This is a genomic window from Pseudomonas sp. MF6767 (assembly GCF_016405475.1).
In the GTDB taxonomy this organism is placed as follows: Bacteria; Pseudomonadota; Gammaproteobacteria; order Pseudomonadales; family Pseudomonadaceae; genus Aquipseudomonas; species Aquipseudomonas paracarnis.
This window is the reverse complement of the sequence record NZ_JAEKCY010000003.1, coordinates 344,056-401,726: the sequence shown is the minus strand read 5'-3', so window position 1 is coordinate 401,726 and position 57,671 is coordinate 344,056. Positions and strand designations below refer to the sequence as shown.

Sequence of the window (57,671 nt, the reverse complement as noted above, 5' to 3'; positions counted from 1 at the left end):
AGCCAATCAAGGGCCTGGCACAGAATGTGTCGGTGCGCCGCAATGCCCAAGGCATGCCGCTGATTGAAAGCAACACCTTCCACGACGCTTTGTTCAGCCTCGGTTACGTACACGCCAGCGACCGCATCACCCAGATGGTCACCCTGCGCCTGCTAGCCCAGGGCCGTCTGGCGGAAATGTCGGGGCCGCAAGTGCTGGACGTCGACCGTTTTATGCGGGCGGTCAACCTCAAGAAAAGCGCTGGCGAGTTGTACAACGCCTCATCGCCGCGCCTCAAACGCTTCTTTGAAGTGTATGCCCGAGGCGTCAACGCCTACCTGTTCCGTTATCGCGACAACTTGCCGACGGACCTGGCCCAGAGCGGCTACAAGCCCGAGTACTGGAAGCCGGAAGATTCGGCGCTGCTGTTCTGCCTGCTCAACTTCAGCCAGTCGAGCAATCTGCAGGAGGAGCTTTCGTCCCTGGTGCTGGCGCAAAAGGTCGGCGTCGACAAACTCGCCTGGCTCACCCCAAGCGCACCGGACGAACCCGTCCCGCTGGCCGAAGCCGACAAGCTCAAAGGCGTCAACCTGAACCAGATCACCGGCCTCGCCGGGCTGGAGACGGTGGGCCAGCAATTGCGCGACCTCAATGCCCTGGGCGTCACCACCTCAAGCAACTGGGCCATTGGCCCACAACGCAGCCGCAGCGGCAAAAGCCTGTTGGCCAACGATATCGCCGCTCAGCCACAAGCACCGTCGCCGTGGAACTACGTGCAGATTCGTGCGCCCAAATACCAGGCCGTCGGTGCTTCGATTGCCGGCCTGCCGACCCTGCTGGCGGGTTTCAACGGCAAAGTGGCGTGGAGCATGAGCGCGGTCAAGGGCGACACCCAGGACCTGTTCCTGGAGAAGGTCAAACGCCAGGGCAGTGCGCTGTACTACGAGAACAACGGCAAATGGCTGCCGGCCGGCGTGCGCAACGAAACCTTCTTCATCAAGGGCCAGCGCTCGATTCGCGAAGTGGTGTACGAAACCCGCCACGGCGCTCTGCTCAACAGCAGCCAGGCGCTCACCAGCGGTCTTGGCCTGGCCTTGCAAACCGCCGACTTCAAGGACGACAAGAGCCTGGATGCGTTCTTCGACCTGTCCCGCGCACAAAACGCCGGCAAGGCCTCGGATGCTACCCGCGAGATTCGCGCCATCGGCCTGAACATGATCTTCGCCGACGCCAGCAACATCGGCTGGCAGGTCACCGGCCGTTTCCCCAACCGCCGCGAAGGCGAAGGCCTGTTGCCATCGCCGGGCTGGGACACGCGCTTTGACTGGGACGGCTACGCCGACGCGATGTTGCACCCGTACGACCAGGACCCGGCCCAAGGCTGGATCGGCACCGCCAACCAGCGTACCGCGCCACGTGGCTACGGCATGCAACTGTCCAACGCCTGGGATGCACCGGAGCGCAGCGAGCGCCTGGCGCAACTGGCCAACGCCGGCAAGCATGACAGCCGCAGCCTGATCGCCATGCAATACGACCAGACCACCCTCTTCGCCGCCAAGCTCAAGAACATGTTCCAGGCACCCGGCATGGCCCAGCCGCTCAAGCAGGCCATCGAGGCCCTGCCGACAGCGGAACGTGCCAAGGCCCGCGAAGCACTGGAGCGCCTGATGACTTTCGATGGTCGGCTGGCAACCACCTCGGCTGACGCGGCAATCTACGAACTGTTCCTGCAGGAAAGCGCCCGGCAGATCTTCCTGGACAAACTCGGCCCGGAAAACAGCGCCAGTTGGAAAGCCTTCGCCAGCAACGCCAGCCTGTCCTACTCGGCCATCGCCGACCACCTGCTGGGCCGTGAAGACAGCCCATTCTGGGATGACACGCGTACACCGCAAATAGAAGACAAACCCGCGATCCTGGCTCGCACCCTGGCCGCCGCCATCACTACTGGCGACAGCCAACTGGGCGCCGACCACAAGGCCTGGCAGTGGGGCAAGTTGCACAGCACCACCTGGAAAAATACCAGCGGCCAGGTCATCCGCGGCCCCTTTGCCAGCGGTGGCGACCACAACACCTTGAACCCGGCGCCGTATAGCTGGGGCCAGGATTTCAACGCGACCCAGGTGTCGGCGCTGCGCATGATCATCGACTTCGGCCAAGTGGAACCGATGATGGGCCAGGGCGGCATCGGCCAATCCGGCAACCCGGCCAGCCCGAACTATGCCAATGGCATCGACCCGTCGCTGAAGGCGCAATACCTGAGCTTTCCGATGCAGCCGCAGAACTTTGAAAAGGTGTACGGCAAGACAAGGTTGACCCTGACGCCTGGTAAGTAACCGGGCTTCCCTGACGAAACTGGATAACGCTGTGGGAGCTGGCTTGCCTCAATGCCAGTCAGTTAAGGGCTTTTTGTAGGAGCGAGCTTGCTCGCGAAAAACTCACAGGCGCCGCTTTCATTCAGCAAGCACGCGTTATCGTTGACGATTTTCGCGAGCAAGCTCGCTCCTACAGTCGGCGATGACCGCTTGACTGACTGGCATTGTGGCTTGCCTGCGATAGCAGCCGACGGTAACCACGATGCGAAGCGAGCCGCTCTTGATCTTGCTCTTGATCTGCTTTTGATCTTGATCTTAGGCGCCCCGTCAAACCACGCTGGCCGGAATTCGACAGTGATTTGGGGGGTAAACCGGCAGGGATGCCGGTTTAGCCGCCCCGCGCCATGGATGGCGCGGGGCGGCGGCCCCCCAAATCACTGGCGAATTACGGGCACACCGAGCCTAAGCGAGGTGCCGAGTGGTGGGGCAAGAGCCTTTTTGGTTACTTTTGGCTGGGCCGGCATTCCGGGCTCTTTTCCAAAAGTGACCCGCTGTAAAAGCGGAACCCTAAGTGGCCGTTACCGCAGAAATGGATATGTACACAGATAACAGCTTCGGCTGTCAGGCCGCCATCGCAGGCAAGCCAGCTCCCACAGTTGGATGGTCGGGTGTCAGGTAGATAGGTGTCGGCTTTCAGGCCGGCATTGAAGGCAAGCCCACCTTTGCACCACCTGCATTCAGATAGAACTTCTGCACCCAGCCCCACCTCATAAGTAACAAGCCCACCGCCCCGGCAACCCCATGGATCTTGTCATCGCCCGCCCCGAAGGCCTCTACTGCCCTGCCGGTGATTTTTATATCGACCCCTGGCGCCCAGTGGAACGTGCGGTCATCACCCACGCCCACGGCGACCACGCCCGCACCGGGAATCAACACTACCTGGCCGCCGCCCCCGGCGAAGGTATCCTGCGCTGGCGCCTGGGCCAGGACATTAACCTGCAAACCCTGGCCTACGGTGAACGGTTGGTGCATCACGGCGTGACTTTGAGTTTCCATCCCGCCGGGCATGTACTGGGCTCGGCCCAGGTACGCCTGGAATACCAGGGCGAAGTCTGGGTGGCGTCCGGCGACTACAAGGTCGAACCCGATGGTACCTGCGCGCCCTTCGAACCGGTGCGTTGCCACACCTTTATCACCGAATCCACCTTCGGCCTGCCGATTTACCGCTGGCAGCCCCAGGCGCAGATTTTTGCCGGGATCAATGACTGGTGGCAGGCCAATATCGCCAGCGGCAAAGCCAGCGTGTTGTTCTGCTACTCCTTCGGCAAGGCCCAACGCATCCTCCATGGGCTGGACGCCAGCATCGGCCCGATCCTCAGCCACGGCGCGGTCGAACCGTTGAACCGGGTGTACCGCGAAGCGGGCATCTACATCCCCGAGACGCTGTATGCCGGCGACTTCAAAAAGACCGACCCACTGCTGCGCCAAGCCCTGATCATCGCACCGCCCTCCGCCGGAGGCAGTACCTGGATGCGCCGCTTTGGCGACTACAGCGACGCCTTCGCCAGCGGCTGGATGCGCTTGCGTGGTACCAGACGGCGACGCGGTGTGGACCGTGGCTTCGTGCTCTCGGACCACGCCGATTGGCCCGGCTTGTTGTGGGCCATCGAACAAACCGGGGCACAACGGGTGATGGTCACCCATGGTTCGGTCGGTGTGTTGGTACGCCACCTGCGGGAAAAGGGCTTGGATGCCCAAGGCTTCAGCACCGAATACGGCGATGACGAAGAAGAGGCTACTGCATGAAAGCCTTCGCCGAGCTGTACGCCAACCTCGACGCCACCACTTCCAGCAATGCCAAGCTTGCGGCCCTGCAAGCCTACTTCCTGCAGGCGCCGCCAGCCGATGCGGCCTGGGCGGTGTACTTTCTTAGCGGCGGGAGACCACGACAGCTGGTGCCGACGCGCCTGCTACGGGACATGGCCACCGAAGCGGCAGGTATCGAACCCTGGCTGTTCGAAGAGAGCTACCAGTCCGTAGGTGACTTGGCCGAGACCATCTCCCTGCTCCTGCCAGAATCCACCTACACATCCGAAGACGGCCTGGCCGTGTGGCTGGAAGAAAAACTGCTGCCCCTGCGCGGTCTGCCACCCTTGGACCTTGCAGACCGGCTGCCGGCGCTGTGGGCGCAACTGGACCAACCGAGCCTGATGGTGTGCATCAAATTGATCACCGGCAGCTTCCGGGTCGGGGTATCCAAACTGCTGGTGACCCGCGCCCTCGCCGCCATGGCCGATCTCGACAGCAAACGCGTGGCGCAGCGGCTAGTGGGCTACACCGATTTGTCGAACCGTCCCACAGCCGAGGGCTATCTCAAGCTGATCGCCGCCGAATCGTCTGACGAGCACGCGCAACGTGGCGGGCAACCCTATCCGTTTTTTCTGGCTCACGGGCTGGCGCAACCGGTGGAGCAATTCGACACCCTGCTCGGTTCACCCGCCGATTGGCAGGTGGAATGGAAGTTTGATGGCATTCGCGCACAACTGGTCAAGCGCGAGGGCCGCCTGTGGGTCTGGTCTCGCGGGGAAGAGTTGCTGACTGAACGTTTCCCTGAACTCCACAGCCTGGTCAGTGGCCTGCCCGACGGTACGGTGATCGATGGCGAAATCGTGGTGTGGAAAGACTCGGTGCAACCCTTCGCGCTGCTGCAACAGCGCATTGGCCGCAAGACCCTGAGTAAAAAAGTCCTTGAGGATGCGCCAGTGGCCGTGCTCGCCTACGACTTGCTGGAGTATCAGGGCGACGACTGGCGCAACCACACCCAAGCCGAACGCCGTACCCAATTGGAACAGGTCATCGCTGCGTGCAACCAACCGGTGTTATTGCCCTCGCCCTTGCTGGAAGGCAAGACCTGGGCAGCCTTGGCCGAGCAGCGCGAAGCCTCTCGCAGCCTGGGCGTGGAAGGCATGATGCTCAAGGATCGCAACGGCCTCTACGGCGTGGGCCGCACCAAGGACATGGGCCTGTGGTGGAAGTGGAAGGTCGATCCCTTCAGCGTCGACGCCGTGTTGATCTACGCCCAGCGCGGCCATGGCCGGCGCGCCAGCCTCTACAGCGACTACACCTTCGCGGTATGGGACGGCCCGCCAGGCAGCGAGCGCACTCTGGTGCCGTTCGCCAAGGCGTATTCCGGGCTGACCGACGAGGAAATGCGCAAGGTCGACGCCATTGTGCGCAAAACCACAGTGGAGAAGTTCGGCCCGGTCAGCAGCGTGACGCCGAGCATGGTGTTTGAGCTGGGTTTTGAAGGGATTGCTCTGTCCAAGCGGCACAAGAGCGGGATTGCGGTGCGGTTTCCGCGAATGCTGCGCTGGCGCCAGGACAAGGCGGTGGATGAAGCGGACAACCTGGCCACGCTACAAGACCTGTTGGCCTGATCCGGCCCCTTGTAGGAGCTGGCTTACCTGCGATAGCGGTGAGTCAGTTACCCATAGAACGACTGACCCACCGCTATCGCAGGCAAGCCAGCTCCCACCTTCTTGATAAGTGACAGCTCCAGAATGGTGCACTGGAAATTTCATGCCCATTTTTGAGCGCCGCCTACACTTGGAACTGCCTTATCCCACCGTTTAAAAAGCCCATCCGGAACTATGGTGCAGAAATTGCTACTTGTGATGGGTCTGACACCGTTCAGTAACAGTCCTAATCGCGCCACAAGCGCTTATCTTGGTTTCCAGGGATTACATAATGAAAAAAGCATTGCTGACCCTTTCTGCACTGGCTCTGTGCATGGCTGCTGGTGTTGCTACAGCCAAGGAATACAAGGAATTGCGTTTTGGTGTCGACCCTTCCTACGCACCGTTCGAATCCAAGGCCGCCGACGGCAGCCTGGTGGGCTTCGATATCGACCTGGGCAATGCGATCTGCGCGGAGCTGAAGGTCAAGTGCAAGTGGGTCGAAAGTGACTTCGACGGAATGATCCCGGGCCTGAAAGCCAATAAATTCGATGGCGTGATCTCGTCGATGACCGTGACCCCAGTGCGCGAGAAGGCGATCGACTTCTCCTCTGAGCTGTTCTCCGGCCCGACTTCGCTGGTGTTCAAGAAAGGCGCTGGCTATTCGACGCCAGAATCTCTCAAAGGCAAATCCGTGGGTTACGAGCAAGGCACCATCCAGGAAGCCTACGCCAAGGCCGTACTGGATAAAGCCGGGGTGACCACCAAGGCTTACGCTAACCAGGACCAGGTGTACGCCGATCTGACCTCCGGGCGCCTTGACGCTTCCGTGCAGGACATGCTCCAAGCCGAACTGGGCTTTCTCAAGTCGCCAGCCGGTGCTGGCTATGAAGTGAGCGCAGCTATCGACGACCCACTGCTGCCGTCGAAAACCGCTATCGGTATCAAAAAAGGTAACACTGAACTCAAGGCGCTTTTGGATAAAGGTATCAAAGCGTTACACGATGATGGCACCTACGCCACTATCCAGAAGAAACACTTTGGCGATCTGAACCTGTACAGCGGCAAATAATGCCTGGGGCGCCCTACTTCGGGTGGGGCGCTTTTTTATCGCCATAGGTCCTGATTTATGTTCGAAGATCTGTTGCAAACCCTCGGGCTGAGCGCATTCAGCCTGAAGGGTTTCGGCCCGCTGTTGCTGCAAGGCACCTGGATGACCATCAAGTTGTCGGTGCTGTCCCTGGCCGTCAGCGTATTGCTGGGCCTGCTCGGCGCCAGCGCCAAACTGTCCAGCCTGGCCATTGTGCGTATCCCCGCCCAGCTCTATACCACCCTGATTCGCGGTGTGCCGGACCTGGTACTGATGCTGTTGATTTTCTACAGCCTGCAAACCTGGCTCAGTGGCTTTACCGACTTTATGGAATGGGAATACATCGAGATCGACCCGTTCAGCGCCGGGGTGATCACCCTGGGCTTTATCTACGGTGCGTATTTCACCGAAACCTTTCGCGGTGCGATCCTCGCCGTGCCCCGCGGCCAACTCGAAGCCGCCACCGCTTACGGGCTCAAGCGCGGGCAGCGGTTTCGCTACGTGACCTTCCCGCAGATGATGCGCTTTGCGCTGCCGGGCATCGGCAATAACTGGATGGTGATGCTCAAGGCCACCGCACTGGTGTCGATCATCGGCCTCGCAGACTTGGTAAAAGCCGCCCAGGACGCTGGCAAGAGCACCTATCAACTGTTTTATTTCCTGGTGCTGGCGGCGCTGATCTACCTGTTGATCACCAGCGCCTCCAACTTTGTCTTGCGCCGACTTGAACGTCGCTACTCCGCAGGCGCCCGGGAGGCAGTGCGATGATTGAGCTATTGCAAGAATACTGGCGCCCCTTTCTTTACAGCGACGGCCAGCACATCACCGGTCTGGCCATGACCTTGTGGCTGCTCAGCGCCTCACTGGTCATTGGTTTTCTGGTATCGATTCCACTGTCTATCGCCCGCGTTTCGCGCAAGCGCCTGGTGCGTTGGCCCGTGCAGTTCTACACCTACCTGTTTCGTGGTACGCCGCTCTATATCCAATTGCTGATCTGCTACACCGGCATCTACAGCCTTGCCGCCGTACGAGCACAACCGGTGCTGGATGCGTTCTTTCGCGACGCGATGAACTGCACCCTGCTCGCCTTCGCCCTCAACACTTGCGCCTACACCACGGAGATTTTCGCCGGGGCAATCCGCAGCATGGCCCACGGCGAAGTCGAGGCGGCCAAGGCTTATGGCCTAAGCGGCTGGAAGCTGTACGCCTACGTGATCATGCCTTCCGCGTTGCGACGCTCGTTGCCCTACTACAGCAACGAAGTGATCCTGATGCTGCACTCGACCACCGTGGCCTTTACCGCGACGATCCCGGATATCCTCAAAGTGGCGCGGGATGCCAACTCCGCCACCTTCATGACCTTCCAGTCATTCGGCATTGCCGCACTGATCTATCTGACGGTGACCTTTGCCCTGGTCGGCCTGTTTCGCCTGGCGGAACGCCGTTGGCTGGCCTTTCTCGGGCCGAGCCACTAAGGAGTTTGCATGCGCCACCAGCTACATGATCTGATCGCGCCGGTGCCCGGCACGGCGCGGCAGATCCACAGTTTTCACTTCGGCCCGCAGCAGCCCGAAGGCAAGGTGTACATCCAGTCCTCCCTGCATGCCGATGAATTGCCAGGCATGCTGGTGGCCTGGCATTTAAAGGCGCGCCTGGCAGAACTTGAAGCGACCGGGCGCTTGCGCAGCGAAATCGTGCTGGTGCCCGTCGCCAACCCGGTGGGCCTGGAACAGGTATTGATGGATATCCCCTTGGGCCGCTACGAACTGGAAAGCGGGCAGAACTTCAATCGCCTGTTTGTCGACCTCAGCGAAGACGTCGGTAACCAGGTCGAAGACCTGCTGGGCGATGATCCGCAGCGCAATGCCCAATTGATCCGCAGCGCACTGTTCCACGCCCTGGCCGCGCACACCGCCCAGACCCAGTTGCACTCCCAACGCCTGGTGCTGCAACGCCTGGCCTGTGATGCCGACGTGGTGCTGGACCTGCATTGCGACTTCGAAGCCGTGGCGCACCTGTACACCACGCCCGAAGCCTGGCCACAGGTAGAACCGTTGGCGCGCTACCTGGGCTCGGAGGCCAACCTGTTGGCCACCGATTCCGGTGGGCAGTCTTTTGACGAGTGTTTCACCCTGCTGTGGTGGCAGTTGCAGCAACGCTTCGGCGAACGCTACCCGATCCCCATGGGCAGCTTGTCGGTGACCGTCGAGCTGCGTGGCCAGGGCGATGTCAACCACGGCCTCGCCGCGCTGGACTGCCAGGCCATCATTGATTATTTGATCCACTTCGGCGCCATTCGCGGCGATGCAGCCCCCTTGCCTGCCCTGGCCTACCCGGCTACGCCGTTGGCGGCGGTGGAGCCAGTGACGACTACGGTGGGTGGCTTGCTCGTGTTCAGCGCCCTGCCGGGGGAATACCTGGAGGCGGGGCAATTGGTCGCTGAAATCATCGACCCCATTACCGACCGCGTGACGCCTGTGCACTGCCAGCACGCCGGGCTGCTTTACGCCCGTTCGCTACGCCGCATGGCCACGGCCGGCATGGTGATCTGCCATGTTGCCGGCACACAGGCCTACCGCAGCGGTTATCTACTTTCGCCTTGAGGATGCATGCCACATGTACAAACTGACCGTTGAAGGCCTGCACAAAAGCTATGGCGACAATCAAGTGCTCAAAGGTGTGTCGCTCAAGGCCAAGACCGGGGATGTGATCAGCCTGATCGGCGCCAGTGGCTCAGGCAAGAGTACCTTCCTGCGCTGTATCAACTTTTTGGAAACCCCCAACGATGGCGCCATGACCCTGGACGGCCAGGCGATTCGCATGGTCAGCGACCGCCATGGCATGCGCGTAGCCGACGACGCCGAGTTGCAACGCTTGCGCACGCGGCTGGCGATGGTGTTCCAGCACTTCAATTTGTGGAGCCACATGAGCGTGCTGGAAAACATCACCATGGCCCCGCGCCGCGTGCTGGGTTGCAGTAAAAAGGACGCCGAAGACCGTGCCCGCCGCTACCTGGACAAAGTCGGGCTGCCGGCGCGCGTGGCTGATCAATACCCGGCGTTCCTCTCCGGCGGCCAGCAGCAGCGTGTCGCCATCGCCCGCGCCCTGGCCATGGAGCCGGAGGTGATGCTGTTCGATGAACCCACGTCGGCGCTGGACCCGGAGTTGGTGGGCGAAGTTTTGAAGGTGATCCAGGGCCTGGCCGAGGAAGGCCGCACCATGATCATGGTGACCCACGAGATGAGCTTTGCGCGCAAGGTTTCAAGCCAGGTGCTGTTCCTGCACCAGGGTCTGGTGGAGGAGCAGGGCTTGCCGGAGGATGTGCTGGGCAACCCAAAGAGCGAACGCCTGCAACAATTTTTGAGCGGCAACTTGAAGTAGGCGCGAGCTTGCTGTGGCGAGGGAGCTTGCTCCCGCTAGGGCGCGAAGCGGCCCCCGCTCTTTGCTCAAAAAGACTGGGACTGTTACGCAGTCCAGCGGGAGCATGCTCCCTCGCCACAGGGCAGCGCTTCTGCTTGACTGAATGGCATTAGGCAGTTGAACGTCGGCGCTGCCTCAGGGGTCTTTGAACTAACCCCTCCAGAGCGTCCGCTGCCGAATGGCAAAAACCCACGATTTCGCCAAGCAATGGTTTGCCACCCAAGGCTGGAAGCCATTCGCCTTTCAGAAAGAGGTATGGGCCGCGGTCAAGGCCGGCCAATCAGGGTTACTGCATGCCAGCACCGGGGCGGGTAAAACCTATGCCCTGTGGTTTGCCGCCCTCAATCGTTTCGCCATTACCCGCCCGCCCGTCACAGGCAAACGCAAACCGCCTGCCGAGCCGCTGACCGTCCTGTGGATCACGCCGATGCGCGCCCTGGCCGCCGACTCCGCACGCGCCCTGCAAGCCCCGCTGGAGGCCCTGCAGATTCCCTGGAGTGTAGGTCTGCGCACCGGTGACACCAGCGGCAGTGAACGCGCGCACCAGACCCGTCGCCAACCCACCGCTCTGGTCACCACTCCGGAAAGCCTGACCCTGATGCTGGCCCGTGCCGACAGTGAAACCAGCCTGGCGCACCTGCGCATGGTCATCGTGGATGAATGGCACGAACTGATCGGCAATAAGCGCGGCGTGCAGTTGCAACTGGCACTGGCACGCTTGCGGCGCTGGCATCCTGAGCTGATGGTGTGGGGTATTTCCGCGACGCTGGGTAATCAGGCCCACGCTTTGGAGGTACTGGTCCCACAGGGCGGCGGCATCAATGTACAGGGGCAAACGGCCAAGGCGCTGAAGGTCGACACCTTGCTGCCGCCCGTCACCGAGCGCTTTCCCTGGGCCGGGCATATCGGCTTGAAGATGTTGCCGCAAGTGGTCGCCGAGGTAGAGGCCAGCAGCAGTTGCCTGGTATTTACCAACACCCGCGCGCAATCCGAGATCTGGTACCAGGCGATTCTGGGCGCTCGTCCGGACTGGGCCGGCTTGATTGCCCTGCACCACGGTTCGTTATCGCGAGAGACCCGGGACTGGGTGGAGCGAGCGTTGAAAGATGGACAGCTCAAGGCAGTGGTGTGCACTTCCAGCCTCGACCTGGGCGTTGACTTCCTGCCGGTGGAACGGGTGCTGCAAATCGGCTCCGCCAAGGGCGTAGCGCGGCTGATGCAACGCGCCGGGCGCTCCGGCCACGCGCCAGGGCGGCCCTCACGGGTAACGCTGGTGCCCACCCACAGCCTGGAGCTGGTGGAAGCCGCAGCCGCCCAGGATGCGATCGCCCAACGACGCATCGAAGCGCGGGAATCACCGTACAAGCCGCTGGATGTGCTGGTACAACACCTGGTCAGCATGGCCTTGGGCGGCGGGTTTACCCCGGCGGCACTGTTGGACGAAGTGCGCGGCGCCTGGGCCTATCGCGACCTCACCGAAGCGGACTGGGCCTGGGCCCTGGGGTTTGTGCACCATGGTGGCCTGTCACTCACCGCTTATCCGGATTACCGCCGGGTGGAGCCCGATGAGCACGGCATCTGGCGCGTTCCGGATGCCCGCCTGGCACGGCGCCACCGCATGAGCGTGGGCACCATCGTCAGTGACGCCAGCATCCAGCTCAAGTTCTGGAGCAAAGGCGGCGGCGGCAAGAACCTGGGCAGTGTCGAGGAAGGGTTTATTGCAAGGCTCAAGCCGGGGGATGGATTTTTGTTCGCCGGGCGGTTGCTGGAATTGGTGCGCGTGGAAAACATGACCGCTTACGTACGCCGCAGCAACGCGAAAAAAGCCGCCGTGCCACGCTGGAATGGCGGGCGCATGCCCCTTTCCAACGAACTGGCGCAGGCGGTGGTCGAGCGTTTTGATGCCGCCGCGCATGGGCACTTCGACGGCCCAGAGATGAAGGCGGTGCAACCGTTGCTGCATACCCAATTGCGCTGGTCCGGGCTGCCGACCCGCGAGCATTTGCTGGCTGAAACCCTGCGGTCGCGAGAGGGCTGGCACCTGTTTCTGTACCCATTCGCTGGCCGCCAGGTACACCTGGGCCTAGCCAGTTTGCTGGCATGGCGGGTCAGCCAGCAGCAGCCGCTGACCTTTTCGATTGCGGTGAATGATTATGGCCTGGAGCTGTTGAGCGCCACCGAGGTGCAGTGGCCCCAGTTGTTGAATACAAGGTTGCTGAGCCCCCAAGGCCTGCTGGCTGACGTAATTGCCAGCCTCAATGCCGGCGAACTGGCCCTGCGCCGCTTTCGCGAGATTGCGCGAATCGCCGGGCTGGTATTTGCCGGGTACCCCGGCGCGCCAAAAAGCACGCGACAGGTGCAGGCTTCCAGTGGTTTGTTCTTTGAAGTGTTCAAGCAATATGACCCACAAAATCTGCTGCTGGCCCAGGCAGGAGAAGAAGTTCTGCGGGACGAGCTGGATATTCGCCGGCTGGAACAGACGCTGAATCATCTGTCGACGCTGAAGCTGGACCTGCACAGGATCCAGCGGCCCACGCCCCTGGCCTTTCCGCTGCTGGTAGAACGGATGCGCGAAAGCATGAGCTCGGAAAAACTCTCGGAGCGCATCGCGCGGATGGTCAAGGACCTGGAAAAAGTCGCCGATAAAGGGCAAGGCTGATGCATTACCCACTGACGGTTGAAGGCGAAGAACTCTGGCTATTGCCGGACAAGGCCGTGTATTGGCCCGCACGCCGATGCCTGCTGATTGCCGATGCGCATTTTGGCAAGGCTTCGGCCTATCGCAGCCTGGGACAACCGGTGCCACAGGGCACGACTACGGCCAACCTGGAACGCCTGGACAGGCTCGTATCGGCCCTACCGTGCGCGCAGTTGATCTTTCTCGGTGATTTCCTCCACGGTCCCGGCTCTCACGCCAGCGGCACCCTGAACGCAATCAGGGCCTGGCGTGAGCGCAATCGCACATTGGCCTTGACCTTGATTCGCGGCAATCACGACAAAAGCGCCGGCGACCCACCGTTGGATCTGGGCATCGAGGTGATCCCCGAGCCCCTGCTGATGGGCCCTTTCGCCTTGCAACATGAGCCAGACGCCCACGCCAGCCATCATGTACTGGCGGGGCATGTGCATCCGGTGTACCACCTGCGCGGCAAAGGGCGCCAGCGGCTACGCCTGCCGTGCTTCCAGATCGGCACTCAGGTTAGCCTGCTGCCAGCCTTCGGCGCGTTTACAGGGGGTTATGCCGTGGAGCAGGCCCAGGACCAGCGAATCTTTGTGATTGGCGATCACCAGGTCTGGCCGATTCAATGAATCGAGACAAGCCTGCTCAGGTTTCAGGCAACGGGCGCGGGTGGCGGCTCGTCCGGTAAGGTCGGCTCACCCGGCTCGGTAGGCTGCGGGTAATCAGGTTCGGGTTGACCAGGGATGCCCCCCGCGTGCGCGGGGTTGGCCATCAAGGACCAGGCCAGAACACCAATCTGGTTGGGTTCAAGCCGGGCGAGTTCTGCGCTGATTCGCGGGTCGATCTTCATAGGGTACTCCTCAAGTATGGCCCGGCGCGTTTCACACGCGCCGAAGCAGTACACCTAGATAGAGTCACTTTCTGCAGACAAATTCCCTTTACCCGTAGGCGCTTTCGATCAAGCGCGTGGGAGAGTGACGCCGCGTTGGCCCTGATACTTGCCCGCACGGTCCTTGTAGGACACTTCACAGGCCTCATCGGACTGCAGGAACAGCATCTGTGCCACGCCTTCGTTGGCGTAGATTTTCGCCGGCAAGGTGGTGGTGTTGGAGAATTCCAGGGTGACGTGGCCTTCCCACTCAGGCTCAAGCGGCGTGACATTGACGATAATGCCGCAGCGGGCATAGGTGCTTTTACCCAGGCAGATGGTCAGCACGTCGCGAGGGATACGGAAGAACTCCACGGTGCGCGCCAGGGCGAAGGAGTTGGGCGGGATGATGCACACGTCGCTCTTGACGTCGACGAAGCTCTTTTCGTCGAAGTTTTTCGGATCGACGATCGCCGAATTGATGTTGGTGAACACCTTGAATTCATCGGCGCAACGCACGTCGTAGCCATAGCTGGAAACGCCGTACGAAATCACGCGCTCGTCGCCTTCGCCACGAATCTGGCGTTCGACGAACGGCTCGATCATGCCGTGTTCCTGCGCCATGCGGCGAATCCACTTGTCCGATTTGATGCTCATGGCGGTGTCCTGAATAGCGAGGCGAAAAAAATCTGTGGGCCATCTTACCGGGGCCAGCCTTGGGGTTCAAAGGCCACAAGGGTTTTCTTGATCAAAGCCCTGCGCGCTATAAGCCTCAGCCAACACGGCCGGGGGCGGGATTGCCGTGAGGGATGTCTGTAAATACCACCGCCAGTCACGAAAATAGAGAAACCTTCGGAAATACCATTGGCACGTTCCGGAAAAAGGGTTAAGGTGGCGCCACTGTGCTGCTTGTGTCACTGAGAATCTCTACACGATATGTTGAATTTCGATCCAACCATCTCCAAGAATTTTTCCTGCTCTTTGCACTCAGTCTCGGCCAGGGCTTTTCCTGAGTCGCAGTTAACTTTGTCCAAGGAGTTACACCATGTCTAATCGCCAAACTGGTACCGTTAAGTGGTTCAACGATGAAAAAGGCTTCGGCTTCATCACTCCACAATCCGGTGACGACCTGTTCGTTCACTTCAAAGCTATCCAATCCGACGGCTTCAAAAGCCTGAAAGAAGGCCAACAGGTTTCTTTCATCGCTACCCGCGGTCAGAAAGGCATGCAAGCTGAAGAAGTTCAAGTTATCTAACTTGTACTGACTTAGTCGAAAAAACCCCGCCCTTAAAAGCGGGGTTTTTTTATGCCTGGATTTTGGTGCGCTACACCGTGGCTGCTCGTTCCCACGCTCCGCGTGGTAATGCCTTTTGTGACGCTCTGCGTCACCCCTGGATGCCCACGCAAAGCGTGGAACGATCAGCACAGCGTAATGACGGACACAAAAAAATGTGGGAGCGCAGCTGTATGTGGGAGCTGGCTTGCCTGCGATGCTATCGACTCGGTGCACTAGCTATACCGAGTTGACGCTATCGCAGGCAAGCCAGCTCCCACACAAGCCGGCTCCCACATTTTTGTCTTGTGTCGTTTACTGGAACAACGACTCACTCGACAAGCCATTCTTCTCCAGGATCTCGCGCAAGCGCTTGAGGCCCTCTACCTGGATCTGCCGCACCCGCTCACGGGTCAGGCCAATCTCCAAGCCTACATCCTCCAGGGTGCTGCTCTCATGGCCGCGCAGGCCGAAGCGGCGAATCACCACTTCACGCTGCTTGTCCGTGAGTTCTGACAGCCACTGGTCAATACTCTGGGAAAGATCATCGTCCTGCAGAAGCTCGCAAGGGTCTGTCGGACGATCATCGGTCAGGGTGTCCAGCAGGGTCTTATCCGAATCCGGCCCCAGCGAGACATCGACCGAAGAGACACGCTCGTTAAGGCCCAGCATGCGCTTGACCTCCCCTACCGGTTTTTCCAGGAGGTTGGCGATCTCTTCAGGCGAAGGTTCATGATCGAGTTTTTGCGTCAGCTCACGCGCCGCCCGCAGGTAGACGTTGAGCTCCTTGACCACATGGATCGGCAACCGGATCGTGCGGGTCTGATTCATGATCGCCCGTTCGATGGTCTGGCGAATCCACCAGGTGGCATAGGTGGAGAAACGGAAGCCCCGCTCAGGGTCGAACTTCTCCACAGCCCGGATCAAGCCCAGGTTGCCCTCCTCGATCAGGTCCAGCAGGGAAAGCCCACGATTGACGTAGCGTCGGGCGATCTTCACCACCAGGCGCAGGTTGCTTTCAATCATGCGCTTACGCCCAGCCGGATCGCCCTTCTGCGACAGACGCGCAAAATGGACTTCTTCTTCGGGGGTCAACAGAGGGGAAAAGCCGATTTCATTGAGGTACAGCTGGGTCGCATCGAGCGCCCGCGTGTAATCAACATACTTGTGCTGCTTCAACGCGGCAGCATTTTTGGATTTGGTGCGAACTGAAGGTGGTGATACCCCTTCATTATCTGACATCGTTTCCAAATCGATGCCGGTCTCCATAAGGAGAACCTCATCGTCGATGTCAAACTCCGGCACTTCTTTACTGAGAGCCATTGTTATAGTCCTTTGGTGAGTTCGACCTCAAGCTCAAGCGACGCCTCTATCCTTGGCAACGCTGGAGCCTGTTCCTTCTACGTGAGGGAACAGGCTGTGCAACACATCAACGACGGGGCAGGAATTGCAGCGGATCTACAGGCTTCCCTTGGCGGCGAATCTCAAAGTGCAGTTTCACCCGGTCTGTGCCCGTTGACCCCATTTCGGCAATCGTCTGTCCGACCTTGACCTGCTGCCCCTCCCGAACCAACAACCTGCGGTTATGACCGTAGGCACTGACGTAGGTATCGCTGTGTTTGATGATGACCAGCTCGCCGTAGCCCCGCAAACCACTCCCGGCGTACACCACTGTCCCATCAGACGCAGCTAAAACAGGCTGTCCCAAATCCCCGGCGATATCAATGCCTTTATTCAAACTACCGTTTGAAGAGAATTTTCCAATCAACACTCCGTTTGAAGGCCATCCCCATCCGGTCGGCGCAGGCCCGGCAGGTGGCAACGGCGCGGGTGCCGGCTTGCTCGCAACCGTAGGCGTGGCGCTGCCTGCAGGCCGAGTGATGATGGTGGTCTTGCTCGAGGACGATGGCGAAGAACCCGACTTTGTCACAACTGCCGTAGGTGCAGAACCTGAGCGACCATCGAAACGAATGGTCTGCCCGGGATGGATCGTATACGGCACAGGAATGTTGTTACGGGCGGCCAACGCCTTGTAGTCCCAGCCATAACGGAAGGCAATCGAGAACAGTGTGTCGCCTTTGCGCACCACGTATTGGCCGGTGGTGACCGTAGGTCTCTGGGGGGTTGCGTTGGTACGGTCAACGACCCGCGCACCGCCGGATGGCGTGCTCGAGCAGGCTGCCAATAAGGAACTCAAGACAAGGCCAAGCACCAGTCGCTGAAAGCTTGTTTTACTCATTCGCTGCGCAGGACCTGTGAGACTCACCCGCCGCTCCCTTTGTGGTGGCTGAACGTTAACGCCTGTATCAGGCTTGAAATATGACGCAAGTATAACTGGGCATTGGCTTTTTACTGGCACCTGACTGAAAGGAAAAATTCATCATGTTTAATCGTGGCTGCCAGACATGTTGATTCAATGGGCCCCGCCGTAAGACACATCCGCGCTTACAGAATTCACTGCCTGCGAATAAATGATCAGGCCAGCGGGCCGTTGAGCAAGGGTACGAACCGCACGGCACCGAGTACATGCCGGGAAAAACCTTCGTCCTCACGGATAATAAGCATCAACTGTTGCACTTCGCCGGAGCCCACCGGGATGACCAGCCGCCCGCCAGGCGCCAATTGATCCAGCAAGGCTTGCGGCACATCGGTGGCCACGGCGGTGACGATGATACCGTTGTAGGGCGCCAGCGCCGGCCAGCCCTCCCAACCATCGCCCCAGCGGAATACCACGTTGCGCAGGTTCAGTTCCACCAGACGCTCTTTGGCCCGGTCCTGTAGCACCTTGATGCGCTCGACCGAAAACACCCGCTCTACCAATTGCGACAGCACGGCCGTCTGGTAGCCGGAGCCGGTACCAATCTCCAGCACCTTGTCCAACGGCCCCGCCGCCAGCAATAGCTCGCTCATACGCGCAACCATATAGGGCTGAGAGATGGTCTGGTTGTGGCCGATTGGCAACGCTGTGTCTTCATAGGCGCGATGCGCCAGCGCCTCATCGACAAACAGGTGCCGCGGCGTGCGCCGGATCACTTCCAGCACCTGCGCGTTGGACAAGCCTTCTTCATACAGACGCTGGATCAACCGCTCCCGGGTGCGCTGGGAGGTCATCCCGATGCCACGGCGCAACAAATCGTCTTGTTCACGAGCCATCAACGCAGTCCCTCCAGCCAGCCATCAAGGCCACTGAAGGCATCACTGAAGGTGCGATCAAACAGCAGAGGGGTAACGGAGACATAGCCTTGCATCACCGCATGAAAGTCGGTGCCTTCGCCGCCATCTTCGGCGTCGCCGGCGGCGGCGATCCAATACCCTTCCTTGCCGCGAGGGTCGACCACCTTCAAGGGCGCCGCCGCACGGGCGCGATGACCCAGGCGCGTGAGTTGGATACCGCGAATATGGTCGAGGGGCAAGTTGGGAATATTGACGTTGAGCACCGTACGCGGCGGCAGGTCCAGGGAAGCATGGGCCTCCACCAACTTGCGCGCGTAGTAGGCCGCCGTCGCCAGGTTATCCAGTTGCCGCGAAGCAAAGGAAAAGGCAAAGCCGGTGCGGCCCAGGAAGCGCCCTTCAAGGGCGGCCGCCACGGTGCCGGAATACAGCACGTCATCACCCAGGTTGGCGCCCAGGTTGATCCCCGAGACCACCAGGTCTGGCTGGTGCTCCAGCAGACTGTTGATCGCCAGGTGCACGCAGTCGGTGGGGGTGCCGTTAACGCTGATAAAGCCATTGGCCAGGACCCGCGGATGCAGCGGACGGTCGAGCGTCAGCGAACTGCTGGCGCCGCTCTTGTCCTGGTCGGGGGCAACCACCACGCACTCGGCGTAATCCTGCAGCGCAGCATGGAGCGCGGCAAGACCGGGTGCGGTGGCACCGTCATCGTTTGATATCAGAATACGCATGGGCTGTCCGTCTGCCCCACCGGCACCAGATCAACAAGCTCGCGCACCAAGACAGTGGCGAAGCATCCGGCCGGCAGGACGAATTCCAATTGCAGAATGTCAGGCCCGGGATAATGCCACGTCAACCCGCCAATGGGCAGTCGCAGAATGCGACGTTCCTGGCTCATTCCCGCCTTCACCAGCCAATCACGTAGGTCTGCTTCGCCAGCGGCGACAGATTGTTCCAGCTCGTACGTAAGACCTTTCGCCGGCGAGTCGCCTTCGCCCCACTGCGGGCCGGTGGGATGCAGGTCCAGGATCGCCAGGCGCGGGTCACTGCATTCAGCTTCCCCGGCCGGAAAAAAACTGCGACTGTCGGTAAACGCCAGCAGATCGCCAACTTGGGCACGCTGCCATGAACCGTCGGCGACGCGAGCCGCCAACACTTGGTTGAACAGGTAACTGCGAGCCGTGGACAGCAAGCGCGAGCGCACGTTGCGCTGCTCGGGCAGGGCCTTGCGGGCAGCCCACTCGCGAGCATCCACCACATTGCCGCCGTTGTGGCCAAAACGCTGGGTGCCGAAATAATTGGGGATGCCGTGCCGGGCAATCAACTGCAGACGTGCGTCGATGGCAGCGGTGTCGCCGGCCAATTGGGTCAGGCGCAAGGTGAAACCATTGGCCGAATGGGCCCCACGCTGCAACTTGCGCTTGTGACGGGCGGTTTTCAGGATCTTGAGGGTGTCGTTTTCTGCGCCGCTCATGTCCGGGTCGGCCTTGCCGGGCAATTGCACGCTGAACCACTGGCGGGTCAGGGCCTGACGATCCTTGAGCCCGGCATAGCTGACGGTGCGCAATGGCACCCCAGCGGCTTTGGCGATACGCCGTGCGGCTTCCTCAGTGTTCAAGCCGCGCTTTTCCACCCACAGCCACAGGTGCTCGCCATCGCCGGTCAGCGGGATGTCCAGCACCTCATCAACCTGGAAGTCTTCGGCCGTGGCCTTCAGTACCGCGCTGCCCAGGGCCTCGCCATAGGCCCGCGGGCCCAGCAGTTGCAGGTCGTTCATGCGCGCAGCAACAAGGCGACGGAGTGCACCGCAATGCCCTCTTCACGACCGGTAAACCCGAGCTTTTCGGTGGTGGTGGCTTTCACGTTGACTTGATCCAATTCAATTTGCAGGTCTGCGGCGATCACTGCGCGCATCGCTTCAATATGGGGGGCCATTTTCGGCGCCTGGGCGACGATGGTGTTATCGACGTTGCCGACCTTCCAGCCCTTGGCATGGATCAGGCCGACCACATGGCGCAGCAACACACGACTGTCCGCCCCCTTGAAGGTGGGGTCGGTGTCCGGAAAGTGCTTGCCGATATCGCCTAATGCAGCCGCGCCGAGCAAGGCATCGCTCAAGGCGTGCAGGACCACGTCGCCGTCGGAATGAGCCAGCAACCCATGGTGGTGTGCAATGCGCACGCCGCCCAGGGTGATGAAATCGCCTTCAGCGAAACGGTGCACATCGTAGCCGTGGCCAATACGCATAAAAAAACGCCCCGATTTAATTCAGGGCGTGATTCTACCTACTTTTGCCTCAGATTAACCGAGCAAAGCACGCCCATGATGACGCAAATGGTCTTCAATGAAGCTGGCGATGAAAAAGTAGCTGTGGTCGTAGCCAGGCTGCAGGCGCAGTTCCAGCGGATGGTTGGCTGCCTTGGCCGCCTGCAGCAGGGCTTCGGGCTTGAGCTGAACGGCGAGGAAATCGTCGCGATCGCCCTGGTCCACCAACAGCGGCAGCTTTTCCGAGGCTTCGCTGATCAGCACGCACGCATCCCATTCACGCCACTTAGAGCGCTCTTCACCCAAATAACGGGAAAAGGCTTTCTGACCCCATGGGCAGTCCATCGGGTTGTTGATCGGCGAAAACGCCGACACCGACAGGTAACGTCCAGGGTTGCGCAGCGCGCAGACCAGCGCACCGTGACCGCCCATGGAGTGGCCGCTGATGCCGCGCTTATCCGACGCAGGGAAATGCGCTTCCACCAAGGCCGGTAACTCCTGTACCACGTAGTCATGCATCCGATAGTGCTTGGCCCAGGGTTCCTGGGTGGCATTGAGGTAGAAGCCGGCGCCGAGGCCAAAATCCCAGGCGTTGTCCGGATCGTCCGGCACACCGGGGCCACGGGGGCTGGTGTCCGGTGCAACGATGATCAAGCCCAACTCGGCGGCCATGCGCTGGGCGCCGGCTTTCTGCATGAAGTTCTCATCGGTACAGGTCAGACCGGACAGCCAATACAGCACCGGTAATTTACCGCCCTGCTCTGCTTGCGGCGGCAGATAGACCGCGAAGGTCATGTCGCAACCGAGCACATCCGAATGATGCTTGTAGCGTTTATGCCAGCCGCCGAAGCTCTTCTGGCATGACAGGTTTTCCAGACTCATGGCCGACCTCAGAAGTGAATGACGGTACGAATGCTCTTGCCTTCATGCATCAGGTCAAACGCTTTGTTGATATCTTCCAGGCCCATGGTGTGGGTGATGAAGGTGTCCAGCGGGATTTCACCGGTCTGGGCCATTTCCACGTAGCTTGGCAATTCGGTACGACCGCGCACGCCACCAAACGCCGACCCACGCCAGACGCGCCCGGTGACCAGTTGGAATGGGCGAGTGGCAATTTCCTGGCCAGCACCGGCCACACCGATGATCACCGACTCGCCCCAGCCTTTGTGGCAGCACTCAAGAGCCGCACGCATCAGTTGTACGTTGCCGATGCACTCGAAGGAAAAGTCCACGCCGCCGTCGGTCAAATCCACGATCACATCCTGGATTGGGCGGTCGTAGTCTTTCGGGTTGATGCAGTCGGTAGCACCCAGTTGCTTGGCGATTTCGAACTTGGCTGGGTTGATATCGATGGCGATGATGCGCCCGGCCTTGGCCTTGACTGCACCGATAATCGCCGACAGACCAATGCCGCCCAGACCGAAGACGGCCACGGTGTCGCCCGGTTTGACCTTGGCAGTGTTGATCACCGCACCGATACCGGTAGTGACACCGCAACCGAGCAGGCAGACTTTTTCCAACGGCGCTTCTTTAGGAATCTTGGCCACGGAGATTTCCGGCAGCACGGTGTACTCGGAGAACGTCGAGGTGCCCATGTAGTGGAAAATCGGCTGGCCCTTGTAGGAGAAACGCGTGGTGCCATCCGGCATCAAGCCCTTGCCCTGCGTGGCGCGGATGGCCTGGCACAGGTTGGTCTTGCCACTCAGGCAGAACTTGCACTTGCCGCATTCCGGGGTGTACAGCGGGATCACGTGATCGCCCACAGCGACCGAAGTCACGCCCTCGCCAATGGCTTCCACCACTGCACCGCCTTCATGGCCGAGGATCGACGGAAAAATGCCTTCCGGGTCGGCGCCCGACAAGGTGTAGGCGTCGGTGTGGCACACGCCGGACGCAACTACCCGCAGCAGCACCTCGCCAGCCTTGGGCATGGCGACATCCACTTCAACAATCTCAAGGGGCTTCTTGGCTTCGAAGGCTACGGCGGCACGGGACTTGATCATCCGGGTTTCTCCATCGGGTTAAAAACTGAGACGGTGAGTGTAAATCATCACCCATTGATGAATAATCCGGACCAAAGCAAAACATTATTGCTGTACAGGGACAATCACCATGCTGGAGAACCGCTGGGAAGGCATTGACGAGTTTGTCGCGGTGGCCGAATGCAGCCAGTTCACGGCGGCGGCCGAACGGCTGGGGGTGTCTTCATCCCATGTCAGCCGGCAAGTGGCGCGTCTTGAAGAACGCCTGCAAACCCGATTGCTGTACCGCAGTACGCGCAAGGTGACCTTGACCGAAGCCGGTCAGACCTTCCTGCAGCACTGCCAACGCCTGCAGGACGGTCGCGAGGAAGCGTTGCGGGCGGTGGGCGACCTGACCAGCGAACCCAAGGGCATGTTGCGCATGACCTGCGCCGTGGCCTATGGCGAACGTTTTATCGTGCCGCTGGTGACGCGGTTCATGGCGCACTATCCGCAACTGCGCGTGGACATCGAGTTGACCAACCGCTCGCTGGACCTGGTCCATGAAGGCCTCGACCTGGCCATCCGCCTGGGACGCCTGCAAGACTCGCGCATGGTCGCCAGCCGTCTGGCGCCTCGGCGCATGTACCTGTGCGCCTCCCCCTCCTACCTCGAACGGTACGGTCGGCCACACAGCTTGTCGGAGTTGAGCCGGCATAACTGTCTGATTGGCAGCTCGGATATCTGGCAAATGGCCCAGGATGGGCGGGAATTTTCCCAGCGTGTGCAAGGCAATTGGCGCTGCAACAGTGGGCAAGCGGTGTTGGATGCCGCGTTGCAAGGCATGGGCTTGTGCCAGTTGCCGGATTACTACGTGCTGGAGCATCTGCACAGCGGGGCGTTGGTGTCGCTGCTGCAGGCTCATCAACCGCCGAATACCGCCGTGTGGGCGCTGTATCCGCAGCAGCGGCATTTGTCGCCGAAGGTGAGGAAGCTGGTGGATTTCTTGAAGGTGGGATTGGCGCAGAGGCCGGAGTACAAGCATTGAATTGAGGTGGTCTGCACCGGCCTCATCGCGGGCAAGCCCGGCTCCCACAGTTGGACGTGTTGTTTGATGTGGCAGCGATCAAATGTGGGAGCTGGCTTGCCTGCGATGAAGCAGATTCGGTCTGACGGGTTACCGCCGGTTAGCCCAGCGCAACTTCAACCACTCCAAGTCTTCCGGCCGAGTCACCTTGATATTGTCCGAACGCCCTTCGATCAGGCGCGGTGCCTGCCCAGACCATTCCATGGCCGACGCTTCATCGGTGATCACCGCATCGGCCACCAGGCTGTCGGCCAAGGCGCGATGCAAGGCGCCCAGGCGGAACATCTGCGGTGTATAAGCCTGCCAGATCAGGCTGCGATCAATGGTGTCCACCACACGGCCGTGCTTGTCGACACGCTTGAGGGTGTCGCGCGCCGGCACCGCCAGCAGGCCGCCTACCGGATCGTCAGCCAGTTCCGCCAACAATTTGTCGAGGTCATCACGGCTCAGGTTAGGCCGCGCAGCGTCATGCACCAACACCCAGTCTTCATCACTGGCGCCCAGAGCGTTGAGTTGCAGCAGCGCATTGAGTACCGAGCCGGAACGTTCCGAGCCCCCGTCGGCACGCTGTATACGCGGGTCAGTGGCGCATGCCAAGGTGGGCCAATAAGGATCGTCAATTGCAAGACTGACCACCAGGCCCTTGAGGCGTGGGTGGTCGAGAAAACAGCCGAGGCTGTGTTCGAGAATAGTGCGCCCGCCCAGTTGCAGGTACTGCTTGGGACGGTCTGCGGCCATACGGGCACCGACGCCCGCGGCAGGAATCACGGCCCAGAAGGCCGGTAAATCGTGGCTCATTGGGCCAACTGGTAGAGGGTCTCGCCCTCCTTGACCATGCCCAATTCGTGACGAGCCCGCTCTTCAACGGTCTCCGTGCCTTTTTTCAGCTCAAGCACTTCAGCGTCCAGGACACGGTTGCGCTCCAGCAGGCGTTCGTTTTCGGCACGCTGGTCGGCAATTTGCTGGGTCAACTCTTCCACCTGCGCAAAGCTGCCATTACCGACCCATAGGCGGTACTGCAGGCCAGCCAGCAACAAGAGCAAGACGAGGAACAACCAATTGGGACTGCGCATCGAAATCCGGGTATCCATTGAATAAAGACAGTCATGCAAACCTTTTGCAGCAACTGATAGCACAAAGCCTGGAAAACCCAGGCTTGCGCTTGTCAGTCAGCAGATTAGCGCCGAAATTCACATTTTCGTGAGATTTCCGACGCAATCCGCCGACTTTTTACCATTTACTGTTCAGCCGCGAAATTCGCCGCGACCGTTGTACTTGGCTTTACCTGCCAATTGCTCTTCGATGCGCAGCAATTGGTTGTACTTGGAAACGCGATCGGAACGGCACAGGGAACCGGTCTTGATCTGGCCCGCCGAAGTACCCACGGCCAGGTCGGCAATGGTGGAATCTTCGGTTTCGCCGGAGCGATGGGAGATCACGGCGGTGTAGCCCGCGGCCTTGGCCATCTGGATGGCTTCCAGGGTTTCGGTCAGGGTGCCGATCTGGTTGAACTTGATCAGGATCGAGTTGGCGATCTTCTTGTCGATGCCTTCTTTCAGGATCTTGGTGTTGGTCACGAACAGGTCATCACCCACCAGCTGGATTTTTTCGCCGATCTTGTCGGTGAGGATTTTCCAGCCATCCCAGTCGGACTCGTCCAGGCCGTCTTCGATCGAGATGATCGGGTAGCGCTGGGTCAAGCCTTTGAGGTATTCAGCGAAGCCTTCGGAGTCGAACACCTGGCCTTCGCCGGACAGGTTGTACTTGCCGTCTTCATAGAATTCGCTGGCGGCGCAGTCCAGGGCCAGGGTCACGTCGGTACCCAGCGTGTAGCCAGCGTTGGCCACTGCTTCGGAGATGACTTTCAGTGCATCTTCGTTGGAGGCCAGGTTCGGAGCGAAACCACCTTCGTCACCCACGGCAGTGCTCAGGCCACGGGCCTTCAGTACAGCCTTGAGGTGATGGAAAATCTCGGTGCCCATGCGCAGGCCTTCGGAGAAGGACTTGGCGCCCACTGGCTGCACCATGAATTCCTGGATGTCGACGTTGTTATCCGCGTGCTCGCCACCGTTGATGATGTTCATCATCGGCACCGGCATCGAGTAGACGCCCGGAGTGCCATTCAGGTTGGCAATGTGTGCGTACAACGGCAGGTCCTGGTCCTGGGCTGCTGCCTTGGCGGCGGCCAGGGATACCGCGAGGATGGCGTTGGCGCCGAGGCTGCCTTTGTTTTCAGTGCCGTCGAGCTTGATCATCGCGTGGTCCAGGGCTTTCTGGTCCAGCGGGTCCTTGCCCAGCAACAGGTCACGAATCGGACCGTTGATGTTGGCTACAGCCTTGAGTACACCCTTGCCCAGATAACGGCTCTTGTCGCCATCACGCAGTTCCAGCGCTTCGCGCGAACCGGTGGAAGCACCGGACGGCGCGCAGGCGCTGCCGATGATGCCGTTATCGAGAAGCACGTCGGCTTCGACGGTGGGGTTGCCACGGGAGTCGAGAACTTCACGACCTTTGATGTCGACGATTTTTGCCATTGTTGTAAACACTCCAAAGTTGACGAAAACGACGCAGCTGAAGGAAATCTTTTGACCGACCGCAAGGGTGGAACAACGGGGCAGGCTTGCAGACGACAAGGCTCAGGCCCGGGGGCCTGAGCGTAAAGCGTGGGAAATTCTACCGGAGAAATGCCAGTTACGCGGTCTCTACCGTCGGAAAACTCTTGACCAGCTCGTCCAACTGCTTGAGTTGGGCCAGGAATGGCTCCAGCTTGTCCAGGCGCAGGGCGCATGGGCCATCACATTTGGCGTTGTCCGGGTCTGGGTGGGCTTCAAGGAACAGGCCCGCCAGGGACTGGCTCATGCCCGCCTTGGCCAGGTCCGTCACCTGGGCACGGCGCCCGCCAGCGGAGTCCGAACGACCACCGGGCATTTGCAGCGCGTGGGTCACGTCGAAGAACACTGGGTATTCGAACTGTTTCATGATGCCGAAACCGAGCATGTCCACCACGAGGTTGTTATAGCCGAAGCTCGAACCCCGCTCGCAAAGGATCAACTGGTCGTTACCGGCTTCCACGCATTTGCTCAGGATGTGTTTCATCTCCTGAGGAGCGAGGAATTGGGCTTTCTTGATGTTGATCACCGCGCCGGTCTTGGCCATGGCGACTACGAGGTCGGTCTGGCGCGACAGGAAGGCCGGCAACTGGATGATGTCGCACACCTCGGCGACCACGGCAGCCTGCTCAGGCTCGTGGACGTCGGTTATGATCGGCACGCCGAAGGCTTGCTTGATGTCCTGGAAGATCCGCATGCCTTCTTCAAGGCCCGGGCCGCGATAGGAGGTCACGGACGAACGGTTGGCCTTGTCGAAGCTGGCCTTGAAGACGTAAGGGATACCCAGTTTCTGGGTGACCCGCACGTACTCCTCACACACCTGCATCGCCATGTCACGGCTTTCCAGCACGTTCATGCCGCCGAACAGCACCATGGGCTTGTCGTTGGCAATCTCGATGTCGCCTACGCGAATGATCTTCTGGGCCATCAGGTTTACGCCTTCTTCTGATGTTGCGTCAGTGCTGCTTTGACGAAACCACTGAACAACGGGTGACCGTCGCGCGGCGTCGAGGTGAACTCCGGGTGGAACTGGCAAGCCACGAACCACGGATGATCCGGTGCCTCGACCACTTCAACCAGCTTGCCATCACCGGAGCGGCCGGAGATTTTCAGGCCAGCTTCTTTGATCTGCGGCAGCAGGTTGTTGTTCACTTCATAGCGGTGGCGGTGACGCTCGACGATCACATCCTTGCCGTAGCAGTCGTGTACCAGCGAGCCAGCTTCCAGCAGGCAATCCTGTGCACCCAGGCGCATGGTGCCGCCCAGGTCGGACGTTTCGGTACGGGTTTCAACGGCGCCAGTGGCGTCTTCCCACTCGGTGATCAGACCCACGACCGGATGGCCGCTGCTGTGATCGAACTCAGTGGAGTTGGCGTCTTTCCAGCCCAGCACGTTACGGGCGAACTCGATAACGGCCACTTGCATGCCCAGGCAGATACCCAGGTACGGCACCTTGTTTTCACGGGCGTACTGCACGGCAGTGATCTTGCCTTCCACACCACGCAGGCCGAAACCGCCGGGAACGAGGATAGCGTCAACACCTTCGAGCAGCGCGGTGCCCTGGTTCTCGATGTCTTCGGAGTCGATGTAGCGCAGGTTGACCTTGGTACGGTTGCTGATACCGGCGTGGCTCATGGCTTCGATCAGCGACTTGTACGCGTCCAGCAGTTCCATGTATTTGCCGACCATGGCGATGGTGACTTCATGCTCTGGGTTGAGCTTGGCGTCGACAACCGCTTCCCACTCGGACAGGTCTGCACCGCCGCACTGCAAGCCGAAACGCTCGACCACAAAATCATCCAGCCCCTGGGAATGCAGGATGCCCGGGATCTTGTAGATGGTGTCGGCGTCTTCCAGGGCAATCACCGCACGCTCTTCAACGTTGGTGAACTGCGCAATCTTGCGACGCGAGGAAATGTCGATCGGGTGATCGGAGCGGCATACCAGCACATCCGGCTGCAGGCCGATGGAACGCAGTTCCTTGACCGAGTGCTGGGTAGGCTTGGTTTTGGTTTCGCCGGCAGTGGCGATGTACGGCACCAATGTCAGGTGCATCAGCATCGCGCGCTTGGCGCCGACTTCGAAACGCAACTGGCGGATGGCCTCGAGGAACGGTTGGGACTCGATGTCACCCACGGTGCCACCGATCTCGACCATGGCCACGTCGGCATCGCCTGCACCCTTGATGATGCGGCGCTTGATTTCGTCGGTGATGTGCGGGATCACCTGGATGGTTGCACCCAGGTAGTCACCACGGCGCTCCTTGCGCAGCACGTGCTCGTAGACACGGCCGGTGGTGAAGTTGTTGTTCTGGGTCATGGTCGTGCGGATGAACCGCTCGTAGTGGCCCAGGTCCAGGTCGGTCTCGGCGCCGTCGTGGGTGACGAACACTTCACCGTGCTGGAACGGGCTCATGGTGCCCGGGTCGACGTTGATGTACGGGTCCAGCTTGAGCATGGTGACCTTAAGTCCCCGCGCCTCCAGGATGGCCGCCAATGAAGCGGAGGCAATGCCTTTCCCCAATGAAGAAACAACACCGCCCGTGACGAATATGTAGCGCGTCATGAAAAACCCTAGAAGTCTGCGTTAAAGCGGTCCGAGCCGCCGGGGAAAGCGAAGGAAGGCCGAAGCCCCCGATCACCTGCATTAATCACAGTGCACCTTTCAAAAAAACCGCCGCGTTGTGACAGACCAGCAATGAAACACCGGTACGTTGATCGCTACACATTTTTTGGAATCGCCCAGCAAAGACTGCTTGGTAATCGGCAACGACTGCGATTCAGGCGAATCCACAGAAGTTGTATCAAGAAGGGAGCGTAGTCTACCGGAAAGGCGCTATCAGCTCAAACCTTGATCGCAGGTCTGTGGCAACCAATCCAATTGCACCTCACCCACCGACCTGGACCATGCCCCCGCAACGCTTGGCACAGCCAGCAATTGCTCGCCCCGATAGACCAGCGGCAATCTGCCACGGGCGAAACCCGGCATGCCGCTTTCATTCAGCAGACGCTTGAGATTCCGCCGGCCTCGGCCCGCTACGTCGATGATTTCGCCACCCTGGCGATAACGCACCTCCAGCGGGCCTTCGGGGGCCTTGCCGATAAACCTCAGTTGACCATTGCCCGTTAACTTTAGTGGATCTTGCGGATCGGGCCAGCTCACCGATGCGTCGGAAAACTCCGACCATGTTGAGGGCAACCACCAGATGCGTTCACCGCTACGCTGCATTTGGCCGTCGGCCAGGCGCCACAGAGGCTGTGCGTCGCTCTTGGCATCGCGCAGGGCATGCCAACCGGCCCAGTGGTCGCTGTCGGGTAAACGGGTCAGTGGCGTGAGCCAATGCCGCAGGGCGTTACGCTGGCGGGCATCGGATAGCTCGCGCAATGGTTCAAGCGCCAGGGACGGCAGAGGCAACCAGGGAAACGCAGAAGGCTGATCGGCGCGCTGCAGGTCCATCATCGCCAATTCGTCGAGCAGCCCTTGCGCCTCAGCCATGTGTTCAGCCGTGCGAGCCAAGTGGGTGATCGCCTGTGGCCAGCGTTTCGTCAGCGTGGGAAGTACGTGGTGACGCAGGTAATTGCGGGAAAACCGTGGATCAACGTTGGAGGGGTCGTCGATCCACTGCAACTGATGCTGATGGGCGTAGGCTTCCAGGTCGCTACGGGAAAATGCCAGCAACGGCCGCACCAAGCACCCCTGCGCCAAGGGGCGATGCTCAGGCATAGCCGCCAGCCCTCTTACACCGGCGCCACGCAGCAGGCGAAACAGCAGGGTTTCGGCTTGATCGTCGCGATGCTGGCCAGTGAAAAGCACCTCCCCCCCCCCTAGGACCTGCATGAACGCTTGGTAGCGCGCCTCGCGGGCCGCACGTTCAAGGCTCGCACCCTCACTGACCTGCACGCGCATGACGCGCAAAGGTACGCCCAGGCTGTCGCAGACCGATTGGCAATGAGAGGGCCAAGCATCGGCAGCAGCTTGCAGGCCATGGTGGACATGGACGGCGCTGACAGGAGGCAGATTTTCGATTTTGGCCAATGAGGCCAGGAGGTGCAGCAGAACGGTGGAGTCGAGACCGCCGGAGAATGCGATATGCCAGGCCGGCGCGTTGCGCCAGTCGGCCAGGGTGTGCAGGAGTGTGGCCGGCAGGGTTGGTTTCATCACACGTCACCGCCGCAAAGCTTGAATACGTCCGTCAGCATACACAAAACAAATGTGGGAGCCGGGCTTGCCCGCGATGCAGGCACCTCGAGGTATCAGTGATACCAAGGTGATGCTATCGCCGGCAAGCCAGCTCCCACACAAGCCGGCTCCCGCATTGGGTACAGCGTCGGCTTAGAGGCCGTAGCTCATCAGGCGCTCATAACGACGAGCCAGCAGCGCTTCGTTATCCAGCTTCTTGAGCATCGCCAGTTGCGATCCCAACTCGGCACGGATGGTCGCAGCAGCGGCAGCCGGGTCACGGTGGGCGCCGCCCAGTGGCTCGGCGATGACCTTGTCCACGATACCCAGGCCTTTGAGGCGATCGGCGGTGATACCCATGGCTTCGGCAGCGTCCGGCGCCTTTTCGGCGGTTTTCCACAGGATCGAGGCACAACCTTCCGGCGAGATCACCGCGTAGGTCGAGTACTGCAACATGTTCAGTTGGTCGCAGACACCAATGGCCAGGGCACCGCCGGAACCACCTTCACCAATCACAGTGGCGATGATCGGGGTTTTCAGGCGCGCCATGACGCGCAGGTTCCAGGCAATCGCTTCGCTCTGGTTGCGCTCTTCGGCGTCGATACCCGGGTAGGCACCCGGCGTGTCGATGAAGGTCAGGATCGGCATCTTGAAGCGCTCGGCCATTTCCATCAGGCGGCACGCCTTGCGATAGCCTTCCGGGCGCGGCATACCGAAGTTGCGGCGTACTTTCTCGCGCACTTCACGGCCCTTCTGGTGACCGATCACCATCACCGGCTGGTCGTCCAGGCGAGCGATGCCGCCCACGATGGCTGCGTCGTCGGAGAAGTGACGGTCGCCGTGCAACTCGTCGAACTCGGTGAAGATGTGTTCGATGTAGTCCAGGGTGTAGGGACGGCGCGGATGGCGAGCCAGGCGCGCGATCTGCCAGCTGGTCAGCTTGCCGAAGATGTCTTCGGTGAGCGTGCTGCTCTTGTCTTGCAGGCGAGCGATTTCATCACCGATGTTCAGCGAATTGTCATTGCCGACCAGGCGCAGCTCTTCGATCTTGGCTTGCAGGTCAGCGATCGGCTGTTCGAAATCAAGAAAATTCGGGTTCATAAGCGTCCGTCTTGGGTCGACGGCCAAGGGGTGCCTGGCCAGCCGGTTGTCTATTCGCGCCCTACCTTAAGGGAGAGGCGCGTTTAGGTCGAGATTAAATGTTTAGTCGAGATCAGATCTATATGACCGTCAACGGTATTGGAGGAAGACGTTGTCTCGCCCGAACTGGTCACGCAAAGCTTGAATCAAGCCATCAGCGGGATCAATTCGCCACGTCTCACCAAACTGCAACATGGCCTTGGCATCGCTGCCGGTGTACTCCATGGTCACCGGGCATGCGCCACGATGGCGTTTTAGCAGGTCACCCAACCAGCGTAGCTGATCACCTTTAAGCGCTTCGGTCTTGACCTTCAGGCGCAGGCTTTCGGCCAGGTTGGTGCGGGCGTCTTCCATGCTCATCACGCGCTTGATGCGCAGGCGCAGGCCACCGGAGAAGTCATCATTGCTGACCTCCCCTTCCACCACCACCATGGCGTCGGTCTGCAACAGCGATTGGGCGGAGTGAAACGCGTCGGCAAACAATGACGCTTCGATGCGGCCCGAGCGGTCATCGAGGGTGATGAAGCCCATCTTGTCGCCCTTCTTATTTTTCATCACCCGCAGGGCGATGATCATACCGGCGACGGTCTGGGTATCCCGCGCCGGCTTCAGGTCGATGATGCGCTGGCGGGCAAAACGGCGGATTTCGCCTTCGTACTCGTCAATCGGGTGGCCAGTGAGGTACAGGCCCAAGGTGTCTTTTTCACCCTTGAGGCGCTCCTTCAGAGTCAGCTCCTTGGCCTTGCGGTGATTCGCGTAGACATCCGCATCTTCTTCGACGAACAGCCCGCCAAACAGGTCGGCGTGGCCGCTGTCATGGGTACGGGCGGTCTGTTCGGCGGCCTTGATCGCCTCTTCCATGGCGGTCAGCAACACCGCACGGTTGCGGTCGATATTGGCCTGGTAAGCCTTCGGCTCATCATGAAAATACGGGCCAAGACGGTCGAGTGCGCCGCTGCGGATCAGGCCATCGAGGGTACGCTTGTTGATGCGCTTGAGGTCAACGCGTGCGCAAAAGTCGAACAGGTCCTTGAACGGCCCGTCCTGACGCGCTTCGGTAATGGCCTCGACCGGGCCTTCGCCCACGCCTTTGATCGCGCCAAGGCCATAGATGATGCGGCCTTCGTCGTTCACCGTGAACTTGAACTCCGAAGCGTTCACGTCCGGCGCGTCGAGGCGCAGCTTCATGGTGCGCACTTCCTCGATCAAGGTCACGACCTTGTCGGTGTTGTGCATATCCGCCGAAAGTACCGCCGCCATGAACGGTGCCGGGTAGTGGGCTTTCAGCCAGGCGGTCTGGTACGATACCAGGCCATAGGCGGCGGAGTGGGATTTGTTGAAGCCATAACCGGCGAACTTTTCTACCAGGTCGAAGATGTTACCGGCCAGGTCGGCATCAATATTGTTGGTCGCGCAACCTTCAATGAAACCGCCGCGCTGCTTGGCCATTTCCTCGGGCTTTTTCTTACCCATGGCGCGACGCAGCATGTCCGCACCGCCGAGGGTGTAGCCGGCCATCACCTGGGCGATCTGCATCACCTGTTCCTGGTACAGGATGATGCCGTAGGTCGGCGCCAGTACGGGCTTGAGGCCTTCATACTGATAGTCGGAATGCGGGTAAGCCAGCTCGGCCCGGCCGTGTTTACGGTTGATGAAGTCATCCACCATGCCCGATTGCAGCGGGCCCGGACGGAACAGGGCCACCAGTGCGATCAAGTCTTCCAGGCAGTCGGGCTTGAGCTTTTTGATCAGCTCCTTCATGCCCCGGGATTCAAGCTGGAACACTGCGGTGGTTTCGGCTTTTTGCAGCAGGCTGTACGTCGGCTTGTCGTCCAGCGGGATAAACGCGATATCCAGCGGCTCTTCGCCGACCTTGGCACGGTCGCGGTTGATGGTCTTGAGTGCCCAGTCGATGATCGTCAGGGTCCGCAGGCCGAGGAAGTCGAACTTCACCAGGCCGGCGGCCTCCACGTCGTCCTTGTCGAACTGGGTGACCAGGCCGTCGCCTTCTTCATCGCAATAGATCGGCGAAAAGTCGGTGAGCTTGGTCGGCGCAATAACCACACCACCGGCGTGTTTACCGACGTTACGCACCACGCCTTCGAGCTTGCGCGCCATGTCCCAGATTTCGGCGGCTTCTTCATCGACCTTGATGAAGTCGCGCAGGATTTCTTCCTGCTCGTAGGCTTTTTCCAGGGTCATGCCGACTTCGAACGGGATCATCTTCGACAGGCGGTCCGCCAAACCGTAGGACTTGCCCTGCACCCGCGCCACGTCGCGGATTACCGCTTTGGCGGCCATGGAGCCGAAGGTGATGATCTGACTTACCGCGTTGCGACCGTATTTTTCGGCCACGTACTCAATCACGCGGTCACGGCCATCCATGCAGAAGTCGACGTCGAAGTCGGGCATGGAAACCCGTTCCGGGTTCAGGAACCGTTCGAACAGCAGGTCATATTCAAGCGGGTCAAGGTCGGTGATCTTCTGTACGTAGGCCACCAGCGAGCCAGCACCTGACCCCCGACCAGGGCCTACCGGTACACCGTTGTTTTTGGCCCACTGGATAAAGTCCATTACGATCAGGAAGTAACCGGGGAACCCCATCTGGATAATGATATCCAGCTCGAAATTCAACCGATCGACATACACCTGGCGCTTGGCTTCGTAGTCCTCGGTGGTGTCCTTGGGCAGCAGGACGCTGAGGCGTTCCTCCAGGCCATCGAACGACACTTTGCGAAAGTATTCGTCGATGGTCATGCCATCGGGAATCGGGAAGTTGGGCAGGAAGTGTTTGCCCAGCTTCACTTCGATGTTGCAGCGCTTGGCGATCTCGACGGAGTTTTCCAGGGCCTCGGGCAAGTCGCTGAACAGCTCCGCCATTTCCTCGGCGCTTTTGAGGTACTGCTCTTCGCTGTAGTTCTTCGAGCGGCGCGGGTCATCCAAGGCACGGCCTTCGCCGATGCACACGCGGGTCTCGTGGGCTTCGAAATCTTCTTTCTTGATAAAGCGCACATCATTGGTCGCCACCAGCGGCGCACCCAGCTTATCGGCCAGGGCTACGGCAGCGTGCAGATGCTCTTCATCGTTGGGGCGGTTGGTGCGCTGGACTTCCAGGTAGAACCGGCCTGGGAACACCTGCATCCACTCACGCGCCAGCACTTCGGCTTCCTGAGGGTTGCCGCCCAGCAGCGCGATACCGATTTCGCCCTCTTTGGCCGCCGAGAGCATGATCAGACCTTCGCTGGCTTCGGCCACCCACTCGCGCTCGATGATGATCGAGCCGTTGCGCTGACCATCGATAAAGCCACGGGAGATCAGTTCGGTGAGGTTGCGATAACCCACGCCGTTCATCGCCAGCAGGCTGATGCGGCTCAGGGGGTTATCCGGGTCTTTGTTGGACAGCCACAGATCGGCGCCGCAGATCGGCTTGATGCCGGCGCCCATGGCGTTCTTGTAGAACTTGACCAGGGAACACATGTTGTTCTGGTCGGTAACCGCAACCGCAGGCATGTTCATGCCCACCAGGGTTTTGACCAGCGGTTTGATCCGTACCAGGCCGTCGACCAGGGAGTACTCAGTGTGCAGGCGTAGATGAACGAATGAAGCCGGCATAGTGATCCTGTCTTGATACATGAAAACAACAAGGCCCGGATTGTACCGGGCCTGGGTAAAAACATCAGCCTTGCTGCTATACCTCGATCAGACTTTCACGGGCCTCATAAGCCTGGCGCACCGGGGCAAACGAGCGGCGATGGATCGGGGTGGGGCCGAGCCGAGCCAGGGCTTCCAGATGAACGGGGGTCGGGTAGCCTTTATGGCCACCAATGCCGTAGCCGGGATAGATCAATTCGAACGCGGCCATTTCACGGTCGCGGCTGACCTTGGCCAGGATCGAGGCGGCGGCAATGGCGGGAACCTTGCTATCGCCCTTTACCACCGCTTCGGACGGCATTGTCAGTTTGGGGCAGCGGTTACCGTCGATCATCGCCATTTTCGGGGTGATGTGCAGCCCTTCCACAGCGCGCTGCATCGCCAGCATGGTGGCGTGCAGGATATTCAGCTCGTCGATTTCTTCGACTTCAGCCCGGGCGATATGCCAGCTCAGGGCTTTCTCACAGATCTCGTCATAGAGCTTTTCGCGACGGGCTTCGGTGAGCTTCTTCGAATCGTTGAGCCCCAGGATCGGGCGGTTCGGATCAAGGATCACCGCCGCCGTGACCACTGCGCCACACAGCGGGCCGCGCCCGACTTCGTCAACACCCGCCACCAGTTCGTGGGCTTGGGCGACGAGACTGAAATCCAGGCCCATTTGCATGGTCATAAGGCTTCCTGTTTATGGCCGATCAGGGTCAACACGGCGTCGGCCGCCTGGTTCGAGGCATCACGGCGTAACGTGCGGTGAATATCGTCGAAACCACGGGTCTGCTCTTCGCCGCCGTCAATCAAGGGTAGTAGGGTTTGCGCAAGCGCTTCGGGCGTTGCATCGTCCTGCAACAACTCCGGCACCAGCAGGCGCTGGGCCAGCAGGTTGGGCAAGGAAATGTAAGGGCTCTTGACCATGCGCTTGAGGATCCAGAAGGTCAGTGGCGCCAGGCGATAGGCCACGACCATCGGCCGCTTGTACAGCAGGGCCTCAAGTGTGGCAGTGCCCGAGGCGATCAACACCGCATCGCAGGCTGCCAGGGCCAGGTGGGACTGGCCATCGAGCAGGGTCAACGGCAGGTTGCGGCCTTCCAGCAGGGTTTCGATCTGTGCACGACGTTGTGGACTGGCGCAAGGCAGCACAAAGCGGATTCCCGGCTTTTGCGCCTGAAGACGTTCGGCAGCATCAAAAAACAACGCCCCCAAACGCCCCACCTCACCGCCACGACTGCCTGGCATCAACGCTACCAACGGGCCATCGGGCAAGCCCAGCTCGGCGCGCGCAGCCGCACGATCAGCCTGCAAGGGAATGGCGTCAGCCAGGGTGTGGCCGACAAACCGCACCGGCACGCCCTTCTCCTCGTAGAACCGGGCTTCGAATGGAAGCAAGGTCAACATCAGGTCGCAGCCTTCGCGGATTTTCAACACACGCTTCTGGCGCCACGCCCACACGGATGGGCTGACGTAGTGCACGGTCTTGATCCCGGCCTGGCGCAACTTGAGTTCGATATTGAGCGTGAAGTCCGGCGCATCGATGCCGATAAAGACGTCAGGTTTTTCTTCGATCAGCGTCTTGATCAGCAGCTTGCGACGAGCCAGCAGCTCACGCAGGCGCCCCAAGACTTCCACCAGTCCCATGACCGACAGGCGCTCCATGGGGAAATAGGAGGTCAGGCCTTCGGCCTGCATCAACGGGCCGCCGACCCCGATAAATTCCACCGCCGGATGCTGGGCCTTGAGCGCGCGCATCAAGCCAGCACCCAGGATATCGCCGGAAGCTTCACCGGCCACGAGCGCAATACGCAGAGTGGCCATGATCAGCGGGTGATGCCGCGAGTCGAGGTCTGGATAGAATCACGGAATACAGCGACTTCCGGGAACTGCGTGGCAGGCTCGGCCAACTCGGCCAGGGCCTGCTCCACGGTCAACCCTTGGCGGTAAACCGTCTTGTAGGCACGGCGCAGGGCGTGGATGGCTTCTTCGCTGAAACCACGACGACGCATGCCTTCAAAATTCATGCTGCGGGCTTCGGCAGGATTGCCGAACACCGTCACGAATGCCGGGACATCCTTGCCGATGGCGGTGCCCATACCGGAAAAGCTGTGGGCGCCGATATGGCAGTATTGATGTACCAGGGTGAAGCCGGAAAGGATCGCCCAGTCATCAACGTGCACATGGCCTGCCAACGCAGTGTTGTTGACCAGGATGCAATGATTGCCGATCACGCTGTCATGGCCGATGTGCGCATAGGCCATGACCAGGTTGTGATCACCCAAGGTGGTTTCGGCGCGATCTTGCACGGTGCCACGGTGAATGGTGACGCCTTCACGGATAATATTGTGGTCACCGATTACCAGGCGTGTTTCTTCACCCTTGTACTTCATGTCCGGGGTGTCTTCGCCTACCGAGGAAAACTGGTAGATGCGATTGTGTTTGCCAATACGGGTCGGACCCTTGAGGATCACGTGCGGCCCGATGACAGTCCCCTCGCCGATTTCCACACCTGCGCCGACGATCGACCAAGGGCCGACCTCAACGTCGGCGGCCAGTACGGCCGACGGATCGATGATTGCGCGAGGGTCAATCAAACTCATAGTTTGCGTTCCGCACAGATGATCTCGGCAGAGCACACCGGCTTGCCATCTACCGAGGCCTGGCATTCGAACTTCCAGATCTGGCGTTTGCAACTGATGAACTTGGCTTCCAGGATCAACTGGTCACCCGGGGTGACCGGGTTGCGAAAACGCAGCTTGTCCGAACCCACGAAATAGTAAAGCGTGCCGTCAGCAGGCTTGAGGTCGAGCATTTTGAAACCAAGGATACCGGCAGCCTGGGCCATGGCTTCGATGATCAACACACCTGGCATGATTGGATGCGCAGGAAAGTGACCATTGAAGAATGGTTCGTTGATGCTGACATTCTTGTAGGCACGAATGCGCTTTTCCTCGACATTGAGGTCCACTACGCGGTCCACCAGCAGGAACGGGTAACGGTGAGGCAGGTATTCGCGAATCTCGTTGATGTCCATCATTTCGGGGGGAAGCCTGTAATAAAGATTGGGGGCGGGCGCACCAGGCGCACGCCCCGCTAGCAAATCAAGGAGGCCGTCTAGCGGCTGCGCACACTTGATATGGAAATGGTATCAGCCTTCTGATGAAGCATTACCGCCAGGGGTCACGTCCCCGACACGCTTTTCAAGCTGTTTGATACGTCGTGCCATGTCGTCGATCTTCCTCAAACGCGCGGCGCTCTTGCGCCATTCGGCCGCAGGTTGCATCGCGGTACCGGAGGAGTAGGCCCCTGGCTCTGTGATCGAGTGGGTCACCATGGTCATGCCGGTGATGAAGACGTTGTCGCAAATATCGATATGTCCCACCAGCCCAACGCCACCGGCGAGCATGCAATGCTTGCCGATCTTGGTGCTGCCGGAAATACCCACGCAGGCCGCCATGGCGGTGTGATCGCCAATCTGCACGTTGTGGGCGATCTGGATCTGGTTATCGAGCTTCACACCGTTGCCGATCACGGTATCAGCCAAGGCCCCGCGATCCACGGCGGTGTTCACGCCGATCTCCACATCATCGCCGATCAATACGCCACCGACCTGGGCGATCTTGTGCCAGACACCTTTGGAGTTGGCAAAGCCAAAGCCTTCGCCGCCGATAACAGCACCGGACTGAATGACCACACGCTGACCAATACGCACATCGTGGTAGAGGGTCACGCGGGGGGCCAGCCAACCATCGGCACCAATTTCACAGCGTGCACCGATAAAGCAGTGGGCACCCACGGTGACACCAGCACCAATACGCGCCCCGCTTTCGATCACGGCGAATGCACCGATGCTGGCGGCAGGATCAACCTGGGCATCATCGGCGATCACGGCAGACGGGTGAATACCGCCGGCCGCCTTCGGCTTGGGATCGAACAGGTGCGACGCCTTGGCGTACGACAGGTACGGATCGGCCACCACCAGCGCATCCCCGGTAAACCCTTCGGCGTCGGCGGCCTTCAGCAACACTGCTGCGGCCTGGCAGTCGACCAGGTATTTACGGTATTGAGGATTTGCGAGGAAGCTCAACTGAGCTGGGCCAGCCTCCTGCAAGGTGGCTAGCCCAGTGATTTCTTTCTCCTTGGAGCCACGCAAGGTGGCCCCCAGGAACTCGGCCAACTCGCCGAGCTTGATAGTCGCTGTCATGGTTTACTTCAGCTGGTTCATGCGCTCGATCACCTGGCGGGTGATGTCGTATTGAGGCTTGACGTCGATCACGGCGCCACGCTCGAACACCAGGTCAAAGGCACCCTTCTTGATGACTTCTTCCACAGCGCTGTCCAATTTCGGCTTGAGCTGCTTGAGCATTTCGCGGTCGGCCACAGCCTTGGCTTCGTTCAGCTCCTTGGATTGGAACTGGTAGTCACGGGCCTTTTGCTTGAATTCAAGCTCCAGACGCTCGCGCTCGCCTTGCTGCATCTTGTCGCCACCGGCTACCAGGCGGTCCTGGATACCCTTGGCGCTGCTTTCCAGTGTCTTGAGCTTGGTCAGCTGCGGACCGAATTTCTTCTCGGCATCCACGGCGTATCGCTTGGCCGCATCGGACTCCAGCAGGGCCATCTGATAGTTCAGGACCGCGATTTTCATTTCGGCGAAGGCCGGGGTGGTGACCAGCACAGTGGCCAGCAAGACCAATTGAGTCAACTTACGCACGATGTACTCCTACAGAATCCGTTGTCGTTATCTTAGGTCAGACGCTTAGAACGTCTGGCCGAGGGAGAATTGGAAAATCTGGGTTTCAGCGTTATCCGGTTTCTTGATCGGCATGGCCAGAGCAAAGCTCAACGGGCCCAGCGCAGTCACCCAGGTCACACCCACGCCCACGGAGCTCGCCAGGTTGCTGAGGCTCACGTCGTTGCATTGAGTATTGGACTTCAAGCCACTTGGGTTTTTGATCTGTTCGCACTTGGAGTCGAACACGTTACCCACGTCCCAGAAGACCGAAGTACGCAGGGAACGCTGGTCCTTGACGAACGGCAGCGGGAACAGAATCTCCGCACCACCCTGGATCAGCACGTTACCACCGAATGGCAGCGGGTCGTTGTCCGAGTCAGCGACAGTGCCCTGGTTACCGGTCCGGTCAAAACCGCGGCTCGGCGTACCACGCGGACCCAGAGTGCTGTCCTTGAAGCCACGTACCGAGTTGAAACCACCTGCATAGTAGTTTTCATAGAACGGCAAGCCATTGGTCGAACCATAACCGTCGCCATAGCCCAACTCTGTGTGCAGGCGCATGGTGTAGTTATCGCTCAACGGCTGGAACAACTGGCCGCGGTAGTCGAGCTTGAAGAACGACAGGTCGCTGCCCGGCGTAGTGACTTCCGCGGTCAGGCTCTGGGAGTGGCCGCGGGTTGCCAGTACGCCTTTGTTCAGGGTCGACTCGGACCAGCCGGCAGACGCCTTGAAGTTCAGGAACTTGTCGCCTTCACGACGGGTGAAGTCGAAGATTTCGTCCACGGTATAAATACCGGTCTTGATCTCATCCTGCTGGGCGGTAAGGCCGAAGGTCAGGCGCGAAGTCTCGCTGATCGGGTAACCCACGTTTACACCGGCACCCAGGCTGTCGATCGCATAGCTTGCAACGTCAACATCGAGGTCTTTGTAGTCGGTGGTGCGGTAGAAGGCGTTGTAGCCCAGGCTCACACCGTCTGCAGTCCAGTAGGGGTCGGTATAGCCGAAGTTGTATCGGCTCTGGTATTCGCTGCGGGTCAGGCCGATGGACACACGGTTACCGGTACCCAGGAAGTTGTTCTGCGTGATGGAACCACCCAGGATCAAACCGGCACTCTGGGCAAAACCGACGCTGGCGGTGATCGAACCCGAGGCTTGTTCTTCAACGGCGTAGTTCACGTCAACCTGGTCATCCACACCCGGTACGGCCGGGGTTTCGACGTTGACTTCCTTGAAGAAGCCCAGGCGCTCGAGACGGGTCTTGGACTGGTCGATCAGGTAGGTCGAAGCCCAGCCACCTTCCATCTGACGCATTTCACGACGCAGCACTTCGTCCGCGGACTTGGTGTTGCCACGGAAGTTGATACGGTTGACGTAGGCACGCTTGCCAGGATCGACAACGAAGGTGATGTCCACGGTGTGGTCTTCATCATTCGGGGTCGGCACGCCGTTGACGTTGGCGAAGGTATAGCCTTCGTTACCCAGGCGGCGGGTGATCAGTTCTGAGGTGGTGGTCATCAGCTTGCGCGAGAACACCTGGTCCTTCTGCACGAGCAGCAGGGACTTGACCTGGTCTTCAGGCACTTTCAGGTCGCCGCTGAGCTTGACGTCACGAACCTTGTACTTCTCGCCTTCGTTGACGTTGACGGTGATATAGACGTGCTTCTTGTCCGGGGTGATGGACACCTGGGTCGAAGCGATGTCCATGTTGATGTAGCCACGGTCCAGGTAGTAGGAGCGCAGGCGTTCCAGGTCACCGGAGAGTTTTTCACGGGCGTACTTGTCATCGTTCTTGAAGAACGACAACCAGTTGGTGGTCTTGAGTTCGAACAGGTCGACCAGGTCTTCATCAGGGAACTTGGTGTTGCCCACGACGTTGATGTGCTGGATGGCGGCCACGGTGCCTTCGTTGATGTTGACCTTCAGGCCCACACGGTTACGAGGCTGGGGGATCACTTCGGTTTCCACGGTCGCGGAGTAGCGGCCCTGGGCAACGTACTGACGTTGCAACTCGTTACGCACACCCTCAAGGGTTGCGCGCTGGAAGATCTCGCCCTCGGCCAGGCCCGATTGCTTCAGGCCCTTCATCAGGTCTTCAGTGGAGATGGCCTTGTTACCTTCGATCGCGATACTGGCGACGGAAGGTCGCTCGACGACCGTGATGACCAGGACGTTGCCTTCGCGACCCAGTTGGATATCTTGAAAGAACCCGGTTTTGAACAGCGCACGAGTGGATTCCACCAGGCGACGATCATCCGCCTGTTCCCCGACGTTCAACGGCAAGGCACCAAAGACGCTACCCGCGGAGACCCGCTGGAGGCCATTGACGCGAATATCGGAGATGGTGAAGGACTCGGCGTGAACTTCGGCGATCATCAATACGGTGAGAACCGCAGTTAGCAGCAGACGTTTCATGAAGTCCTTTCTTATTCCAACTGGCAATAAACAAACTGCCGCAAAATGCGGCAGATTCGCAATTCAGCGAAGCGTTACAGACGTCCCAGATCGTTGACCAGGGCTAACAACATCACCCCGACCACCAAACTGATACCAATCTGTATCCCCCAACCCTGCACCCGATCCGACAAGGGGCGACCACGCACCCACTCGACCAGATAAAACAGCAGATGCCCCCCATCCAATACTGGAATGGGCAGCAAATTCAGAACCCCAAGGCTAATACTCAGATAAGCCAGGAAATTCAGGAAATCCGCGACACCCGACTGGGCAGAAGCGCCCGCCACTTTAGCAATGGTTATCGGTCCACTCAAGTTTTTTACCGAGAGCTCACCGAACAACATTTTCTTGAGGGATTCGAGGGTCAGCACGCTCATGGTCCAGGTGCGTTTCGCGCCCTCTGCAATCGCTGCCAAAGGCCCGTAGCTGACCTCTCGCACCATCGATGGCGGCCATTCGACACCTTTGACCCCTGCCCCCAGGTAGCCCCCGGCCGCCTTGGCTTCGCCTCGCACCGACAGGGTCACGGGGACGTCGATTTGAGCACCGTCGCGCTCAACTTTCAGCACAATTTTGGTATCAGGGCGCACACGCACCAGGTCGACCACCTGCTGCCAGTCATCCAGCGCCTGGCCATCAAGGGCCAACAGGCGATCACCGGTTTTCAGGCCAGCAGCCTGGGCCGGCCCTTTTGGATCCAGCTCGGCCAGCACCGGCGGCAAAGCCGGACGCCAAGGGCGGATCCCCAGGGATTTGATCGGATCGGGCTCATCGGCGCCCTTGAGCCAATGGTCCAGCGCCAATGCCCGCGGGGTTTCAGCGCTGGAGTCCTGGTTACGCACCACCACATTGACGGTGCCGCTTTCACCCAGGCGACGCACCAACTGCAAGTTGACCGCGCCCCAACCTGTGGTGGGTTCGCCATCAATGGATACAATTTCCTGCCCTGCCGTCAGGCCCGCCTTGGCCGCGATGCTGTCGGCTTCGACCGCGCCAATGACCGGGCGCACCTGCTGGCTGCCCAGCATGGCCAAGACCCAGAAGAACACCATCGCCAACAGGAAGTTGGCGATCGGTCCCGCCGCGACAATCGCAATACGCTGACGAACGGTCTTGCGATTGAAGGATTGGTCCAACTGGTCCGCAGGCACTTCGCCTTCGCGCTCATCGAGCATCTTGACGTAGCCGCCCAACGGGATAGCAGCAATGACAAACTCAGTGCCTCGGCGATCATGCCAGCGCAACAACGGCATGCCGAAACCGACGGAAAAGCGCAATACCTTGACGCCGCAACGACGCGCCACCCAGAAGTGGCCGAATTCGTGGAAGGTCACCAACACACCCAGAGCAACCAGGGTGCCGACAATCATGTAGAGCGCACTCATCTAATTTCTCCGCATTTCAATCCAATGCCTGAAGACTCAAACCTGCCCGCGGCCTAACCCGCATTGCGATCCAACCATTGCCCGGCCAGGGCTCGGGCCTTGGTGTCGGCCTCGAACACCGCCTCCAGGTCATTCACTGCCACTACCGGCTCAAGCGCCAGGACGTCCTCGATGATACTCGCGATCTGCGGAAAGCGGATGCGCCGCTCAAGAAACGCCGCCACGGCAACTTCGTTGGCCGCGTTAAGCATCGCCGGGGCACTGTTACCCGCCTCGGCCGCTTGCCGCGCCAGGCGCAAACAAGGGAAACGCTGCTCGTCCGGGGCTTCGAAGTCCAGGCGCGCGATTGCAAACAAGTCCAACGGTGCTACGCCGGAATCAATCCGCTCAGGCCACGCCAAGGCGTTGGCGATCGGTGTGCGCATGTCCGGGTTACCCAATTGCGCCAACACCGAACCATCCACGTAATCGACCAGGGAATGGATCACACTTTGTGGGTGAATGACCACCTCAACCTGGTCAGGCCGCGCATCGAACAGCCAGCATGCCTCGATCAACTCCAGGCCCTTGTTCATCATGCTCGCCGAATCCACGGAGATTTTGCGCCCCATGGACCAGTTCGGGTGAGCGCATGCCTGATCGGGAGACACATGGTCCAGCTCGGCCGACGGAGTCTGGCGGAATGGGCCACCCGATGCCGTCAGCAGAATCCGGCGCACGCCGACCTGGCTCAAGCCGCGGGCAAAATCACCGGGCATGCACTGGAAGATGGCGTTGTGCTCGCTGTCCAGAGGCAGCAGCACCGCTCCGCTCTTACGCACCGCTTGCATAAAGAGTGCGCCGGACATGACCAAGGCTTCTTTGTTGGCCAGCAGGATTTTCTTGCCAGCATCGACTGCCGCCAAGGTCGGGCGCAAACCTGCCGCACCGACAATCGCCGCCACCACCATATCCACGTCCGCATCGGCCGAGACCTGGCATAAGCCTGCCTCGCCAACCAATACCTGAGTAGCCAGCCCGGCAGCCCGCAGATCATCCTGCAGACTGCGAGCCGCAGCAGCTTCCGGCACCACGGCAAAGCGCGGCGAGTGACGCACGCACAAGGCCAGCAACTCGCGCAAACGCGTGAAGCCGGTCAGGGCGAAAACCTGATAGCGATCGGGGTGACGCGCGATGACATCCAGGGTACTGAGCCCGACCGAGCCGGTCGCACCCAGCACCGTAACCTGCTGCAGGCGGCTCACGAAGCGATCATCCACAACAGCACGGCAAAAATAGGCAGCGCGGCGGTGAGGCTGTCGATACGGTCAAGCACACCGCCATGGCCTGGCAGCAGGTTACTGCTGTCCTTGATGCCCGCCTGGCGTTTGAACATGCTCTCGGTAAGGTCGCCCACCACCGAGATGAAGACGACAATAGCCGTCCCCAGCAAGGCCAGAAGCACTTCCTTTACCGACCAGTCACGCACCACACCGACCACCAGGGTGATCAGCAGCGTCAAGGCCAAGCCGCCGTATACGCCTTCCCAGCTCTTGCCAGGGCTTACGGCCGGGGCCAGCTTGCGTTTGCCAAAAGCTCTACCCGAGAAGTAGGCACCAATGTCGGCGCCCCATACCAACACCATCACAGCCAGGATCAATTCGTTGCCCAGCGGGTAACGCTTGATCTCCACCAGCCCTTGCCAGGCCGGCAAGAGGATCGCCAGGCCAATCACCAGCTTGCAGGCCACGCTGGACCACTGGCTACTGGTGCGCGGATAGGTGAGCACCAGGAAAGTCGCCAACGCCCACCACAACACTGCAGCCCCCAGCACCCAGGGCGCGATGTCCGGCAGGATGTACATGAAGAACAACAACAGCGCGACCAAGGCGGCATAGGCCATACGCGGCAACTGGTTGACAAAGCCTGCCAGGCGCGCCCACTCCCACGCACCAAGGGTCACAACCAGGCCGATGAACAGCGCAAAGCCGGAACCGTCGAGCAGGAAAAAACCGCACAAGGCAATCGGCAGCAGGATCAGCGCCGTGATGATTCGTTGTTTAAGCATTTAAACCCGGGCTCCAGCTTCGATCTGCTCGCTCGTTTTACCGAAGCGACGCTGACGGGAAGCGAAATCAGCCAGTGCATTACGCATGGCTTCGTGTTTGAAGTCCGGCCAGAACAGGTCGGAGAAGTACAGCTCGGTGTAGGCCAACTGCCACAGCAGGAAATTGCTGATGCGATGCTCGCCACCGGTGCGAATGCACAAGTCCGGCAACGGCAGGTCGCCGGTCACCAGGCAGGTTTGCAACAGTTGGGGCGTGATGTCGTCCGGGCGCAGATGGCCGGCCTGCACTTCGCGGGCCAGCCGCTGCGCAGCCTGGGCAATATCCCACTGACCACCGTAGTTGGCTGCGATCTGCAACACAAAACGGTTACTACCGGCAGTGATGGCCTCGGCTTCGCGCATGGCAGCTTGCAGCTCCGGATGGAACCGCGAGCGATCACCGATGATACGCAGACTGATGTTGTTGTCGTTGAGGCGCTTGGCCTCACGACGCAGAGCCTTGAAGAACAGGTCCATCAAGGCACTGACTTCATCGGCGGGTCGCTGCCAGTTCTCACTGGAGAACGCGAACAAGGTCAATACTTCAACCTTTGCCTCGGCGCACACCTCAATCACCGCCCTTACCGCGTCAACACCCGCTTTATGCCCGGCAACACCCGGCATAAAGCGTTTTTTCGCCCAGCGATTATTCCCATCCATGATGATCGCGACATGGCGCGGCACCACGGAGGGCACAGTCTGCTTGGTCTTTTCCATGAAGGCGTCCTGACCCCTTATACGGCCATCAGGTCCTTTTCTTTTTCTTCGGTCGCCTTGGTGATCTGGGCTTCGGCGTCCTTGGTCAGCTTGTCGATATCAGCGACGGCGCGGCGTTCTTCGTCTTCGCTGATTTCCTTGTCCTTGACCAGCTTCTTCAGATCGCCCAGTGCATCGCGGCGGATGTTACGCACGGCAACGCGCGCATCTTCAGCAGCACTGCGCGCCTGCTTGGTGAAGCCCTTGCGGGTTTCTTCGGTCAGGGCTGGCATGGAGATCAGCAGCAACTCGCCCAAGTTGGTCGGGTTGAGGTTCAGGCCGGCACTCTGGATAGCCTTGTCGACGGCGGCGAGCATGTTGCGCTCGAAGGCAACAACTTGCAGGGTACGCGAATCCTTCACGGTCACGTTGGCCACGCCGCTCAGCGGGGTGTCGGAACCGTAGTAAGGCACCATCACGCTGCCCAGGATGCTTGGGTGCGCCTTGCCAGTACGGATCTGGCCAAAGGCGTGGCTCAAGGATTCCAGGGATTTCTGCATACGCGCCTGGGCGTCTTTCTTGATTTCGTTGATCATTGTTGGCCTTCCTCGATCAGAGTCCCTTCTGCGCCGCCGTGTACGATATTCAGCAGGGCGCCGGGCTTGTTCATGTTAAATACGCGCAGCGGCATCTTGTGGTCGCGGCACAGGCAGATAGCGGTCAGGTCCATGACACCCAGCTTGCGATCCAGTACTTCATCGTAGGTCAGATGATCGAACTTCTCGGCATGCGGGTCTTTGAATGGGTCTGCAGTGTATACGCCATCCACCTTGGTCGCCTTCAACACCACGTCAGCATCGATTTCGATAGCACGCAGGCATGCGGCCGAGTCGGTAGTGAAGAACGGGTTACCTGTGCCAGCAGCAAAGATCACCACTTCCTTGGAGTTCAGGTGGCGCATGGCTTTGCGGCGATCATAGTGATCGGTCACGCCAACCATGGAAATTGCCGACATCACGATGGCCGAGATGTTGGCGCGCTCCAGGGCGTCGCGCATGGCGAGGGCGTTCATCACAGTGGCCAGCATGCCCATGTGGTCGCCGGTAACCCGGTCCATACCGGCCGCACTCAGTGCAGCACCGCGGAACAGGTTGCCACCACCAATCACCAGGCCGACCTGCACGCCGATACCGACCAACTGGCCGACTTCCAGCGCCATGCGGTCAAGCACCTTGGGGTCGATCCCGAACTCTTCCGAGCCCATCAGGGCCTCGCCGCTGAGCTTGAGTAGAATGCGTTTATAGCGAGCCTGATAACCACTGCCCTGCTGAGCCATTGCGAATCTCTCCTGCGGCGTATTTTTTAAAAATTCTTGGCGAGCCGTTTACGGCTTGCGTTCACTCTAGCTGGACGCTGTCACAGCGCCATCGGAACACGGCTTTGTAAGCCAGTTCCGAGAGGAAACCAAATAAAATTGGCCTTCCCATTTGAAAAGAGGCTGCGCGCGTGAGCGGGCAGCCTCTTTCGGCGACAGTTTGGAACTGTCTTATTGCTTGGCGGCAGCCAGCTGGGCAGCAACTTCTTCAGCGAAGTTGTCGACCGGCTTCTCGATGCCTTCGCCTACTTTGAAGTAAGTGAAGGAAACGATTTCAGCACCGGCTTTCTTGGCCAGTTCGCCAACCTTGATCTCAGGGTTCTTGACGAACGCCTGCTCAACCAGGCTTGCTTCGGCCAGGAACTTGCTGATACGGCCTTTGACCATGTTCTCAACAATGTTTTCTGGCTTGCCTTTGATTTTTTCTTCGTTCAGCTGCAGGAACACAGCTTTTTCACGCTCGATCGCTTCGGCCGAAACTTCCGAAGGCAGCAGGAACTCAGGGTTGCTTGCAGCAACGTGCATCGCGATGTCTTTGGCCAGCTCAACGTCGCCGCCTTTCAGAACAACTGCAACACCGATTTTGTTGCCGTGCAGGTAGCCACCAACTACATCACCTTCAACGCGAACCAGGCGACGGATGTTGACGTTTTCGCCAACCTTGCCGACCAGTACCAGGCGAGCTGCTTCTTGAGCTTCGATCAGAGGCTCAACAGTGGTCAGCTTGTCAGCGAAAGCTTTTTCGACGCTGGAAGCAACGAACGCCTTGAAGTCATCCTGCAGAGCCAGGAAGTCGGTCTGGGAGTTCACTTCCAGCAGAACGGCGGATTTGCCGTCTTCTTTCAGAGCGATAGCGCCTTCAGCAGCCACGTTACCTGCTTTCTTGGCAGCCTTGATGGCGCCGGAAGCACGCATGTCATCAATGGCTTTTTCGATGTCGCCGCCGGCCTTGGTCAAGGCCTTTTTGCAATCCATCATGCCTTCGCCGGTACGCTCACGCAGTTCTTTAACCAACGCTGCAGTAATCTCTGCCATTTCAAAATCCTCTTGGATAGGTTTTCAACCATTCCACCCGATTAAACGGGCGATCAATTCTTCCCGAATTTCCGTTGTAGGCCGCTGCACGTTACAAATAATGTAGCTGCGCTGCCGACAAATGGTTTTCGAGGTGGCAAAAAGGGGGCCAAGCCCCCTTTTTGCTTACTGAGTCAACGCCAGGGCGTCAATTACTCAGCGGCAGCTACCGGAGCTTCTTCAACGAACTGCTCGGTACCACCAGCAACGTGGTTGCGACCACGGATTACAGCGTCAGCCATCGAACCCATGTACAGCTGGATAGCGCGGATTGCGTCATCGTTGCCTGGGATGATGTAGTCAACGCCTTCCGGGCTGCTGTTGGTATCGACTACGCCGATAACCGGGATGCCCAGCTTGTTGGCTTCGGTGATCGCGATGCGCTCGTGATCAACGTCGATAACGAACAGTGCGTCAGGCAGACCGCCCATGTCCTTGATACCACCCAGGGAACGATCGAGCTTTTCCAGGTCACGGGAGCGCATCAGCGCTTCTTTCTTGGTCAGCTTGGCGAAAGTACCGTCTTCGGCTTGCACTTCAAGGTCACGCAGACGCTTGATGGAAGCACGGATGGTTTTGAAGTTGGTCAGCATGCCGCCCAACCAGCGGTGATCGACGTACGGCGAACCGCAACGTGCTGCTTCTTCAGCAACGATCTTGCCAGCGGAACGCTTGGTGCCGACGAACAGGATCTTGTTTTTGCCCTGGGCCAGACGCTCTACGAAAGTCAGCGCTTCGTTGAACATTGGCAGGGTTTTTTCAAGGTTGATAATGTGAATCTTGTTACGCGCGCCGAAAATGTACTTACCCATTTTCGGGTTCCAGTAACGGGTCTGGTGACCGAAGTGCACACCGGCCTTCAGCATATCGCGCATGTTGACTTGGGACATGATAGTTCCTTAATAAGTCGGGTTTGGCCTCCACGTATCCCAATGACCAACCAGCGGCATCAAGGCCTCCGGCACCCAGGTCATCGTGTCGACACGTGTGTGGATTTAAGCTTTGCGGGGTATCCCCGGAAAGCGGCGCATTTTATACCACAGCATCGGCAAAAACGAAACCCGCAATCACACTTGCCGGTCGTCGTCTTTGCGTAAGCCCTTGAATACAGCCAACATGCCTCTACCTCATAGAGAGAAGCGATCACCAGACGCGCATGATTTGCCAGCATCGTCTGTTAGAATCGCGTTTTTTGGGACTTGCGCGAATGCTGTACCCCTTTGTCGCGCTCCCCGTGAACCGTATTGATTTCAGCGCGTCGCGCTAGAGAGAGCCTGTATGACCGTTACCTTGAAAACCGCCGAAGACATCGCAGGCATGCGCGTTGCCGGCAAACTGGCTGCCGACGTGCTGGAAATGATCGCCGAACACGTCAAGCCCGGCGTCACCACCGAAGCGCTGGACCGCATTTGCCACGACTATATAGTCGACGTGCAAAAAGCCATCCCTGCCCCGCTGAATTACAAAGGCTTCCCCAAGTCGATCTGCACCTCGATCAACCACGTGGTCTGCCACGGCATTCCCGGTGACAAGCCACTGAAAGACGGCGACACCCTGAACATCGACGTCACGGTGATCAAGGATGGTTACCACGGCGACACCAGCCGCATGTTCCACGTCGGTAATGTGCCGGTATGGGCCGAGCGTCTGTCCCAGGTCACCCAGGAATGCATGTACAAGGCCATCGAGATCGTCAAGCCCGGCTGCCGCCTGGGTGACATCGGTGAAGTGATCCAGAAGCACGCGGAAAAGAACGGCTTCTCGGTGGTGCGCGAGTTCTGCGGCCACGGTATCGGCAAGGTGTTCCACGAAGAGCCGCAGATTCTGCATTACGGCCGCGCCGGCACCGGCATGGAACTCAAGGCCGGCATGACGTTCACCATCGAACCGATGATCAACCAAGGCAAGGCCGACACCAAGGTGCTGGGCGACGGCTGGACCGCCATCACCAAGGACCGCAAGCTCTCGGCCCAGTGGGAGCACACCCTGCTGGTCACCGACACCGGCTACGAGATCTTCACCCTGCGCGCTGACGACACCATCCCACGCGTTTCTGCCTGAAGGTCGCCCAGGTTTTCCCGCAACGTGTTGTGACTGACTGATAGATAGAAAGGAAAGCCGAACGATGCCCCAGGTGGATCCCGAACTCTTCGACCGTGGCCAATTCCAGGCCGAGCTGGCACTGAAGGCAAGCCCCATCGCCGCCTTCAAGAAGGCCATCCGCCAAGCCCGCGAGGTGCTCGATGCGCGCTTTCGCAGCGGCCGGGATATTCGCCGCCTGATCGAGGACCGCGCCTGGTTCGTCGATAACATCCTGCAAAAGGCCTGGGAGCAGTTCAATTGGAGTTTCGACGCCGATATCGCCCTGGTGGCGGTCGGCGGCTACGGTCGCGGCGAACTGCATCCCTACTCCGACATCGACCTGCTGATCCTGCTGGACCAGGCCGATCATGAGACCTTTCGCGATTCCATCGAGCGCTTTCTGACGTTGCTGTGGGACATCGGCCTGGAAGTCGGCCAGAGCGTACGCTCGGTGGACGAATGCGCCGAAGAAGCCCGTGCCGACCTGACGGTGGTCACCAACCTGATGGAAAGCCGCACCATCTGCGGCCCCGAGCGCCTGCGCCAGCGCATGCTCGAAGTCACCAGTACCGCACACATGTGGCCAAGCAAAGACTTTTTCCTGGCCAAGCGCGCCGAGCAAAAAGCCCGGCACCACAAGTACAACGACACCGAATACAACCTGGAACCCAACGTCAAAGGCTCACCCGGTGGGCTGCGGGATATCCAGACAATCTTGTGGGTGGCGCGCCGTCAATACGGCACGCTGAACCTGCGCGCCCTGGCCGGCGAAGGCTTTCTGGTGGAGAGCGAAAATTCCCTGCTAGCCTCGTCCCAGGAATTCCTGTGGAAGGTGCGCTACGCCCTGCACATGCTGGCCGGTCGTTCCGAAGACCGCCTGCTCTTCGATCACCAGCGCTCTATCGCTACCCTTCTGGGCTTTGAAGGCGAAGATGCGAAGACCAGCATCGAGAGCTTCATGCAGCAGTATTACCGGGTAGTCATGAGCATTGCCCAGCTCAGCGACTTGATCATCCAGCACTTCGAAGAAGTGATCCTGGCCCCCGAAGACGAAGCGCCACCGCAGCCGATCAATGCGCGTTTCCAGTTGCACGACGGCTATATCGAAGCACGCAACGACAACGTGTTCCGCCGCACGCCGTTCGCCATGCTGGAAATCTTCGTGTTGATGGCCCAGCAGCCGGAGATCAAAGGCGTGCGTGCCGATACCATCCGCTTGCTGCGGGAAAACCGTCACCTGATCGACGACGATTTTCGCAACGACATTCGCAATACCAGCCTGTTTATCGAACTGTTCAAGTGCCGCATCGGCATCCACCGCAACCTGCGACGCATGAACCGCTACGGCATTCTCGGGCGCTACCTGCCGGAGTTCGGCTTTATCGTCGGGCAGATGCAGCACGACCTGTTCCATATCTATACCGTCGATGCCCACACCCTGAACCTGATCAAGCACCTGCGTAAGTTGCAGTACACCCAGGTGTCAGAGAAATTCCCGCTGGCCAGTAAGCTGATGGCCAAGCTGCCCAAGCCCGAGCTGATTTACCTGGCCGGCTTGTACCACGACATCGGCAAAGGCCGGCATGGCGACCACTCGGAGATCGGCGCGGTCGATGCCGAAGCCTTCTGCCAGCGCCACCAGTTGCCGGTGTGGGACAGCCGCCTGATTGTCTGGCTGGTGCAGAACCACCTGGTGATGTCGACCACGGCCCAGCGCAAGGACTTGTCCGACCCGCAGGTGATCCACGACTTTGCCGGCATCGTCGGCGATGAAACCCGCCTGGATTACCTGTATGTGCTGACCGTCTCCGACATCAACGCCACCAACCCGACGCTGTGGAACTCCTGGCGCGCCAGCCTGTTGCGCCAGCTGTACACCGAGACCAAGCGCGCCCTGCGCCGTGGCCTGGAGAACCCGGTGGACCGCGAAGAGCAGATCCGCCGCACCCAAAGCGCAGCCCTGGATATCTTGGTGCGCGGCGGTAACGACCCGGACGACGTCGAGCAACTCTGGTCGCAACTGGGTGACGATTACTTCCTGCGCCACACCGCCGGCGACGTGGCCTGGCACAGCGACGCGATCCTGCAGCAACCCGCCGATGGCGGCCCGTTGGTCTTGATCAAGGAAACCACCCAGCGCGAATTCGAAGGCGGCACGCAGATCTTCATCTACGCGCCCGACCAGCACGACTTCTTCGCCGTGACCGTGGCGGCCATGGACCAGCTCAACCTGAACATCCATGACGCCCGGGTCATCACCTCCAGCAGCCAGTTCACCCTCGACACCTACATCGTGCTCGACGCCGACGGCGACTCGATTGGCGACAACCCGGCGCGCGTGAAAAAGATCCGCGAGGGCCTCACCGAAGCCCTGCGCAACCCCGACGACTACCCCACCATCATCCAGCGCCGGGTGCCGCGCCAGCTCAAGCATTTTGCCTTTGCGCCTCAGGTGACCATTTCCAACGACGCACAGCGCCCGGTGACGGTGCTGGAGCTCAGCGCACCGGATCGCCCAGGCCTGCTGGCGCGTATCGGCGGGATTTTCCTGGAGTTCGACCTGTCATTGCAAAATGCCAAGATTGCGACCCTGGGCGAGCGGGTAGAAGACGTGTTCTTTATCACCGATGCCGACAACCAGCCACTGTCCGACCCGGAGCTGTGCCTGCGTTTACAGGCGGCAATCGTGGAGCAGTTGAGCGTGACCCAGGAACCCGGTGTCGAGCTGACCAGACTGACTATTTGAATTCTTAACTTTGTGAACACGAGTCATGTGGGAGCTGGCTTGCCTGCGATGCAGACACTTCGGCCCGTCCGATCGACCGCAGATCGCAGGCAGGCCAGCTCCCACAGATCCGCGCTCACCGTGATAGAGGCTTATATGAACAACGCCCTTAACCAGTTGCAGCCCTACCCCTTCGAGAAGCTGCGCGCCCTGCTCGGCAGCGTGACGCCGAACCCGGACAAACGCCCGATCGCACTGTCCATCGGCGAGCCCAAGCACACGTCACCGGCCTTCGTTGCCGAGGCCTTGAGCAATAACCTCGATCAAATGGCGGTGTACCCCACCACATTGGGTATCCCGGCACTGCGTGAAGCCATCGGCGCCTGGTGCGAACGCCGCTTCAACGTGCCCAAGGGCTGGCTGGACCCAGCGCGCAACATCCTGCCGGTCAACGGTACGCGCGAGGCGCTGTTTGCCTTCACCCAGACCGTGGTCAACCGTGGCGACGATGCGCTGGTTGTGAGCCCCAACCCGTTCTACCAGATCTACGAAGGCGCCGCGTTCCTGGCCGGGGCCAAGCCGCATTACCTGCCGTGCCTGGATAGCAACGGCTTCAATCCAGACTTCGATGCTGTCTCCCCCGATATCTGGAAACGCTGCCAGATCCTGTTCCTGTGCTCCCCCGGGAACCCGACCGGTGCGCTGATTCCAGTCGCCACACTGAAAAAACTCATCGCCCTGGCCGATAAATACGATTTCGTCATCGCCGCCGACGAATGCTACAGCGAACTGTACTTCGACGAACAAACCCCACCCCCGGGCCTGCTCAGCGCCTGCGTCGAACTGGGCCGTCAGGACTTCAAGCGTTGTGTGGTATTCCACAGCCTATCCAAGCGCTCCAACCTGCCAGGCCTGCGTTCAGGCTTCGTGGCCGGCGACGCCGAGATCCTCAAGGCCTTTTTGCTGTACCGCACCTACCATGGCTGCGCGATGCCGGTGCAAACCCAGTTGGCCAGCATCGCCGCCTGGCAGGACGAGGCCCATGTACTGGCCAACCGTGACCTGTACCGCGAGAAGTTCGACGCAGTGCTGGCGATCCTCAAGCCGGTGCTGGACGTGCAAAGCCCGGACGGCGGCTTTTACCTGTGGCCGAATGTACAAGGCGATGACGCCGCCTTCTGCCGCGATTTGTTCGTGGAAGAACATGTGACGGTGGTGCCGGGCTCTTACCTGTCGCGGGAAGTGGACGGCTTTAACCCAGGTGCGGGGCGTGTGCGCCTGGCATTGGTTGCGCCGTTGGCCGAATGCGTGGAAGCGGCTGAGCGGATTCGGGATTACATTCAACGTCGCACCTGAACACCCTCCCGTATATATCCATGATATACGGGGCATATAATTTCAAACAGTATGCTCGGAACTTTCCTGCGACGTGGACGAATAAACCAATACATTCGCCCACACTCATCGCAGGAAAGATAACGTGATAGTCACCTCCTCCCAATCCGCTTTTCTATACAACTCGCCCAGTGCGTCCAACGAAGACTCCGCAGATAAAGCACAACCGCTTTCCAGAAGCCGGCGCAATATTGGTGAGCCGGCTAGATACTGGCCTCAAAACAGCACGATCAAAATCGCCATCTACGAATGCGATAAGGACGATGAATACGTACTGGCCGTTAAAAAGGCCGCCAGCGAATGGCTGCCCCACATCAATCTGAAGTTCGAGTTTGTATCCGGGAATGAAGGGGATGTTCGTATCGCGCAGAACCCGAGCAACGACTCCGAAGGCAACTCAGCCGTAGGAACGCAAGCACTCGATAAAAATCCAGCGTATCCCACCATGGAACTCCCATGGGACCATAAGCACCCCAGATTCGCTTACATCGTGATGCACGAGTTTGGGCATATGCTGGGCGCTCATCACGCCCATCAACACCCTGACGCCGATATTCCATGGGATATGGAGAAGATCAAACGTATACCCGGATCAAACAAGCAAGAGGCAGAACGCAACTTGCTTCCCCTGCCTCGGTCCAGCAAATACCACTTCATGCCCTATGATGGCGAATCAGTCATGCACTATGAAATTGATTCCGCCTTCACACACAGAGGCTGGGCCCAGTCAGAAAGTTGGGCGCTGAGCGATGGAGACATCGCCTGGGCAAAAAAGACCTATCCAAAAGCGATATCTGCTATTTCTTGAGCCCCAAATTCGCCTCGCTCATATCCAATTCCGCCAGCACCTCCCTCAATACGTCATCACCAATCTGGTGGTGACGGCTCAAGCTGTACAACTCCAACCGTTGCGCGCGCAGAGCCTTGAGCCGCAGCTTGCGCTCAAGCAGGTCCATTTGCTGCGCCAGCGCCTGAGCTTCAGCCGAATCGTTGAAGACTTCCAATTGATGGCGATATTCCGACATCAGCCGTGCCTTCAGTTCGGTAGCCAATGCCGCCTGGGCGGCGTCCGGCGTTTCGGCCTCGGCTGGCTCGTCGGCCTCCAGTGCATGAATCGCGGCCACGGCGGTCTTTTTCCAGGCTTCGCGCACTTCTTTGTGGCGTTTTTCATCCGGGCTATTCTCGACGCCGCGTAACAGCAGCGGCAGCGCGATACAGGCAGCGACCAGTGATAACAGGATCACACCGGCAGCGATAAAGATCAGCAGGTCACGCTCAGGGAAATCCTGGCCAGGCGCCAACAGCAAGGGCACCGACATGACGCCCGCCAGGGTCACCGCACCGCGTACACCGCCGACGGTCAACAACCAGCAGGAACGGGCCGTCGGCACCAGGGTCAGCGCGCTTTTGCCACGTAGCCTGCGCAGCAACCCTGACAGCCGCCAGATGCTTTGCACCCAGATGAAGCGCAATACCACCAGCACCAGAAAGATCGCCACCACATCCAGGCAGCGATACATCAAGGTGGGCCACAGCGTGGTTTCATGGCTGACCACGGCCTTGATGATGTCTGGCAGTTGCAGACCGAGCAGCAGGAAGATCAGGCCGTTAAAGGCAAACTCCAGCAACGACCACACGCTGCGGTTGAGCAGGCGCGTGCTGGTCTGGCGCGGCAGCAGGTCGAGCCAGCTTTGCATCATGCCCGCTGCCACCGCCGAGAGGATGCCGGACGCGCCCAGGCGTTCAGCCAGTACGTACGCAGCAAAGGGCAGCAACAACATGAACACCACATGGGTCGCCGGGTCGTCCCAACCGCGCGCGATCATCCAGGCGCGCAGGCGGCCGACCAGCCAGCTCAACGCCACACCGATCGCCAGCCCGCCCACCGCCACTAACACAAACGTCAGGCTGGCATCCGCCAGGGAAAAGACTCCGGTCAACGCCGCGGCCAGGGCGAACTTGAAAGTCACCAGGCCCGACGCGTCATTCATCAAGGCCTCGCCCTGGAGCATGTGCATCAGCGGCTTGGGCAAACGGTTCTGGGAAATGGCCGACACCGCCACGGCGTCCGTCGGCGAGAGCACCGCTGCCAGGGCAAAGGCCACCGGCAAGGGGATCGAGGGCAGCAACCAATGAATGAAGTAACCGGCGCCCACCACGGTGAACAGCACCAGCCCCACCGCCAATGTCAGGATCGGGCCACGCAGGTGCCACAACTCACGCTTGGGCATGCGCCAACCATCGGAAAACAACAGTGGCGGCAGGAACAGAAACAGGAACAGCTCAGGGTCCAGCGCCACATGCAGCCCCAACGTGGGCCAGGCCAGCAAGGCGCCGGCGGCGATCTGCACCAGGGGCAAGGGCAGTGGGATGATGCGCCCGATCAGGCGCGAAAAGCTGACCAGCATCAGCAGGATAAGAACGGTGTAGGCGGTTTGCATAACGCGGGTTTCCCGGACAATCGACTCGCAACGACACATCAGGCAACAACTGGCCGTTGAAGTGCCATATTACCCGGCTATGTTACCTGGCTATGTTACTC

Annotated in this window: 50 protein-coding genes (1 of these 50 running past the window's edge); 16 read left to right on the top strand and 34 right to left on the bottom strand. The window is 59.8% G+C overall.

The window, feature by feature from the left end; translation table 11 throughout:
- The 10 genes from JFT58_RS08030 to pdeM form a co-directional block, all read left to right on the top strand.
- Nucleotides 1–2,312 carry the 3' portion of a penicillin acylase family protein gene (locus JFT58_RS08030; RefSeq protein WP_054897984.1) on the top strand. Its footprint begins 130 nt before the window's first position, so the window shows 2,312 of its 2,442 coding nt (coding positions 131–2,442); its start codon lies beyond the left edge, outside the window; the stop codon is at nt 2,310–2,312.
- A 780-nt stretch (nt 2,313–3,092) separates the two neighbouring features.
- Nucleotides 3,093–4,097 (top strand): ligase-associated DNA damage response exonuclease, encoded by a 1,005-nt coding sequence (locus tag JFT58_RS08025; protein ID WP_054897985.1) that lies wholly within the window; start codon nt 3,093–3,095, stop codon nt 4,095–4,097.
- Nucleotides 4,094–5,728: an ATP-dependent DNA ligase gene (locus JFT58_RS08020; protein ID WP_054897986.1), complete on the top strand. Its 1,635-nt coding sequence runs from the start codon at nt 4,094–4,096 to the stop codon at nt 5,726–5,728. Before JFT58_RS08025 ends, JFT58_RS08020 begins: the two co-directional genes overlap by 4 nt.
- Nucleotides 5,729–6,038: 310 nt before the next feature.
- Nucleotides 6,039–6,818, top strand: a complete 780-nt coding sequence (locus JFT58_RS08015; RefSeq protein WP_014717255.1) for a transporter substrate-binding domain-containing protein — start codon at nt 6,039–6,041, stop codon at nt 6,816–6,818.
- 57 nt (nt 6,819–6,875) lie between these two features.
- Entirely contained in the window at nt 6,876–7,604 is a 729-nt protein-coding gene (locus JFT58_RS08010; protein WP_003189227.1) for an ABC transporter permease, read from the top strand.
- A complete protein-coding gene (locus JFT58_RS08005) occupies nt 7,601–8,311 on the top strand; it encodes an ABC transporter permease (protein WP_003189226.1) in 711 nt (236 codons plus the stop codon). Before JFT58_RS08010 ends, JFT58_RS08005 begins: the two co-directional genes overlap by 4 nt.
- Before the next feature lie 9 nt (nt 8,312–8,320).
- Nucleotides 8,321–9,439, top strand: a complete 1,119-nt coding sequence (locus tag JFT58_RS08000) for a succinylglutamate desuccinylase/aspartoacylase family protein (RefSeq protein ID WP_054897987.1) — start codon at nt 8,321–8,323, stop codon at nt 9,437–9,439.
- A gap of 13 nt (nt 9,440–9,452) precedes the next feature.
- Nucleotides 9,453–10,217: an ABC transporter ATP-binding protein gene (locus JFT58_RS07995; protein ID WP_034126849.1), complete on the top strand. Its 765-nt coding sequence runs from the start codon at nt 9,453–9,455 to the stop codon at nt 10,215–10,217.
- A gap of 217 nt (nt 10,218–10,434) precedes the next feature.
- The gene (locus tag JFT58_RS07990; protein WP_054897988.1) at nt 10,435–12,915 is read left to right on the top strand and encodes a ligase-associated DNA damage response DEXH box helicase; all 2,481 of its coding nucleotides are present in this window, start codon (nt 10,435–10,437) and stop codon (nt 12,913–12,915) included.
- A complete protein-coding gene (gene pdeM, locus JFT58_RS07985; RefSeq protein ID WP_054897989.1) occupies nt 12,915–13,565 on the top strand; it encodes a ligase-associated DNA damage response endonuclease PdeM in 651 nt (216 codons plus the stop codon). Before JFT58_RS07990 ends, pdeM begins: the two co-directional genes overlap by 1 nt.
- 23 nt (nt 13,566–13,588) lie before the next feature.
- On the opposite strand, the gene JFT58_RS07980 is transcribed toward pdeM, so the two are convergent.
- Both JFT58_RS07980 and dcd read right to left on the bottom strand, forming a co-directional pair.
- Entirely contained in the window at nt 13,589–13,786 is a 198-nt protein-coding gene (locus JFT58_RS07980; RefSeq protein ID WP_005785769.1) for a hypothetical protein, read from the bottom strand.
- A gap of 108 nt (nt 13,787–13,894) precedes the next feature.
- Complete coding sequence (gene dcd / locus JFT58_RS07975) at nt 13,895–14,461, bottom strand: dCTP deaminase (protein WP_003189215.1); 567 nt, start codon at nt 14,459–14,461, stop codon at nt 13,895–13,897.
- A 388-nt stretch (nt 14,462–14,849) separates the two neighbouring features.
- On the opposite strand from dcd, the gene JFT58_RS07970 reads away from it, so the two are divergent.
- A complete protein-coding gene (locus JFT58_RS07970; RefSeq protein WP_002554837.1) occupies nt 14,850–15,059 on the top strand; it encodes a cold-shock protein in 210 nt (69 codons plus the stop codon).
- A gap of 333 nt (nt 15,060–15,392) precedes the next feature.
- Here the strand turns inward: JFT58_RS07970 and rpoS are convergent, their stop codons facing one another.
- The 8 genes from rpoS to JFT58_RS07930 all read right to left on the bottom strand — a co-directional run bounded on the left by rpoS (nt 15,393) and on the right by JFT58_RS07930 (nt 22,516).
- Nucleotides 15,393–16,400, bottom strand: coding sequence for an RNA polymerase sigma factor RpoS (gene rpoS / locus JFT58_RS07965; RefSeq protein WP_034126846.1), 1,008 nt, complete (start codon nt 16,398–16,400; stop codon nt 15,393–15,395).
- A gap of 106 nt (nt 16,401–16,506) precedes the next feature.
- Entirely contained in the window at nt 16,507–17,343 is an 837-nt protein-coding gene (locus tag JFT58_RS07960) for a peptidoglycan DD-metalloendopeptidase family protein (RefSeq protein ID WP_003189213.1), read from the bottom strand.
- Nucleotides 17,344–17,552: 209 nt separating this feature from the next.
- Complete coding sequence (locus tag JFT58_RS07955; RefSeq protein WP_169850588.1) at nt 17,553–18,188, bottom strand: protein-L-isoaspartate(D-aspartate) O-methyltransferase; 636 nt, start codon at nt 18,186–18,188, stop codon at nt 17,553–17,555.
- 41 nt (nt 18,189–18,229) lie between these two features.
- Nucleotides 18,230–18,979, bottom strand: a complete 750-nt coding sequence (gene surE / locus JFT58_RS07950; RefSeq protein ID WP_003189210.1) for a 5'/3'-nucleotidase SurE — start codon at nt 18,977–18,979, stop codon at nt 18,230–18,232.
- Nucleotides 18,967–20,025, bottom strand: coding sequence for a tRNA pseudouridine(13) synthase TruD (gene truD / locus JFT58_RS07945; RefSeq protein WP_034126844.1), 1,059 nt, complete (start codon nt 20,023–20,025; stop codon nt 18,967–18,969). Before truD ends, surE begins: the two co-directional genes overlap by 13 nt.
- Nucleotides 20,022–20,495, bottom strand: coding sequence for a 2-C-methyl-D-erythritol 2,4-cyclodiphosphate synthase (gene ispF / locus JFT58_RS07940; protein ID WP_034126843.1), 474 nt, complete (start codon nt 20,493–20,495; stop codon nt 20,022–20,024). The genes truD and ispF overlap by 4 nt, the downstream gene beginning before the upstream one ends.
- 54 nt (nt 20,496–20,549) lie before the next feature.
- Entirely contained in the window at nt 20,550–21,395 is an 846-nt protein-coding gene (fghA, locus tag JFT58_RS07935) for an S-formylglutathione hydrolase (RefSeq protein ID WP_054897990.1), read from the bottom strand.
- Between the two features lie 8 nt (nt 21,396–21,403).
- Entirely contained in the window at nt 21,404–22,516 is a 1,113-nt protein-coding gene (locus JFT58_RS07930) for an S-(hydroxymethyl)glutathione dehydrogenase/class III alcohol dehydrogenase (RefSeq protein ID WP_003189203.1), read from the bottom strand.
- A 109-nt stretch (nt 22,517–22,625) separates the two neighbouring features.
- Here JFT58_RS07930 and JFT58_RS07925 point away from each other — a divergent pair, with 109 nt between their 5' ends.
- Nucleotides 22,626–23,522 (top strand): LysR substrate-binding domain-containing protein, encoded by an 897-nt coding sequence (locus JFT58_RS07925; RefSeq protein ID WP_034126841.1) that lies wholly within the window; start codon nt 22,626–22,628, stop codon nt 23,520–23,522.
- A 129-nt stretch (nt 23,523–23,651) separates the two neighbouring features.
- Here the strand turns inward: JFT58_RS07925 and ispD are convergent, their stop codons facing one another.
- The 23 genes from ispD to rpsB all read right to left on the bottom strand — a co-directional run bounded on the left by ispD (nt 23,652) and on the right by rpsB (nt 49,817).
- Nucleotides 23,652–24,359, bottom strand: a complete 708-nt coding sequence (ispD, locus tag JFT58_RS07920) for a 2-C-methyl-D-erythritol 4-phosphate cytidylyltransferase (protein ID WP_054897991.1) — start codon at nt 24,357–24,359, stop codon at nt 23,652–23,654.
- Nucleotides 24,356–24,634, bottom strand: coding sequence for a cell division protein FtsB (gene ftsB / locus JFT58_RS07915; protein ID WP_003189195.1), 279 nt, complete (start codon nt 24,632–24,634; stop codon nt 24,356–24,358). Before ftsB ends, ispD begins: the two co-directional genes overlap by 4 nt.
- A 171-nt stretch (nt 24,635–24,805) precedes the next feature.
- Nucleotides 24,806–26,095, bottom strand: coding sequence for a phosphopyruvate hydratase (gene eno / locus JFT58_RS07910; RefSeq protein WP_054897992.1), 1,290 nt, complete (start codon nt 26,093–26,095; stop codon nt 24,806–24,808).
- Nucleotides 26,096–26,252: 157 nt separating this feature from the next.
- The gene (kdsA, locus tag JFT58_RS07905; RefSeq protein WP_003189190.1) at nt 26,253–27,098 is read right to left on the bottom strand and encodes a 3-deoxy-8-phosphooctulonate synthase; all 846 of its coding nucleotides are present in this window, start codon (nt 27,096–27,098) and stop codon (nt 26,253–26,255) included.
- 5 nt (nt 27,099–27,103) lie between these two features.
- On the bottom strand, nt 27,104–28,735 hold the full coding sequence (locus tag JFT58_RS07900; protein ID WP_003189189.1) for a CTP synthase: 1,632 nt from the start codon (nt 28,733–28,735) through the stop codon (nt 27,104–27,106).
- Nucleotides 28,736–29,008: 273 nt separating this feature from the next.
- A complete protein-coding gene (tilS, locus tag JFT58_RS07895) occupies nt 29,009–30,328 on the bottom strand; it encodes a tRNA lysidine(34) synthetase TilS (RefSeq protein WP_054897993.1) in 1,320 nt (439 codons plus the stop codon).
- 174 nt (nt 30,329–30,502) lie between these two features.
- Entirely contained in the window at nt 30,503–31,450 is a 948-nt protein-coding gene (locus JFT58_RS07890; protein WP_003189182.1) for an acetyl-CoA carboxylase carboxyltransferase subunit alpha, read from the bottom strand.
- A 129-nt stretch (nt 31,451–31,579) separates the two neighbouring features.
- The gene (gene dnaE / locus JFT58_RS07885; RefSeq protein WP_003189180.1) at nt 31,580–35,101 is read right to left on the bottom strand and encodes a DNA polymerase III subunit alpha; all 3,522 of its coding nucleotides are present in this window, start codon (nt 35,099–35,101) and stop codon (nt 31,580–31,582) included.
- A gap of 76 nt (nt 35,102–35,177) precedes the next feature.
- The gene (gene rnhB / locus JFT58_RS07880) at nt 35,178–35,804 is read right to left on the bottom strand and encodes a ribonuclease HII (protein ID WP_161793220.1); all 627 of its coding nucleotides are present in this window, start codon (nt 35,802–35,804) and stop codon (nt 35,178–35,180) included.
- Between the two features lie 2 nt (nt 35,805–35,806).
- The gene (lpxB, locus tag JFT58_RS07875; protein ID WP_034126836.1) at nt 35,807–36,946 is read right to left on the bottom strand and encodes a lipid-A-disaccharide synthase; all 1,140 of its coding nucleotides are present in this window, start codon (nt 36,944–36,946) and stop codon (nt 35,807–35,809) included.
- Between the two features lie 2 nt (nt 36,947–36,948).
- Nucleotides 36,949–37,725 (bottom strand): acyl-ACP--UDP-N-acetylglucosamine O-acyltransferase, encoded by a 777-nt coding sequence (gene lpxA / locus JFT58_RS07870; RefSeq protein ID WP_032893181.1) that lies wholly within the window; start codon nt 37,723–37,725, stop codon nt 36,949–36,951.
- Nucleotides 37,722–38,162 (bottom strand): 3-hydroxyacyl-ACP dehydratase FabZ, encoded by a 441-nt coding sequence (fabZ, locus tag JFT58_RS07865; RefSeq protein WP_003172281.1) that lies wholly within the window; start codon nt 38,160–38,162, stop codon nt 37,722–37,724. The genes lpxA and fabZ overlap by 4 nt, the downstream gene beginning before the upstream one ends.
- Nucleotides 38,163–38,273: 111 nt before the next feature.
- Nucleotides 38,274–39,329 (bottom strand): UDP-3-O-(3-hydroxymyristoyl)glucosamine N-acyltransferase, encoded by a 1,056-nt coding sequence (lpxD, locus tag JFT58_RS07860; protein ID WP_034126835.1) that lies wholly within the window; start codon nt 39,327–39,329, stop codon nt 38,274–38,276.
- Between the two features lie 3 nt (nt 39,330–39,332).
- Nucleotides 39,333–39,836: an OmpH family outer membrane protein gene (locus JFT58_RS07855; protein ID WP_003189173.1), complete on the bottom strand. Its 504-nt coding sequence runs from the start codon at nt 39,834–39,836 to the stop codon at nt 39,333–39,335.
- A 45-nt stretch (nt 39,837–39,881) separates the two neighbouring features.
- Nucleotides 39,882–42,269 (bottom strand): outer membrane protein assembly factor BamA, encoded by a 2,388-nt coding sequence (gene bamA, locus JFT58_RS07850; protein ID WP_057975605.1) that lies wholly within the window; start codon nt 42,267–42,269, stop codon nt 39,882–39,884.
- 74 nt (nt 42,270–42,343) lie between these two features.
- Nucleotides 42,344–43,696, bottom strand: a complete 1,353-nt coding sequence (rseP, locus tag JFT58_RS07845; RefSeq protein WP_054899099.1) for a sigma E protease regulator RseP — start codon at nt 43,694–43,696, stop codon at nt 42,344–42,346.
- Between the two features lie 53 nt (nt 43,697–43,749).
- Nucleotides 43,750–44,940, bottom strand: coding sequence for a 1-deoxy-D-xylulose-5-phosphate reductoisomerase (ispC, locus tag JFT58_RS07840; RefSeq protein WP_054899098.1), 1,191 nt, complete (start codon nt 44,938–44,940; stop codon nt 43,750–43,752).
- Nucleotides 44,937–45,743 carry a phosphatidate cytidylyltransferase gene (locus JFT58_RS07835; RefSeq protein ID WP_034126832.1) on the bottom strand — a complete coding sequence of 269 codons (807 nt, stop codon included), beginning with the start codon at nt 45,741–45,743 and terminating at the stop codon, nt 44,937–44,939. Before JFT58_RS07835 ends, ispC begins: the two co-directional genes overlap by 4 nt.
- The gene (uppS, locus tag JFT58_RS07830) at nt 45,744–46,499 is read right to left on the bottom strand and encodes a polyprenyl diphosphate synthase (protein WP_054899097.1); all 756 of its coding nucleotides are present in this window, start codon (nt 46,497–46,499) and stop codon (nt 45,744–45,746) included. It lies immediately after the preceding gene.
- Between the two features lie 17 nt (nt 46,500–46,516).
- On the bottom strand, nt 46,517–47,074 hold the full coding sequence (gene frr, locus JFT58_RS07825; protein ID WP_003189163.1) for a ribosome recycling factor: 558 nt from the start codon (nt 47,072–47,074) through the stop codon (nt 46,517–46,519).
- The gene (gene pyrH, locus JFT58_RS07820) at nt 47,071–47,814 is read right to left on the bottom strand and encodes a UMP kinase (protein WP_003189161.1); all 744 of its coding nucleotides are present in this window, start codon (nt 47,812–47,814) and stop codon (nt 47,071–47,073) included. The genes frr and pyrH overlap by 4 nt, the downstream gene beginning before the upstream one ends.
- 210 nt (nt 47,815–48,024) lie before the next feature.
- Nucleotides 48,025–48,888: a translation elongation factor Ts gene (gene tsf / locus JFT58_RS07815; RefSeq protein ID WP_054899096.1), complete on the bottom strand. Its 864-nt coding sequence runs from the start codon at nt 48,886–48,888 to the stop codon at nt 48,025–48,027.
- A gap of 191 nt (nt 48,889–49,079) precedes the next feature.
- The gene (rpsB, locus tag JFT58_RS07810; RefSeq protein WP_003189158.1) at nt 49,080–49,817 is read right to left on the bottom strand and encodes a 30S ribosomal protein S2; all 738 of its coding nucleotides are present in this window, start codon (nt 49,815–49,817) and stop codon (nt 49,080–49,082) included.
- Nucleotides 49,818–50,205: 388 nt separating this feature from the next.
- Here rpsB and map point away from each other — a divergent pair, with 388 nt between their 5' ends.
- The 4 genes from map (at nt 50,206) to JFT58_RS30665 (ending at nt 55,937) form a co-directional block, all read left to right on the top strand.
- Nucleotides 50,206–50,988 carry a type I methionyl aminopeptidase gene (gene map, locus JFT58_RS07805; RefSeq protein WP_003189156.1) on the top strand — a complete coding sequence of 261 codons (783 nt, stop codon included), beginning with the start codon at nt 50,206–50,208 and terminating at the stop codon, nt 50,986–50,988.
- A 64-nt stretch (nt 50,989–51,052) separates the two neighbouring features.
- Nucleotides 51,053–53,755, top strand: a complete 2,703-nt coding sequence (locus JFT58_RS07800) for a [protein-PII] uridylyltransferase (RefSeq protein WP_103299328.1) — start codon at nt 51,053–51,055, stop codon at nt 53,753–53,755.
- Nucleotides 53,756–53,890: 135 nt separating this feature from the next.
- Nucleotides 53,891–55,090, top strand: coding sequence for a succinyldiaminopimelate transaminase (gene dapC / locus JFT58_RS07795; protein ID WP_054899091.1), 1,200 nt, complete (start codon nt 53,891–53,893; stop codon nt 55,088–55,090).
- A gap of 124 nt (nt 55,091–55,214) precedes the next feature.
- Nucleotides 55,215–55,937 carry a M12 family metallopeptidase gene (locus JFT58_RS30665; protein ID WP_054899092.1) on the top strand — a complete coding sequence of 241 codons (723 nt, stop codon included), beginning with the start codon at nt 55,215–55,217 and terminating at the stop codon, nt 55,935–55,937.
- Here the strand turns inward: JFT58_RS30665 and JFT58_RS07785 are convergent.
- A complete protein-coding gene (locus JFT58_RS07785; protein ID WP_054899093.1) occupies nt 55,927–57,570 on the bottom strand; it encodes a Na+/H+ antiporter in 1,644 nt (547 codons plus the stop codon). The genes JFT58_RS30665 and JFT58_RS07785 overlap by 11 nt on opposite strands.
- Nucleotides 57,571–57,671: the final 101 nt, after the last annotated feature.

What these genes read in the sequence shown, in the direction of transcription:
- JFT58_RS08025 (WP_054897985.1), top strand. Translation starts at nt 3,093, where the DNA reads ATGGATCTTGTCATCGCCCGCCCCGAAGGCCTCTACTGCCCTGCCGGT.
- JFT58_RS08020 (WP_054897986.1), top strand. Translation starts at nt 4,094, where the DNA reads ATGAAAGCCTTCGCCGAGCTGTACGCCAACCTCGACGCCACCACTTCC.
- JFT58_RS08015 (WP_014717255.1), top strand. Translation starts at nt 6,039, where the DNA reads ATGAAAAAAGCATTGCTGACCCTTTCTGCACTGGCTCTGTGCATGGCT.
- JFT58_RS08010 (WP_003189227.1), top strand. Translation starts at nt 6,876, where the DNA reads ATGTTCGAAGATCTGTTGCAAACCCTCGGGCTGAGCGCATTCAGCCTG.
- JFT58_RS08005 (WP_003189226.1), top strand. Translation starts at nt 7,601, where the DNA reads ATGATTGAGCTATTGCAAGAATACTGGCGCCCCTTTCTTTACAGCGAC.
- JFT58_RS08000 (WP_054897987.1), top strand. Translation starts at nt 8,321, where the DNA reads ATGCGCCACCAGCTACATGATCTGATCGCGCCGGTGCCCGGCACGGCG.
- JFT58_RS07995 (WP_034126849.1), top strand. Translation starts at nt 9,453, where the DNA reads ATGTACAAACTGACCGTTGAAGGCCTGCACAAAAGCTATGGCGACAAT.
- JFT58_RS07990 (WP_054897988.1), top strand. Translation starts at nt 10,435, where the DNA reads ATGGCAAAAACCCACGATTTCGCCAAGCAATGGTTTGCCACCCAAGGC.
- pdeM (WP_054897989.1), top strand. Translation starts at nt 12,915, where the DNA reads ATGCATTACCCACTGACGGTTGAAGGCGAAGAACTCTGGCTATTGCCG.
- JFT58_RS07980 (WP_005785769.1), bottom strand. Translation starts at nt 13,786, where the DNA reads ATGAAGATCGACCCGCGAATCAGCGCAGAACTCGCCCGGCTTGAACCC.
- dcd (WP_003189215.1), bottom strand. Translation starts at nt 14,461, where the DNA reads ATGAGCATCAAATCGGACAAGTGGATTCGCCGCATGGCGCAGGAACAC.
- JFT58_RS07970 (WP_002554837.1), top strand. Translation starts at nt 14,850, where the DNA reads ATGTCTAATCGCCAAACTGGTACCGTTAAGTGGTTCAACGATGAAAAA.
- rpoS (WP_034126846.1), bottom strand. Translation starts at nt 16,400, where the DNA reads ATGGCTCTCAGTAAAGAAGTGCCGGAGTTTGACATCGACGATGAGGTT.
- JFT58_RS07955 (WP_169850588.1), bottom strand. Translation starts at nt 18,188, where the DNA reads ATGACCTCCCAGCGCACCCGGGAGCGGTTGATCCAGCGTCTGTATGAA.
- surE (WP_003189210.1), bottom strand. Translation starts at nt 18,979, where the DNA reads ATGCGTATTCTGATATCAAACGATGACGGTGCCACCGCACCCGGTCTT.
- truD (WP_034126844.1), bottom strand. Translation starts at nt 20,025, where the DNA reads ATGAACGACCTGCAACTGCTGGGCCCGCGGGCCTATGGCGAGGCCCTG.
- ispF (WP_034126843.1), bottom strand. Translation starts at nt 20,495, where the DNA reads ATGCGTATTGGCCACGGCTACGATGTGCACCGTTTCGCTGAAGGCGAT.
- fghA (WP_054897990.1), bottom strand. Translation starts at nt 21,395, where the DNA reads ATGAGTCTGGAAAACCTGTCATGCCAGAAGAGCTTCGGCGGCTGGCAT.
- JFT58_RS07930 (WP_003189203.1), bottom strand. Translation starts at nt 22,516, where the DNA reads ATGATCAAGTCCCGTGCCGCCGTAGCCTTCGAAGCCAAGAAGCCCCTT.
- JFT58_RS07925 (WP_034126841.1), top strand. Translation starts at nt 22,626, where the DNA reads ATGCTGGAGAACCGCTGGGAAGGCATTGACGAGTTTGTCGCGGTGGCC.
- ispD (WP_054897991.1), bottom strand. Translation starts at nt 24,359, where the DNA reads ATGAGCCACGATTTACCGGCCTTCTGGGCCGTGATTCCTGCCGCGGGC.
- ftsB (WP_003189195.1), bottom strand. Translation starts at nt 24,634, where the DNA reads ATGCGCAGTCCCAATTGGTTGTTCCTCGTCTTGCTCTTGTTGCTGGCT.
- eno (WP_054897992.1), bottom strand. Translation starts at nt 26,095, where the DNA reads ATGGCAAAAATCGTCGACATCAAAGGTCGTGAAGTTCTCGACTCCCGT.
- kdsA (WP_003189190.1), bottom strand. Translation starts at nt 27,098, where the DNA reads ATGGCCCAGAAGATCATTCGCGTAGGCGACATCGAGATTGCCAACGAC.
- JFT58_RS07900 (WP_003189189.1), bottom strand. Translation starts at nt 28,735, where the DNA reads ATGACGCGCTACATATTCGTCACGGGCGGTGTTGTTTCTTCATTGGGG.
- tilS (WP_054897993.1), bottom strand. Translation starts at nt 30,328, where the DNA reads ATGAAACCAACCCTGCCGGCCACACTCCTGCACACCCTGGCCGACTGG.
- JFT58_RS07890 (WP_003189182.1), bottom strand. Translation starts at nt 31,450, where the DNA reads ATGAACCCGAATTTTCTTGATTTCGAACAGCCGATCGCTGACCTGCAA.
- dnaE (WP_003189180.1), bottom strand. Translation starts at nt 35,101, where the DNA reads ATGCCGGCTTCATTCGTTCATCTACGCCTGCACACTGAGTACTCCCTG.
- rnhB (WP_161793220.1), bottom strand. Translation starts at nt 35,804, where the DNA reads ATGCAAATGGGCCTGGATTTCAGTCTCGTCGCCCAAGCCCACGAACTG.
- lpxB (WP_034126836.1), bottom strand. Translation starts at nt 36,946, where the DNA reads ATGGCCACTCTGCGTATTGCGCTCGTGGCCGGTGAAGCTTCCGGCGAT.
- lpxA (WP_032893181.1), bottom strand. Translation starts at nt 37,725, where the DNA reads ATGAGTTTGATTGACCCTCGCGCAATCATCGATCCGTCGGCCGTACTG.
- fabZ (WP_003172281.1), bottom strand. Translation starts at nt 38,162, where the DNA reads ATGATGGACATCAACGAGATTCGCGAATACCTGCCTCACCGTTACCCG.
- lpxD (WP_034126835.1), bottom strand. Translation starts at nt 39,329, where the DNA reads ATGACAGCGACTATCAAGCTCGGCGAGTTGGCCGAGTTCCTGGGGGCC.
- bamA (WP_057975605.1), bottom strand. Translation starts at nt 42,269, where the DNA reads ATGAAACGTCTGCTGCTAACTGCGGTTCTCACCGTATTGATGATCGCC.
- rseP (WP_054899099.1), bottom strand. Translation starts at nt 43,696, where the DNA reads ATGAGTGCGCTCTACATGATTGTCGGCACCCTGGTTGCTCTGGGTGTG.
- JFT58_RS07835 (WP_034126832.1), bottom strand. Translation starts at nt 45,743, where the DNA reads ATGCTTAAACAACGAATCATCACGGCGCTGATCCTGCTGCCGATTGCC.
- uppS (WP_054899097.1), bottom strand. Translation starts at nt 46,499, where the DNA reads ATGGAAAAGACCAAGCAGACTGTGCCCTCCGTGGTGCCGCGCCATGTC.
- frr (WP_003189163.1), bottom strand. Translation starts at nt 47,074, where the DNA reads ATGATCAACGAAATCAAGAAAGACGCCCAGGCGCGTATGCAGAAATCC.
- pyrH (WP_003189161.1), bottom strand. Translation starts at nt 47,814, where the DNA reads ATGGCTCAGCAGGGCAGTGGTTATCAGGCTCGCTATAAACGCATTCTA.
- tsf (WP_054899096.1), bottom strand. Translation starts at nt 48,888, where the DNA reads ATGGCAGAGATTACTGCAGCGTTGGTTAAAGAACTGCGTGAGCGTACC.
- rpsB (WP_003189158.1), bottom strand. Translation starts at nt 49,817, where the DNA reads ATGTCCCAAGTCAACATGCGCGATATGCTGAAGGCCGGTGTGCACTTC.
- map (WP_003189156.1), top strand. Translation starts at nt 50,206, where the DNA reads ATGACCGTTACCTTGAAAACCGCCGAAGACATCGCAGGCATGCGCGTT.
- JFT58_RS07800 (WP_103299328.1), top strand. Translation starts at nt 51,053, where the DNA reads ATGCCCCAGGTGGATCCCGAACTCTTCGACCGTGGCCAATTCCAGGCC.
- dapC (WP_054899091.1), top strand. Translation starts at nt 53,891, where the DNA reads ATGAACAACGCCCTTAACCAGTTGCAGCCCTACCCCTTCGAGAAGCTG.
- JFT58_RS07785 (WP_054899093.1), bottom strand. Translation starts at nt 57,570, where the DNA reads ATGCAAACCGCCTACACCGTTCTTATCCTGCTGATGCTGGTCAGCTTT.